This window comes from Lysinibacillus sp. TE18511 (genome assembly GCF_054062295.1).
The window spans coordinates 115,344-173,014 of sequence record NZ_JBSSFD010000006.1 but is presented as its reverse complement, the minus strand read 5'-3'; the positions used below and the strand labels follow the sequence as shown (position 1 = coordinate 173,014).

The 57,671-nt window shown below is 38.4% G+C and carries 54 protein-coding genes, 1 riboswitch and 1 other annotated feature (1 of these 56 only partly in view); of the genes, 12 read left to right on the top strand and 42 right to left on the bottom strand.

The features are described from left to right. The 3 genes from sdhB to ACVWXS_RS07055 all read right to left on the bottom strand — a co-directional run. Positions 1-502 carry the 5' portion of a succinate dehydrogenase iron-sulfur subunit gene (gene sdhB / locus ACVWXS_RS07065; RefSeq protein ID WP_368635678.1) on the bottom strand. It extends 278 nt beyond the left edge of the window, so only the first 502 of its 780 coding nucleotides appear in the window; the start codon lies at positions 500-502; its stop codon lies off the left edge, out of view. 5 nt (positions 503-507) lie between these two features. Continuing rightward, on the bottom strand, positions 508-2,262 hold the full coding sequence (gene sdhA, locus ACVWXS_RS07060; RefSeq protein ID WP_368635677.1) for a succinate dehydrogenase flavoprotein subunit: 1,755 nt from the start codon (positions 2,260-2,262) through the stop codon (positions 508-510). A gap of 66 nt (positions 2,263-2,328) precedes the next feature. Continuing rightward, positions 2,329-2,943 carry a succinate dehydrogenase cytochrome b558 subunit gene (locus tag ACVWXS_RS07055; RefSeq protein WP_068983915.1) on the bottom strand — a complete coding sequence of 205 codons (615 nt, stop codon included), beginning with the start codon at positions 2,941-2,943 and terminating at the stop codon, positions 2,329-2,331. A 271-nt stretch (positions 2,944-3,214) separates the two neighbouring features. On the opposite strand from ACVWXS_RS07055, the gene ACVWXS_RS07050 reads away from it, so the two are divergent. Further along, positions 3,215-3,649 (top strand): YslB family protein, encoded by a 435-nt coding sequence (locus ACVWXS_RS07050; protein WP_368635676.1) that lies wholly within the window; start codon positions 3,215-3,217, stop codon positions 3,647-3,649. 57 nt (positions 3,650-3,706) lie between these two features. Here ACVWXS_RS07050 and ACVWXS_RS07045 read toward each other — a convergent pair whose 3' ends face one another. From ACVWXS_RS07045 to ACVWXS_RS07000, 10 genes are all read right to left on the bottom strand, one after another. Beyond that, positions 3,707-5,146 (bottom strand): methyl-accepting chemotaxis protein, encoded by a 1,440-nt coding sequence (locus ACVWXS_RS07045; protein ID WP_456957168.1) that lies wholly within the window; start codon positions 5,144-5,146, stop codon positions 3,707-3,709. Positions 5,147-5,645: 499 nt separating this feature from the next. Then, entirely contained in the window at positions 5,646-6,872 is a 1,227-nt protein-coding gene (locus ACVWXS_RS07040) for an aspartate kinase (RefSeq protein ID WP_456957166.1), read from the bottom strand. Positions 6,873-6,986: 114 nt separating this feature from the next. Beyond that, positions 6,987-7,165: riboswitch (Lysine riboswitch) on the bottom strand. A gap of 237 nt (positions 7,166-7,402) precedes the next feature. Continuing rightward, positions 7,403-9,190, bottom strand: a complete 1,788-nt coding sequence (uvrC, locus tag ACVWXS_RS07035; protein ID WP_456957164.1) for an excinuclease ABC subunit UvrC — start codon at positions 9,188-9,190, stop codon at positions 7,403-7,405. 426 nt (positions 9,191-9,616) lie between these two features. Further along, the gene (trxA, locus tag ACVWXS_RS07030) at positions 9,617-9,928 is read right to left on the bottom strand and encodes a thioredoxin (RefSeq protein WP_004226420.1); all 312 of its coding nucleotides are present in this window, start codon (positions 9,926-9,928) and stop codon (positions 9,617-9,619) included. A gap of 138 nt (positions 9,929-10,066) precedes the next feature. Further along, positions 10,067-11,410 (bottom strand): amino acid permease, encoded by a 1,344-nt coding sequence (locus ACVWXS_RS07025; RefSeq protein WP_456957162.1) that lies wholly within the window; start codon positions 11,408-11,410, stop codon positions 10,067-10,069. Positions 11,411-11,602: 192 nt separating this feature from the next. Further along, positions 11,603-11,836 (bottom strand) — a binding site (T-box leader). Between the two features lie 269 nt (positions 11,837-12,105). Then, positions 12,106-13,083 (bottom strand): electron transfer flavoprotein subunit alpha/FixB family protein, encoded by a 978-nt coding sequence (locus tag ACVWXS_RS07020; protein ID WP_368635671.1) that lies wholly within the window; start codon positions 13,081-13,083, stop codon positions 12,106-12,108. Between the two features lie 51 nt (positions 13,084-13,134). Then, a complete protein-coding gene (locus ACVWXS_RS07015; protein ID WP_368635670.1) occupies positions 13,135-13,908 on the bottom strand; it encodes an electron transfer flavoprotein subunit beta/FixA family protein in 774 nt (257 codons plus the stop codon). A 117-nt stretch (positions 13,909-14,025) separates the two neighbouring features. Then, complete coding sequence (locus ACVWXS_RS07010) at positions 14,026-14,799, bottom strand: enoyl-CoA hydratase (RefSeq protein WP_456957159.1); 774 nt, start codon at positions 14,797-14,799, stop codon at positions 14,026-14,028. Positions 14,800-14,813: 14 nt separating this feature from the next. Beyond that, the gene (locus tag ACVWXS_RS07005; protein WP_368635975.1) at positions 14,814-15,395 is read right to left on the bottom strand and encodes a TetR/AcrR family transcriptional regulator; all 582 of its coding nucleotides are present in this window, start codon (positions 15,393-15,395) and stop codon (positions 14,814-14,816) included. 207 nt (positions 15,396-15,602) lie between these two features. After that, positions 15,603-17,294, bottom strand: a complete 1,692-nt coding sequence (locus ACVWXS_RS07000) for an AMP-binding protein (protein ID WP_456957157.1) — start codon at positions 17,292-17,294, stop codon at positions 15,603-15,605. A gap of 457 nt (positions 17,295-17,751) precedes the next feature. Between ACVWXS_RS07000 and ACVWXS_RS06995 the strand changes: the two genes are divergently transcribed. Together ACVWXS_RS06995 and ACVWXS_RS06990 are read left to right on the top strand one after the other, a co-directional pair. Continuing rightward, complete coding sequence (locus ACVWXS_RS06995; protein WP_456957155.1) at positions 17,752-17,898, top strand: hypothetical protein; 147 nt, start codon at positions 17,752-17,754, stop codon at positions 17,896-17,898. A gap of 57 nt (positions 17,899-17,955) precedes the next feature. Next, a complete protein-coding gene (locus ACVWXS_RS06990) occupies positions 17,956-18,159 on the top strand; it encodes a hypothetical protein (RefSeq protein ID WP_456957153.1) in 204 nt (67 codons plus the stop codon). 129 nt (positions 18,160-18,288) lie between these two features. Here the strand turns inward: ACVWXS_RS06990 and ACVWXS_RS06985 are convergent, their stop codons facing one another. The 5 genes from ACVWXS_RS06985 to zapA are packed head-to-tail and all read right to left on the bottom strand — an operon-like array spanning position 18,289 to position 23,683. Beyond that, positions 18,289-18,702, bottom strand: a complete 414-nt coding sequence (locus ACVWXS_RS06985; RefSeq protein WP_068983927.1) for a DUF350 domain-containing protein — start codon at positions 18,700-18,702, stop codon at positions 18,289-18,291. 21 nt (positions 18,703-18,723) lie between these two features. After that, entirely contained in the window at positions 18,724-21,090 is a 2,367-nt protein-coding gene (locus ACVWXS_RS06980; RefSeq protein ID WP_456957151.1) for an endonuclease MutS2, read from the bottom strand. Between the two features lie 18 nt (positions 21,091-21,108). Continuing rightward, positions 21,109-22,818, bottom strand: coding sequence for a DNA polymerase/3'-5' exonuclease PolX (polX, locus tag ACVWXS_RS06975; protein WP_456957149.1), 1,710 nt, complete (start codon positions 22,816-22,818; stop codon positions 21,109-21,111). 59 nt (positions 22,819-22,877) lie between these two features. Continuing rightward, positions 22,878-23,417 carry a CvpA family protein gene (locus ACVWXS_RS06970; protein ID WP_068983929.1) on the bottom strand — a complete coding sequence of 180 codons (540 nt, stop codon included), beginning with the start codon at positions 23,415-23,417 and terminating at the stop codon, positions 22,878-22,880. 5 nt (positions 23,418-23,422) lie between these two features. Then, entirely contained in the window at positions 23,423-23,683 is a 261-nt protein-coding gene (zapA, locus tag ACVWXS_RS06965) for a cell division protein ZapA (RefSeq protein WP_068983930.1), read from the bottom strand. Between the two features lie 134 nt (positions 23,684-23,817). Between zapA and rnhC the strand changes: the two genes are divergently transcribed. Then, entirely contained in the window at positions 23,818-24,744 is a 927-nt protein-coding gene (rnhC, locus tag ACVWXS_RS06960) for a ribonuclease HIII (protein ID WP_456957146.1), read from the top strand. A gap of 213 nt (positions 24,745-24,957) precedes the next feature. Here the strand turns inward: rnhC and ACVWXS_RS06955 are convergent, their stop codons facing one another. From ACVWXS_RS06955 to ACVWXS_RS06935, 5 genes are all read right to left on the bottom strand, one after another. After that, a complete protein-coding gene (locus ACVWXS_RS06955; RefSeq protein ID WP_456957144.1) occupies positions 24,958-26,925 on the bottom strand; it encodes a methyl-accepting chemotaxis protein in 1,968 nt (655 codons plus the stop codon). Between the two features lie 261 nt (positions 26,926-27,186). Beyond that, positions 27,187-29,604 carry a phenylalanine--tRNA ligase subunit beta gene (gene pheT / locus ACVWXS_RS06950; RefSeq protein WP_456957142.1) on the bottom strand — a complete coding sequence of 806 codons (2,418 nt, stop codon included), beginning with the start codon at positions 29,602-29,604 and terminating at the stop codon, positions 27,187-27,189. 12 nt (positions 29,605-29,616) lie between these two features. Beyond that, positions 29,617-30,654 (bottom strand): phenylalanine--tRNA ligase subunit alpha, encoded by a 1,038-nt coding sequence (gene pheS / locus ACVWXS_RS06945; RefSeq protein WP_068983933.1) that lies wholly within the window; start codon positions 30,652-30,654, stop codon positions 29,617-29,619. A gap of 785 nt (positions 30,655-31,439) precedes the next feature. Further along, positions 31,440-31,676: a hypothetical protein gene (locus tag ACVWXS_RS06940; protein WP_456957140.1), complete on the bottom strand. Its 237-nt coding sequence runs from the start codon at positions 31,674-31,676 to the stop codon at positions 31,440-31,442. Positions 31,677-31,742: 66 nt separating this feature from the next. Continuing rightward, on the bottom strand, positions 31,743-32,507 hold the full coding sequence (locus ACVWXS_RS06935; protein WP_368635659.1) for a TrmH family RNA methyltransferase: 765 nt from the start codon (positions 32,505-32,507) through the stop codon (positions 31,743-31,745). Between the two features lie 226 nt (positions 32,508-32,733). Between ACVWXS_RS06935 and ACVWXS_RS06930 the strand changes: the two genes are divergently transcribed. Beyond that, positions 32,734-33,132 carry a (deoxy)nucleoside triphosphate pyrophosphohydrolase gene (locus tag ACVWXS_RS06930; RefSeq protein ID WP_456957138.1) on the top strand — a complete coding sequence of 133 codons (399 nt, stop codon included), beginning with the start codon at positions 32,734-32,736 and terminating at the stop codon, positions 33,130-33,132. Positions 33,133-33,188: 56 nt separating this feature from the next. Here the strand turns inward: ACVWXS_RS06930 and ACVWXS_RS06925 are convergent, their stop codons facing one another. From ACVWXS_RS06925 to ACVWXS_RS06915, 3 genes are all read right to left on the bottom strand, one after another. Beyond that, positions 33,189-34,169, bottom strand: a complete 981-nt coding sequence (locus tag ACVWXS_RS06925; protein WP_456957136.1) for a sensor domain-containing diguanylate cyclase — start codon at positions 34,167-34,169, stop codon at positions 33,189-33,191. Between the two features lie 23 nt (positions 34,170-34,192). Next, on the bottom strand, positions 34,193-34,984 hold the full coding sequence (locus tag ACVWXS_RS06920; protein WP_456957134.1) for an alpha/beta fold hydrolase: 792 nt from the start codon (positions 34,982-34,984) through the stop codon (positions 34,193-34,195). A gap of 300 nt (positions 34,985-35,284) precedes the next feature. After that, positions 35,285-36,634: an FAD-binding oxidoreductase gene (locus ACVWXS_RS06915; RefSeq protein WP_456957132.1), complete on the bottom strand. Its 1,350-nt coding sequence runs from the start codon at positions 36,632-36,634 to the stop codon at positions 35,285-35,287. A gap of 167 nt (positions 36,635-36,801) precedes the next feature. On the opposite strand from ACVWXS_RS06915, the gene ACVWXS_RS06910 reads away from it, so the two are divergent. The 3 genes from ACVWXS_RS06910 to ACVWXS_RS06900 all read left to right on the top strand — a co-directional run bounded on the left by ACVWXS_RS06910 (position 36,802) and on the right by ACVWXS_RS06900 (position 38,798). Then, positions 36,802-38,217 (top strand): LysM peptidoglycan-binding domain-containing protein, encoded by a 1,416-nt coding sequence (locus tag ACVWXS_RS06910; protein ID WP_456957130.1) that lies wholly within the window; start codon positions 36,802-36,804, stop codon positions 38,215-38,217. A 215-nt stretch (positions 38,218-38,432) separates the two neighbouring features. After that, positions 38,433-38,594: a YfhD family protein gene (locus ACVWXS_RS06905; protein ID WP_368635654.1), complete on the top strand. Its 162-nt coding sequence runs from the start codon at positions 38,433-38,435 to the stop codon at positions 38,592-38,594. Positions 38,595-38,606: 12 nt separating this feature from the next. After that, positions 38,607-38,798, top strand: a complete 192-nt coding sequence (locus ACVWXS_RS06900; RefSeq protein ID WP_068983938.1) for an H-type small acid-soluble spore protein — start codon at positions 38,607-38,609, stop codon at positions 38,796-38,798. 111 nt (positions 38,799-38,909) lie between these two features. Here ACVWXS_RS06900 and ACVWXS_RS06895 read toward each other — a convergent pair whose 3' ends face one another. From ACVWXS_RS06895 to ACVWXS_RS06885, 3 genes are all read right to left on the bottom strand, one after another. Next, on the bottom strand, positions 38,910-39,065 hold the full coding sequence (locus ACVWXS_RS06895) for a hypothetical protein (protein WP_456957127.1): 156 nt from the start codon (positions 39,063-39,065) through the stop codon (positions 38,910-38,912). A gap of 92 nt (positions 39,066-39,157) precedes the next feature. Next, positions 39,158-41,308 carry a bifunctional diguanylate cyclase/phosphodiesterase gene (locus tag ACVWXS_RS06890; protein ID WP_456957125.1) on the bottom strand — a complete coding sequence of 717 codons (2,151 nt, stop codon included), beginning with the start codon at positions 41,306-41,308 and terminating at the stop codon, positions 39,158-39,160. Between the two features lie 234 nt (positions 41,309-41,542). Continuing rightward, complete coding sequence (locus tag ACVWXS_RS06885; protein ID WP_456957123.1) at positions 41,543-42,067, bottom strand: sigma-70 family RNA polymerase sigma factor; 525 nt, start codon at positions 42,065-42,067, stop codon at positions 41,543-41,545. A gap of 236 nt (positions 42,068-42,303) precedes the next feature. Between ACVWXS_RS06885 and sspI the strand changes: the two genes are divergently transcribed. Continuing rightward, entirely contained in the window at positions 42,304-42,513 is a 210-nt protein-coding gene (gene sspI, locus ACVWXS_RS06880) for a small acid-soluble spore protein SspI (protein WP_068983940.1), read from the top strand. A 78-nt stretch (positions 42,514-42,591) separates the two neighbouring features. After that, on the top strand, positions 42,592-43,971 hold the full coding sequence (locus tag ACVWXS_RS06875) for an FAD-binding oxidoreductase (protein WP_456957120.1): 1,380 nt from the start codon (positions 42,592-42,594) through the stop codon (positions 43,969-43,971). 284 nt (positions 43,972-44,255) lie between these two features. Here the strand turns inward: ACVWXS_RS06875 and argF are convergent, their stop codons facing one another. Next, positions 44,256-45,221 carry an ornithine carbamoyltransferase gene (gene argF / locus ACVWXS_RS06870; RefSeq protein WP_456957119.1) on the bottom strand — a complete coding sequence of 322 codons (966 nt, stop codon included), beginning with the start codon at positions 45,219-45,221 and terminating at the stop codon, positions 44,256-44,258. A 492-nt stretch (positions 45,222-45,713) separates the two neighbouring features. Here argF and ACVWXS_RS06865 point away from each other — a divergent pair, with 492 nt between their 5' ends. Then, positions 45,714-46,709: a serine hydrolase domain-containing protein gene (locus ACVWXS_RS06865; protein WP_456957117.1), complete on the top strand. Its 996-nt coding sequence runs from the start codon at positions 45,714-45,716 to the stop codon at positions 46,707-46,709. 203 nt (positions 46,710-46,912) lie between these two features. Here ACVWXS_RS06865 and ACVWXS_RS06860 read toward each other — a convergent pair whose 3' ends face one another. The 4 genes from ACVWXS_RS06860 to ACVWXS_RS06845 all read right to left on the bottom strand — a co-directional run bounded on the left by ACVWXS_RS06860 (position 46,913) and on the right by ACVWXS_RS06845 (position 49,519). Continuing rightward, complete coding sequence (locus ACVWXS_RS06860; protein WP_368635648.1) at positions 46,913-47,233, bottom strand: hypothetical protein; 321 nt, start codon at positions 47,231-47,233, stop codon at positions 46,913-46,915. A 12-nt stretch (positions 47,234-47,245) separates the two neighbouring features. Continuing rightward, positions 47,246-47,662, bottom strand: coding sequence for a hypothetical protein (locus tag ACVWXS_RS06855; protein WP_402984278.1), 417 nt, complete (start codon positions 47,660-47,662; stop codon positions 47,246-47,248). 187 nt (positions 47,663-47,849) lie between these two features. Then, positions 47,850-48,938, bottom strand: coding sequence for a M42 family metallopeptidase (locus tag ACVWXS_RS06850; RefSeq protein WP_402984275.1), 1,089 nt, complete (start codon positions 48,936-48,938; stop codon positions 47,850-47,852). A 95-nt stretch (positions 48,939-49,033) separates the two neighbouring features. Further along, on the bottom strand, positions 49,034-49,519 hold the full coding sequence (locus tag ACVWXS_RS06845) for a dUTP diphosphatase (protein ID WP_374965664.1): 486 nt from the start codon (positions 49,517-49,519) through the stop codon (positions 49,034-49,036). Between the two features lie 103 nt (positions 49,520-49,622). Here ACVWXS_RS06845 and ACVWXS_RS06840 point away from each other — a divergent pair, with 103 nt between their 5' ends. Continuing rightward, entirely contained in the window at positions 49,623-50,015 is a 393-nt protein-coding gene (locus tag ACVWXS_RS06840; protein ID WP_368635645.1) for a sigma-w pathway protein ysdB, read from the top strand. 64 nt (positions 50,016-50,079) lie between these two features. Here ACVWXS_RS06840 and ACVWXS_RS06835 read toward each other — a convergent pair whose 3' ends face one another. The 8 genes from ACVWXS_RS06835 to nrdR form a co-directional block, all read right to left on the bottom strand. After that, positions 50,080-50,340: a DUF1294 domain-containing protein gene (locus ACVWXS_RS06835; RefSeq protein WP_374965662.1), complete on the bottom strand. Its 261-nt coding sequence runs from the start codon at positions 50,338-50,340 to the stop codon at positions 50,080-50,082. Between the two features lie 135 nt (positions 50,341-50,475). Next, a complete protein-coding gene (rplT, locus tag ACVWXS_RS06830; protein ID WP_049667524.1) occupies positions 50,476-50,835 on the bottom strand; it encodes a 50S ribosomal protein L20 in 360 nt (119 codons plus the stop codon). Between the two features lie 60 nt (positions 50,836-50,895). Beyond that, on the bottom strand, positions 50,896-51,096 hold the full coding sequence (rpmI, locus tag ACVWXS_RS06825; RefSeq protein ID WP_283869127.1) for a 50S ribosomal protein L35: 201 nt from the start codon (positions 51,094-51,096) through the stop codon (positions 50,896-50,898). 31 nt (positions 51,097-51,127) lie between these two features. Beyond that, entirely contained in the window at positions 51,128-51,631 is a 504-nt protein-coding gene (gene infC / locus ACVWXS_RS06820; RefSeq protein WP_024363824.1) for a translation initiation factor IF-3, read from the bottom strand. 511 nt (positions 51,632-52,142) lie between these two features. Continuing rightward, positions 52,143-54,074: a threonine--tRNA ligase gene (gene thrS / locus ACVWXS_RS06815; protein WP_374965661.1), complete on the bottom strand. Its 1,932-nt coding sequence runs from the start codon at positions 54,072-54,074 to the stop codon at positions 52,143-52,145. Between the two features lie 416 nt (positions 54,075-54,490). Further along, complete coding sequence (gene dnaI / locus ACVWXS_RS06810) at positions 54,491-55,420, bottom strand: primosomal protein DnaI (RefSeq protein ID WP_368635974.1); 930 nt, start codon at positions 55,418-55,420, stop codon at positions 54,491-54,493. A gap of 24 nt (positions 55,421-55,444) precedes the next feature. Next, entirely contained in the window at positions 55,445-56,815 is a 1,371-nt protein-coding gene (locus ACVWXS_RS06805; protein WP_456957112.1) for a replication initiation and membrane attachment family protein, read from the bottom strand. A 17-nt stretch (positions 56,816-56,832) separates the two neighbouring features. Further along, positions 56,833-57,303, bottom strand: coding sequence for a transcriptional regulator NrdR (gene nrdR / locus ACVWXS_RS06800; RefSeq protein WP_053592410.1), 471 nt, complete (start codon positions 57,301-57,303; stop codon positions 56,833-56,835). Between the last annotated feature and the right edge of the window lie 368 nt (positions 57,304-57,671).

Here is a 57,671-nt window from a genome sequence, read left to right as displayed (position 1 = left end):
CTTCCATACATACACCACAAGTCATACATTTAGATAATTCATAAGCCCATTGACGTTTACCTTCTGGCATACGTGGACCTTCACCTAAATCATAAGTACCATCGATTGGAACCCATGCTTTAACTTTTTTAAGTGCATTGAACATACGATCACGGTCAACTTGTAAGTCACGAATAACCGGGAATGTTTTCATAGGCTCAAGGCGAACTGGTTCAGTCAATTGATCAATCAGTGTTGAACAAGATTGACGCGGACGGCCATTGATAACCATTGAACATGCACCACAAACTTCTTCAAGACAGTTCATGTCCCATGCAACTGGTGTTGTTTTTTCACCATTTGACAAAACAGGATGCTTTTGAATTTCCATTAATACAGAAATGACGTTCATACCATGGCGGTAAGGAACTTCGAATTTCTGCCAGTAGCCATTGCCACCTTGTGTATCTTGACGTAAAATTTCAACTTTTACCATTCTTCCAGTATTAGCTGCGATATCCATAATTCTTAGTCTCCTTTCGCAGAGTAATCACGTTTACGTGGCGGGATTAATGAAACGTCAACTTCTTGGTAAGTGATGATTGGCTCACCCGTAGTTGGATCAAATTTCGCCATAGTTGTTTTTAAGAAGTTTTCATCATCACGTTCTGGGAAATCTGGCTTATAGTGAGCACCACGAGATTCGTTACGTAATAATGCACCTTTTGTCATTACTTTCGCAAGTAGTAACATATTTTTAAGCTGACGTGTAAAGTGAGCACCTTGGTTACTCCACTTTTGCGTATCGTTGATGTTGATGTTATCCCAACGTTTTAGAAGATCATCAAGTTTTTTCAATGTATCTTCAAGTTGATCGTTGTAACGTACTACTGTCATAGTAGCTGTCATCATTTCGCCAAGCTCTTTATGAATCAAGTAAGCGTTTTCTGTGCCATCCATTTTCATGACAGCATCCCATTTTGCTTGCTCTTCTTTTACGCGAGCATCATAAATTTCTTGCGGAAGATCTTCAGCATGCTTTTTAAGATGTTTAACGTAATCTACTGCGTTTGGTCCAGCAACCATACCGCCATAGATAGCAGATAATAATGAGTTTGCACCAAGACGGTTTGCACCATGTTGAGAATAATCACATTCACCTGCTGCAAATAGACCAGGAATTTCAGTCATTTGGTTGTAGTCAACCCATAATCCACCCATTGAGTAGTGAACTGCTGGGAAGATTTTCATTGGTAATTTACGCGGGTCATCCCCTACGAATTTTTCGTAGATCTCGATGATACCACCTAGTTTAACGTCTAATTCATGTGGATCTTTATGAGAAAGATCTAGGTATACCATGTTTTCGCCGTTGATACCAAGTTTTTGGTTTACACAAACGTCGAAAATTTCACGTGTTGCAATATCACGTGGTACTAAGTTACCATATGCAGGATATTTTTCTTCCAAGAAATACCAAGGCTTACCGTCTTTGTAAGTCCAAATACGGCCACCTTCACCACGAGCTGATTCTGACATTAGACGGTTTTTGTCATCTCCAGGAATCGCTGTTGGGTGAATTTGGATGAACTCACCATTCGCGTATGAAGCACCTTGTTGGTAAACGATAGAAGCAGCAGAACCTGTATTAATAACAGAGTTTGTTGTTTTACCGTAGATAATACCAGGGCCACCAGTCGCCATAATAACAGCGTCTGCACGGAATGATTTGATTTCTTCTGTACGCATATCTTGCGCTACGATACCACGACAAACGCCGTCAGGATCGACTACTGCACCAAGGAATTCCCAGTGCTCATATTTGTTCACTAAACCAGCTACTTCGTGAGAGCGAACTTGCTCGTCTAGTGCGTATAGTAATTGCTGACCAGTTGTTGCACCAGAGAAGGCTGTACGGTGCATTAAAGTACCACCGAAACGACGGAAGTCAAGAAGACCTTCTGGTGTACGGTTGAACATTACACCCATACGGTCCATTAAGTGAATAATACCAGGGGCTGCATCACACATACCCTTAACTGGTGGTTGGTTTGCTAAGAAGTCCCCACCGTATACTGTATCATCAAAGTGGATCCAAGGAGAATCCCCTTCACCTTTTGTATTTACCGCACCATTAATTCCGCCTTGCGCACATACAGAGTGTGAGCGTTTTACAGGAACTAATGAGAATAAATCAACTTCAGTACCAACTTCAGCTGCTTTAATCGTTGCCATCAGACCAGCTAGACCACCGCCGACAACAATTATTTTGCTTTTCGCCATGATTATTTCTCACTCCTCTTTAAAAATTGCAATGATTGAATGGACTCTATAGTATCTTCTATTAAATTAAACGAAAGATAAAATAGCAGCCACACCAACTACACTTAGAATTACGAAAATAATGTTTGTTACGTAAGTAGCAATCTTTTGAGACTGAGGAGATTGTGTAATACCCCAGCTTACTAGGAATGCCCATAAACCGTTTGATAAGTGGAAAGTTGCTGATAAAATACCAACAATATAGAATCCAAGCATAAATGGATTCGCAACGATATCTGCGATCATATTGAACTCAACATCTGCACCTAACGCTTTTTGGATACGTGTTTGGAAAATATGCCAAGCAATGAAAATCACTAAGAATACACCAGTGAAACGTTGTAATGAGAACATCCAGTTACGGTATGTACTGAAACGCCCTGTGTTTGGTGAAGCAGTGAATGCAATGAAGACACCATAGAATGCGTGGAACAATAATGGGATATAAATAATTACCCATTCCATTACTAACAGAAGACTATGTGGAATTAATTCCATCTTACCTACTGCATCATTGTAAGCTTGTTCACCACCAACAGCAGTGAAGTTCATTGACAAGTGGAACATCAGAAACAGACCTACTGGAATGACACCAAGTAGAGAATGTAAACGACGCCATAAAAACTCTCGATCTTTCGACAAGACTGTTACCCCCCTTAGTACTTAAAATAGCACAGCAAAGAAGTCATCATTTTGTAAATGATACCTCATTGACTGTGTATTTCATCATGGTACAATATTATGACATGTTTATTGTACTCTCAAGTGCTACGAGCGTCAAGGCAACTCGGCGTTTTTCACAGCCCTTATTAAAGAAATAATCTAGTACGTGATGCATCGTTTTTTCTCGGAAAAGCCACCTTTACTTTATTAACGTCAAATTTTAAGAAAATTCTAAGAAAGAAGGATTTCAATGTTAAACACTTCATCTCCTACAATCTCATCATTTGGCTATGAGATAATTCGCGATCATATTCTATCTACCATTCTTGGCAAACATGAAGATGACGTCCTTTATTGGGCAGGAAAAGAGCTTGCTCGAAAGTTCCCATGTAAAAGTCAAGATGAACTTATCGCATTTTTCGCAGATGCCTGCTGGGGTAATTTAGAGCTTATGAAAGAATCGAAGGATGGACGTATATTCCAACTGACAAATGATCCAACAATTTTACAAATCGGTTTACGTAGCTTTAGACTTGAAGCAGGATTTATAGCTGAACAAATCCAGCAAGCAAAAGGTTATTTAACAGAATGCTATGATGAAAAGCGTGAAAAGCAACAAAACGTTATGTTTACAGTGAAATGGGACGTCAAAGAACGAATCATGCACACCGTTCCTACCGAATAAAATGAAAAGGATTGTCGTCCCAAATTGATGGATGACAATCCTTTTCTATTTCTATATTTATAGTTGAGCATGTCTTTCTTTTAAAAGTACATCTATTAACGACATAAATGCTTCCAAAATATTAAGTGAGTGTTGAATCGTTTCCTCTAAATTAATAATTGACAATTCATTAACTAATTTTTGAGCAGCCGTATGTACTAATTCATGAGGTTGTTCTATACGACGAAACTCCAGTAAATTCTGATATTGCTCAAAATGTCCATAATACCATTTCCCAAACGCACATTGATGATGCGTTTTTAACGTTTCTTTATGTCCTGCCTTTTGAATAGCATTTCGCAAAAAACTAGCATGATCCATTAATCTTGCTGCCAATTGGCTAATTACCGTTTGCTCTGAGGGCTTTCGAATTGTCGGTGCAATAACATGTAACATTTCAAATACTTGATTCTGTATTATTTCCGAGAAGTCACTTGTATGTGATAATTCTGTCATTGTTACAGCTAAACGATCTACAGCTACTACATTCTCTTCTGATGCAGCTGTTATTTGATGAATTCCACTTGCTACTTCTTCAATATTTTTACTTGTTGCTGTCAAATTAGCAATATTACCTTTCATGATACTTAAAAAATCAGTGAAGTAATGTTCGACTTGTTCAATATTTTTTAATGTATTATGTAATTGCTTATCGATAACTGATCGAATCTTCGTCATTTCTTGCAATGAATCTTTCGAGCTATTAGCTAACTTTCCTACCTCCATCGCGACAACATTGAAGCCCTTCCCTTGCTCACCTGCACGTGCAGCTTCAATAGAGGCATTTAAGGCTAGTAGTTGTGTTTGATCGGCAATCCCTGTAACACTTTTACTAATATCATTCATTTTACTCATTTCATTGTTCAGATGTTTTGTTGAATGAGCTCCTTTAGCTAACAGCTCCTGAACCATTTCACCTTTTATAATGGATGATTCCATTTCCTCTACAAGTAATAACGAATGCTGTTTTATTTCTTGAATATTTGCATTAACATTTTGTTCAACCGCAAGTATCTCTTCTGAATTTGATGACATTTCTTCAGCCATTGCTGAAATATCTCTTACTTTTGTTGAGACACTTTGAACCTTTAAAGCCGTTTGACAATTAATTAACTCCATATGTGCAAGTACAAAGTCCAAAATCGCATTTCTCACATCGATGCTTTCTTGCTCAAGTTCCAATTCCTGAATTCGCTTTTTTAATAGTTGTATTTCGGAATCGTTGTGTATCTCAACGCTTTCAATTGGCTTTTGAAATAAACCTAATAATGCCATACAAACCTCCACCTTTTCCTTGGTAAAACATATAATTGCCTCATCACCATAACGTGTGGTTGATTTCCGTTCCGACTGGGCGCTTTCCTGGGGGCGTCCGATGAGCCGCTTCACTCGCGTTGCTCGCTGCAGGGTCTCATCTGTGACGCTAATCCCCAAGGAGTCGCCCAGTCTCCACTCCAATCAACCTATATCAATTTTGCCTTGGCGTAATTGCACCCGGATTTTGAATTGTGCCCAGGCCTGCAAATGTTTTTTTGTGCGAAAGCGTAGTGCTAACGTAGCGGCAGCAACAGATGTTTTTTGCGCGAAAGCGTAGCGACAGCAGCACCGATGCAGGTCAGTTTGCCGTTTTCGCAGGATGCGAAGATTTTAGGCTAACATCCTTAAATTCATTCCTTTGAAAATCCGTGACATCCGCCAGAGGCTTTATCTTCATTGAGTAGGGGTTTGGAACCTATTGACAGGGAACCACATCCGCATTTATCTCACTACCTTCAGAGGTGGGAGTCTTCTACTGAATAAAGATACAAGGCATACGTCTTAACAAATGTCATCCACAACTTTTGGTGATGATCCATATAATTACATTTTACTATACAATAATATCAATAGATAAAATATTAAATTAGTATAAAGAAAAAAATAGGATGTGCCTTTTATTGACACATCCCATTCATTATTATACGTAAAGTGCATGTTCTAAATTGAATTCATCGTGCAATGCATTTGCTGCACGAATCATTTCATCCTGAGGTACAACAACAGATACTTTTATTTCAGATGTACTTACCATTTTTACTGGGATACCTTCACGACGCAAACGATCAAACATACGGGCAGCAACGCCTGGATTAGATGCCATACCTGAGCCAACTATTGAGACTTTTGCTAAGCCGATTTCAAAATCAGCAAAACTAAATCCTAGTGATAATTTACTATCTTCTAAGACACGTAATGCTTCTGCAAACTCCTCTTTTAAAATGGTAAACGATACAGTCGGCTTTAAGCCATCTATTATTGCTTGCACAATGATATCGACGTTTATGCGATTTTTTGCAAGTATTGTGAACATATCTGCTAGCGAAGCATCAGAATAAGCATCATAACCAACCGTTAAACGAATAACATCTGACTCATAGGCAACACCACGAACTATTAAATTTTTCTCCATTCCAACTTCCTCCTTCAATAAAGTACCTACTGTATCTACTACGCTCGACCGAATAATAACTGGGATTTGAAATTTCTTCGCTAATTCTACAGCTCGCGGGTGTAAAATTTGTGATCCTAAGTTTGATAGCTCTAGCATCTCGTCATAGGAAATTTCTTTTAGCTTTTGTGCCCTAGCAACATGACTTGGATCAGCTGTATAGACTCCTTCCACATTCGTGTAAATATCTACGCGCTCCGCTTCCAATGCCGCCGCGATAGCTACAGCCGTCGTTTCCGCTCCGCCTTTACCGAGCGTCGTAATATTCTGTGAATAATTAATACCTTGTTCCCCCGCAACGATTACGATTTGCCCTTGTGCAAAATGCTCTGCTATTCGACTAACATCAATATCATCGATACGCGCATTGAAATACATATCATCAGTTTGAATACCTGCCTGCCAACCTGTTAATGACACTGCATGATATCCTTCTTCCTGCAAAGCAATCGCAACTAACGCACTTGATAGTTGTGAGCTTGTTGAAAGTAGTACATCTAGTTCACGCTTAGGCGCACTATCTGATAAATCACAAGCCATCTCTGCTAATTCTTTCGCCATACTCCTCATTCCCGCAGTTACAACGACAACATCATAGCCTCTTTCCTTTTCAGCTATCGCCCTTTTCGCAACATCTTGAATATGCTTTGTCGATGCTAATGCAGCACTACCGAATTTCATCACAATTCTCGCCATACAGATCATTCTCCTTCGTATTCAATCATTTCGCTGTCTCTAGAAAACTAAAAAAGGCAGCCCTCACATAACGTGAAAGCTGCCTATAACATGTACAATAATAGTTACTTGCGCATGTGAGATAGCTCTCCGAAACGTTTAGAATCGACAGTTTTACATTTATTAAATGCAAAACCAGCACAGCATCGGAAACAACGATGCTCCACTTCGGCAAGCTCCCCTTTCATACATTGTCACTGGACTTGTTCGCCCTCTAATGTACTACTCTTGAACCTCGCACCTCTATCATCACTTAAATAGTGAATGTATTTAATTTTGCCTTAGCGAAAAAATTTGTAGTTTATATAGTTGAAACATCTACAATAAGCTAAGGAGCCGTATATAACATTGCTATTTTAGATCAATGTTATATACAACCTTAGCATATGACTAATCCTTTGACAATGACTCTTGTTGAAAAGGAATTCCATCTGCATTCATTTCACCACCTTCAGAGATGGGAGTCTTCTGTAGCTGACGCTTTGCTTTCGCTACAAAGAACGATCTGCTGAATGAAAATAAGCGTGAATATTGCTAGCTAGATTAGCAGGCATACCGGCTTCTTGTAACGCTAACTCACTTGCCTCACGAATTTTTTTGACAGAGCCAAAATGCTTAAGTAATTGCTGTTTTCGCTTTGGACCAACACCCTCTATATGATCGAGAACAGATTGAATGGCATGCTTCTCGTGCTGCTGTCGTAAGAAGGTAATGGCGAAGCGGTGTACTTCGTCCTGAATTCGTTGCAGTAGATAGAATCCATCACTTGTGCGCTTTAACGCAATTACTTCAGGTGGGTCACCAAATAAAAGCTGTGACGTATTATGCTTTTCATCTTTTGCTAATCCGGCAATTGGAATGACTAGTCCGAGTTCATCTTCTAATACTTCTCGTGCGACTTCCATTTGCCCCTTCCCACCATCAATTAGTACTAAATCTGGCAAAGGTAAACCTTCTTTTAATACTCGTGTGTAACGACGCCTTATTACTTCCTGCATTGCCCCGTAATCATCATGTTTGGCAGCTGTGCGTGTTTTGTACTTTCGATACTCTTTCTTTGCTGGTTTTCCATCGATAAATACAACCATTGCAGATACTGCATCTGTTCCATGCATATGACTATTATCAAAAGCTTCAATTCTTAAAGGCGTTGAAATACTCATAGCTTCACCGAGTGCCTCACATGCGCCTATTGTTCGTTCTTCCTGACGTTCAATAAGTTGGAACTTTGCTGCTACAGCAATTTCAGCATTTTTAATCGCTAATTCTACAAGTTCTTTTTTTTGCCCGCGTTTTGGTGTTAGCACTCGAACATCAAGTAATTCCGTTAAAATATCCGCATCAATAGATTGTGGGATAAAAATCTCCTTCGGCTTAATGTGTTCTAACTTGTCGTAAAATCGGCCAACGAACGTTAAAAATTCCTCTTCTGCCTCTTGATAAATGGGGAAAATCGAGACATCTCGTTCAATGAGCTTTCCTTGACGAACAAAGAAAACTTGCACACACATCCAGCCCTTCTCGACTGCATAGCCAAATACATCGCGGTTTGTAGTATCACTTGAGACGATTTTTTGCTTTTGCATAACAGTGTCTATATGAGCAATTTGATCACGAAACTCTTTTGCACGCTCAAACTCTAAATTTTCTGCAGCTGCAAGCATCTTTTCCTCGAGCTCCTTTTTGACCTCCTCAACACCACCATTTAAAAATTTCGTCATATCCTCAATCATATCGTGGTAAATTTGGGCATCAATATCTTTTACGCAAGGTGCTAGGCATTGTCCCATGTGATAATACAAACAAACCTTGGAAGGTAGTTGCACACATTTTCGGAGCGGATATAAACGATCAAGCAGCTTTTTCGTTTCACTAGCTGCATAGGCATTTGGGTATGGGCCAAAGTATTTCGCCTTATCCTTTTTCACTTTTCGCGTCGTAATAAGACGTGGATGTTTTTCATTTGTAATTTTTAGATACGGATACGTTTTATCATCCGTCAGCATAATATTGTATTTCGGATCATGTAGTTTAATAAGATTAAGCTCTAAAATTAAAGCTTCTATATTGGAGGATGTCACAATGTACTCAAAATCTTCTATTTCGCTTACAAGTCTCTGTGTTTTCCCTTCATGCGTACCAGTAAAATACGAGCGTACTCGATTTTTCAGCACTTTGGCTTTCCCAACATAAATAATGATTCCTTGCCGATCCTTCATCAAATAGCAGCCAGGCTGATCTGGTAAAATTTCAAGCTTTCGTTTAATTAAATCATTCATCGCCTACCAGCCCTCCTTTTTGTTAAAACTAGCGTTCGCTTTTTCTCTTTATTATATAACGAAAAAAAGCCGAGCACATCTATAGATGGCTCGACTTTTCTTTTCTTTCAGGATCAATTATGCCTCGGCATAATTGCGTCCGGAATCGGCTTTGTGCTTAGGCCAGCACGATGCAGGTCAGTTAGCCGTTATCGCATGGATGCGATGGTTTTAGGCTAACATCCCCTAAGAACTCCTTTCCGATTCCGTGACATCCGCCGGAGGCTTTGGGCCAACGTGATGTTGGTCACTCAGTCGTCGCCACAGGACGTGGCGTTCTTAGACTGAGTTCCTCTATTTCAGCGGGTGTTTGGACACCCCTGAAAAGTAGCTTAAATTTGCATTCATCTCCCATCTGTAAAGGTGGGAGACTTGTGCTGAAAGAAGTTAAGCATGTTTTGCGATAAATGCTTCTAACGCTTCTTTTGGTTGGAAACCAACAGTTTTGTCTACTAATTCACCATCTTTAAATAATAGTAATGATGGGATAGACATAATTTGGTATTGCGCTGCAGTACCTTGGTTGTTATCTACATCTACTTTTACGATTTTAGCCGCACTACCTGCAGCATCCATTTCTTCAAGAACTGGCCCAATCATTTTACAAGGTCCGCACCAAGCAGCCCAGAAGTCTACTAGCACTAACCCTTCTTTAATATCATCTTGGAAAGTTGCATCTGTTGCATGTACAATTGCCATTTGAAATCCTCCTTAAACTTACTATGCTTGTAGTATAGCATGGATAAATTCGCTAGAGCGAACAATCTGCCTAGTATGCATAATTTATGAAAAATTAGGTCGAAAAAGGTATTAGGTTGATTTGCTAATTAGCTATTTTTATTGAAAACGACCTTTATACACATAAGTTAACGTAATAAAGAGATAAATAGCTAATGTAATGCCTGTTACGATAATAGATGTTGTAAAAATAATACCAATCAAAATTGCACTTAACGCAATAATAGCGATCCAAGTTGTATAAGGGAACCATTTCACTGCATAAGCACTTGTTTTTTCCGGCTGTTGTTTACGCGATTTCAAATGCGCAATCGCAATAATTAACCAAATAAATAACACGGTGTATCCAAGTGAACCCATTAGGTAATCAAAGGCTTTGCTTCCCACAAATAAAGAAATGATTACGCCCATATATAAAGCTAAAGTACACATCAGTATAGCATATACTGGAACTTTTCTTTTTGATAAACGTGCAAAGATTTTAGGAACACGCCCGTCCACAGCTTGTGTATACAAAATGCGTGATGAACCATAAAGTCCCGAGTTCATTGATGAAATAATGGCAAGTAAAACAACTGCGTTCATAATATGGTCAGCACCAGGAATCCCAATCATTTTAAACACCATCACAAACGGACTTTCTGGTACCCCATTTACTTCATTCCAGGGAATCAAGCTAACGATAATAAAGAAAGGCAGTATATAGAAAGTCACAATGCGTACTAATGTACTGCGAACAGCTTTTGGCACTACTTTTTCAGGATTTTTCGTTTCGGCTAATGTAATACCAATAATTTCAGTGCCACCGTAAGAATAAATAACTACAAGCATTGCAGCAATTAACCCCGTTGATCCATTCGGGAAGAAACCACCGTGCTCCGTTAAATTAGAAAAACCAACAGCCGTATGATTACCAAAAGTAACAAGTAATAAAATTAGTCCCGCTACGATGAACACCACAATAACGGTAATTTTAATTAACGCCAGCCAATATTCCGTTTCAGCAAAAACTTTCACTGATAACAAGTTAATGGCTGTAACTAACACCGAAACGGCTAATGCAAGTATCCAAATTGGGTAATCTGGCAACCAATATTGAATAAAAATGGCCGCAACTATAGATTCTGCGGCGATATTTAAAACCCACATTTTCCAATAAATCCAATCTAGGAAATAAGCTGGATACTTCCCTAAAATGTTTTGAACTAAATCTCTAAATGTTCTAGCTTCGCTATTACGGACTGCCATTTCTGCTAGACCTTGCATAACAAATAACAGAATAATACCACCTATTAAGTACGCTAAAAGTACGGATGGCCCTGCCATATCAATGGCTGCACTACTCCCTTTAAATAACCCTGCACCAATGGCACCACCTAAAGCCATCATCGTAATATGTCGTGAGGTCATTGTTCTCTGTAATTTCTGATTATCCTTTTCCATTTCCTTACCTCCTAAAATGAACAAATATACTAAAGCGCTTGTTTACATCCGACAAGCGCTGGAGAGCCCGAAGCAAAAAGCAAGCGCTCCTCCACTTTTGCCTGAGGGATTGAAGTGACCTCGAGGATGTAGCATTTTAGCCTAAACGAAAATAAAAAAGGCATATCGTCTGTTCCTTCATTATCAAATGAAAGAAGAGACGATATGCCATAAGCAAACCGCGGTACCACTCTAATTGGTTCTATAAAAACCCTACTTAAAAACCTTGTAACGAAGGTTAATCGTCAAGTAAATAGAATAATCTGTTAATTCTACTTATCTTACCACTCCTAGGCAAGTTCAAAGTCTTATTGGACTGCGTTGCACCATCCCGCAGCTCTCTTCACCAAATAATGAGCTTTTACTACTCCTAATCTTTGCGTTTCAAAACATTATTTTCGAAAAATTTAAATATTACAAATCACTATACGGTCTAAAATTAACTCTGTCAACACTTTATTTTGCAATAACTTTAAAAACTCGAAAAATTCGAACACAAAAAAGCGGAGAAGATACATCTTCCCCGCACTAATATCAATTTCGCCTTGGCATAATTGCGTCCGGATTTTGAATTGTGTCTGCACGATTCAAAATCCGTGACATCCGCCGGAGGCTTTATCTTCATTCAGCAAATTTGCTGAATGAAGATAATTTAATTATGCATTTACTTTTAACGCTTTAAATTCTTCAATTAGAAGAGGCACTACCTCAAATAAATCACCAACGATACCGTAGTCTGCAACTTTGAAAATATTTGCCTCTGGATCTTTATTAATCGCAACGATTACTTTTGAGTTTGACATACCAGCTAAGTGCTGAATTGCTCCAGAAATACCCGCTGCAATGTAAAGGTCTGGTGTTACTACCTTACCTGTTTGACCAATTTGAAGTGAGTAGTCACAATATTCAGCGTCACATGCACCACGTGAAGCACCAACTGCACCACCAAGTAAATCTGCAAGCTCTTTTAATGGCTCAAAACCTTCCTCTGATTTTACACCTCGACCACCTGCAACAACTACTTTTGCCTCTGAAAGATCTACACCCTCTGAAGATTTACGTACTACCTCTTTAATGATTGTACGAAGGTTTGTAATATCCACAGCAATAGAAGTTACATCTCCTGATTTACCAACTACTTTTTCTAATGGTGCAATATTATTTGGACGAATTGAAGCTAAAACCAAGCCGTCTTTTACTTTAACTTTTTCAAAAGCTTTACCAGAATAAATTGGACGGATGAATACAACATCATCACCAGCACCTTCAATAGACGTTACATCCGATACAAGACCTGCTTGTAATTTACTTGCAATTTTCGGCGATAAATCTTTACCGTTTGCAGTATGACCAAATACGATACCAGTTGGCTTTTCTTGCTCAATTACTGCTACTAAAGCTTGACCATAACCATCAGATGTATATTGTTTTAAATGTGGATGTTCCACAGTTACAACACGGTCAGCACCATATTCAAATAATGGACCTGTTAAACCTGCCACAGCATCGCCTAAAAGTACACCAACAACCTCACCACCATCTGCGATTTGCTTTGCAGCTGCAATTGCTTCGAAAGAAACATTACGTAAGCTTCCTTCACGAACTTCACCTAATACTAATACTTTTTTTGACATAGTATATTCCCTCCGTTACCCTTTAAGATTCGATTTGCATTTTCAGATGACTTAAACTACTTTAGCCTCTGAATGAAGTAGGTTTACTAGCTCTTTTACTTGAGCAGAAAGTTCGCCTTCAAGAACACGACCTGCTGCCTTTTGAGCTGGTAAGAAAATATCAACCGTTTCTACCTTAATTTCTACATCATCTTCATCGATATCTAAATCATCTAATTCAAGCTCTGCAAGCGGCTTCTTTTTCGCTTTCATGATACCTGGTAAAGATGGGTAACGTGGCTCGTTTAAACCTTGTTGAGCTGTTACTAAAAGTGGTAAAGATGTTTCGATAACTTCCGAATCACCTTCGATATCGCGTACAATTTTCGCAGATGTTCCGTCAATTTCAAGCTTAGTAATTGTCGTTACATAGTTAATGCCTAGTAAATCTGCAACGCGTGGACCTACTTGACCAGAACCTCCGTCAATGGCAACGTTTCCTGTTAAAATTAAATCAGGATCTTTATCTTTTAAATATTCAGCTAAAATATATGCAGCTGCGTTTTGATCTAATTCATCTAAATCATCTTCTGTATTAATCAGAACCGCCTCGTCTGCTCCCATTGCAAGCGCTGTACGTAGTTGCTTTTCTGCATCTTCGCCACCAATCGTAACAACTGTTACTTTACCGCCAGCAGCGTCACGCACTTGAATTGCCTCTTCAATTGCATATTCATCGTAAGGGTTGATGATGAATTCTGCACCATCTTCTTGGATTTTACCACCCGACACAACGATTTTTTCTTCTGTATCAAACGTACGTTTAATTAATGCAAAAATATTCATATATCCATACCTCCTGAAACGTTTTTTATTTCTAAGTAAACTTATAAATATTATATATTTTCAGTGTCGATAACGTCGATAACACTCTTTCAAGTCGCTATCGACACTGATGGAATATTATTTGCCAGTAAACACAGGCTCGCGTTTTTCAATAAATGCTTGAATTCCCTCTTTAGCATCTTCCGATACGAATACCGTGCCAAAGGATTTTGCTTCAGCCTCAATACCTTCATAAAATGAAGCATGCTTAGCATATTGCAATGTTTGAATAGCTGCTTTTAAAGCAACCGGGCTCTTCTTCGCAATTTTTTTTGCTACCTTTAGCGTTTCATCAAGTAATGCTTCATCTGCAAATGCACGATTCGCTAACCCCCATTGCACAGCTTCTGCACCAGAAATCGGCTCACTTGTAAACATCATTTCTGCAGCTTTTGCAACCCCTACGTATCGTGGTAGACGTTGTGTACCCCCGAAACCTGGAATTAGACCTAATTGTAATTCAGGTAGCCCTAATTTCGCAGTTTCTGTCACAAAGCGCAGATGACAACTCATCGCTAGTTCAAGTCCCCCGCCTAATGCGGCACCATGAATTGCAGCAATAATAGGTTTAGAGAACGATTCCACTCGCTCAAAAACTTGCTGACCATTGCTCGCTAGCTTCGTAAATTCATCCCCAGATTCAACCTCTGTAAATTCCTTAATGTCTGCCCCTGCTGAGAAGAATCGGCCTTCGCCATGAAGTACAAGGACACGTACAGTGTCATCGTTTTCTACGGCATCTAGCACAGCATTTACTTCGTTAATGATTCCGCGGGATAATGCGTTTGCTGGCGGACGTGCAATCGTAATAATTGCTACTCCATCTTCTACTTTCCAACTTAGAAATTCCATTTCTCCACATCCTTTTAAGCTTTAATGCCGTTCAGGATTAATGCCTGAACCTTTGGAACCTGTTCTATCAAATCATATCGATAGTCATTCATAACCCATGACGTAATGGTTTCGTCAATTGTTCCAAATACCATTTGACGTGCCAATCGTACATCCATCGTTGGATTGAACTCACCTGAAAGCATACCGTCGATTAAAATTTGATCAAGTAATTGTAAATACTCTCTTAACACCGAATTGATCTTTAATCGTAAATCTCTGTTCGATTGTCGTAGTTCCAATTGTGTGACGGTTGCTAGGTATCGATCTGTTGCTAGAACATTAAAATGATTTTCTATCATTCGTGAAAGTTTGTCTTTAGACGTACTTCCATTTTCTATTATATCTTGTAATGACTCTACAAAAACAGCCATTTTTTCATTAAAGACAGAAATTAATATATCTTCTTTATTTTTAAAATATAAATAGATTGTTCCATCGGCCACCCCTGCCTGTTTGGCAATCTTCGATACTTGTGCTTGGTGATACCCATTCTCTGCAATAACGATGACAGCTGCATCAATAATTTGCTTATATTTTGGCTTATCACGTTTCACCTTTATATCACCACCTAAAAAAACTTGCGTACGTAAACATTCATGCTCAATCACTATGTTCATACCAGCTATCTCAAAATTGTTTCACTAATGACTTTGAAGAATGTGACGTGTTAACCTAAAAAAAATATGAAAATATGAATGGTCATTCATTCATATTTTCATATTATATTTTACAACTTTACTTGTCAATACTTTATCACGTCTTTATTTTGCTTCTTTATTCGCCAATTTCGTTTTTTCTTCATCCACTAAAGCTCGGCGCAAAATTTTTCCAACTGCTGTTTTCGGTAGTTCATCTCTAAACTCATAATAGCGTGGAACTTTGAAGGCAGCCAAGTGTTGTCGGCAATATTTATTTAATTCGTCTTCTGTAATCGAATATCCTTCTTTTAAAACAATATAAGCTTTTACTGTTTCTCCTCGATATGGATCCGGTATACCAGCAACTATACATTCTTGGATTTCCTCTCGTTCATATAGTACTTCCTCTACCTCACGCGGGTAAATATTAAAACCACCTGCGATAATCAAATCTTTTTTACGATCAACGACATAGAAAAATCCTTCTTCATCCATATAGCCCAAATCTCCAGTTAAAAACCATCCATCTACGAACGCTGCTGCCGTATCTTCTGACCGATTCCAATAACCCTTCATAATTTGTGGCCCTTTTACAGCTATTTCCCCAACCTCTCCGACTGGAAGCGCCTCTGTATCCCCAGTACGTAAAATTACCGCATCCGTATTAGGCCAAGGTACACCAATTGATCCGATAACTCGTTTACCCCAAATAGGCGTACCATGTGTAACAGGAGAAGTTTCTGTTAATCCATATCCTTCAACCAGCTTTCCTCCTGTTACCGCTTCAAATTTCTCCTGCACCTCTACTGGCAGTGAAGCGGAACCACTTAAGCATGCTTTAATGGACGATAAATCGTACTTTGTAATATCCGGATGATTTAATAAACCAATATATAAAGTCGGTGCACCTGGGAAAAGTGTTGGTTTTTGCTTTTCAATCGTTTTCAACGCTGTTTCTACATCAAACTTTGGTAAAAGCACCATTTTATTTTGCGTAACAACAGATAATAACATAACAGTCGTCATACCATAGACATGGAAGAATGGTAGTATGCCCATAATGGTTTCCTCACCATGCGCGCATTTATACATCCATGCATCACACATTGTTGTATTGGCAATTAAATTTTTATGAGTCAGCATAACACCCTTAGGAAAGCCAGTTGTTCCACCTGTATATTGCAGCAATGCAATGTCCTCTTCAAAATCAAATGGAATATCCATCATTTTGATTGGCGTAGAACGCATAATTTCTGTAAATAGATGATTTTGACCACTATGTTCAACCTTTACACTAAAACCGTACTGCTTTTTTTGAATAAACGGATAAACTAAATTTTTGGGAAATGGTAAATAATCTTTAATGGCAGTGACGATTACATTTTCAAGTGCAGTTTCCTTTATGATTTTCATGACGCGTGGATATAAAATATCCATCAATAAAATAACTTTCGCACCTGAATCAGCCATTTGATATTGAAGTTCACGCTCAGTATAAAGTGGATTTGTTTGCACAACAATCGCTCCAGCGTACATTGCTCCGTAGTAAGCGATTACACTTTGCGGTGAGTTTGGCAGCATGATAGCCACACGGTCTCCCTTTTCTATCCCTAGTGCTTGTAAATAGTTTGCGAATCTTAGCGCAGACTCATATAGCTCTGTGTACGTCAAATCCTTACCCATAAAATGAATCGCCACTTTGGATGGATTCTTTTTATAGGCACGTGTCAAAAATTCTTGCACAGGAATTTCCTCAAACGTTAAAGACGATGGTACTTCTTCAGGATAATTTTTCAGCCATGGTTTTTTTGTCATACGTTCACTCCCCTTTGTCCCAAACTTTATAAATACTTACTTTAATTATAATGAAAAAGAAATATAGTTTCAAACGCAAAATAGAAAATAAATGCATTTTCGATTAATTATTATGCGTTTCACAACATTTATATAACTGTATTTCTCAGGTTTTTGAATTTATATCCCTTATGAATACTCATTCATTCTTTCTTTTTTCATACAAAAGATTGAGGTAATATTCTTATATTCAAAAAATAATTTTTGAATGATTACTTTTCAGATAGATGAAAGAATATTAATAGACTTTGGTAGTATTTTGCGATGGTTTTGTTTTGCGGATGTTGTAACTTGATTTTTTCGAGGGGATTGTAGTCTTTTATCTATTGGAGCGATTACACACTCAACCTGAGCAGTTTTTCACTCTTTTCCGTCGCTTTAGCTCTTCGATCCGGCGCACTGGCCTCTTTCCGTCGCTTTGACTCTTCTTTCCATCGTTTTAGCTCTTCGATCCGGCGCACCGGCCTCTTTCCGTCGCTTTGACTCTTCTTTCCGTCGTTCTGACTCTTCTTTCCGTCGCTTTAGCTTTTCGATCCGTCGCCCTGGCCTCTTTCCGTCGCTCTGACACTTCTTTCCGTCGTTTTAGCTTTTCGATCCGTCGCCCTGGCCTCTTTCCGTCGCTTTGACTCCTCTTTCCGTCGTTCTGACACTTCTTTCCGTCGCTTTAGCTCTTCAATCCGTCGCCCCAGCCTCTTTCCGTCGCTTTGACTCTTCTTTCCGTCGCCCTGGCTCTTCTTTCCGTCGCTTTAGCTTTTCGATCCGTCGCCCTGGCCTCTTATTGTCGCTAGATACCCGAGCAGCTCTTCTCTCTACCCATCAGATATAAAAAAACGCATCCTCTCAAAAGGATGCGTTTTCTTACTTAAATGGTCATCATATAGTAGACACCGACTGCCAAAAATGCGATGCAGACAACGATTAGTATTTTTGCTAATTTTTCCATGTCATTACACTCCTATGCAATACTTGCCCCAATAACAAACGATAGACCGACTGAAATAGTAAAGGATATGAAGCCGACTGAACGATTATCATTTGCGATTTCTTGATCAACATTAAAACGTGGTGTCATAAATTCAAATAAGAAATACGCCACAATAAGTAATATAAAACCAAATAGACCCCAGCCAATCATTTCACTTAAATTACTATGGCGCGCAATGGAAAAACGAAAAATATTACAAATCCCCAGTATTTTTCCACCTGTTGCAAGCGCCACAGCGATATTACCATTTTTAATTTCTTCCCAATTTTTATATTTCGTAACGACTTCGAATAATGCCATCGAGACGACTAAACATAAAACAACCACACTAAAATATCCTGCCGTTTCGATAATTGGATATCGCCAAAAGTTAGAATTCAGCATTTTCTCCGTCCCCTTTACAGCTTATTTCAATTCCACAACCGTGACGCCGAAGCCCCCCTCACCGGCTTCACCAAAACGGAAGGATTTTACACGCTTATGCTTTTTCAAATAGGTTTGAATTCCTTGACGTAATGCGCCTGTACCGACACCGTGAATAATTGACACACGCCCATAATTTGCAAGTAAGGCATCATCAATATATTTTTCTGTACGTATAATGGCATCTTCAAATCGCTCGCCACGTAAATCTAATTCTAATTTTACTTGGCTATTGCGATTTTTCACACCCGTAATACGTTGCACAGGTTCCTTTTCTGGTTTAATGTACTCTAGATCACTATCCGAGATTTTCATTTTCAAAATACCCATTTGGACAACCCATTCGGAATTCGATACTTTTTCAAGCAATGTACCCCGTTGACCATAGCTTAACACCTTTACCTCGTCTCCGACAACTAAGTTTTGTGCACGGGCCTTTACTTGTGCTGCTTTTTTCAGCACTTTATTGTTTTCAAGCGGTGTAGCTTCTTCCAATCGTTTACGAGCTTCGATAAGCTCATGCTCCTTGACAACTTGGTCTGCATTTTTGCGCATTTCCCGAAGATCCGCAATAATTGATTCTGCTTCTATTTTTGCTTCATCAACAATTTTACGAGCTTTTTCTTTCGCTTTTTTATCGAGTGCTTCTTTGCGTTCTTCGTAAGCAAGTACTTTTTCTTGCAGCTCTTTGCGTAGGTCTTCAGATTCTATCAGTAATTCACGAGAGCGTTCTGCATCATCTTCAGACTGGCGACGAGTCGCTTCAAGTGAAGCAATCATTGACTCTACCTCATGGCGATCTGTGCCTGTAAAGCTTTTCGCGCGGTCAATAATCGACTCTGGTAAGCCAAGGCGACTTGAAATTTCAAATGCATTCGAACGACCTGGTACACCGATAAGCAGACGATATGTTGGACTCAGTGTTTCAATATCAAACTCCACACTTGCATTGGCAACCCCTGGACGATTATAGCCGTATGCTTTTAGCTCAGGATAATGCGTCGTCGCCATAACACGGGCGCCTCTACCATGTACTTCATCTAAAATGGAGATGGCAAGAGCTGCCCCTTCCTGAGGATCAGTCCCAGCCCCTAATTCATCAAATAGTACTAGTGACTCGTGATCAAACTTTTTTAAGATGTCTACAATATTGACCATATGAGATGAGAATGTTGACAGTGATTGCTCAATGGACTGTTCATCTCCAATATCCGCAAAAAGCTGCTTGAAAACGGCTAGCTCTGAACCATCAAGTGCAGGTACTGGTAACCCTGCCTGTGCCATTAATGTACACAGTCCAACTGTTTTTAAAGTCACAGTTTTACCACCAGTGTTTGGTCCTGTAATTACAACGGCCGTAATGTCTTTCCCAAATTCAATATCATTGGCAACTGCAGTTTCGATCGGTAAAAGTGGATGACGTGCACGCACAAGTCGAATATAGCCATCGTTATTCATTTTAGGCATTGTACATTTGTTCGCTTGACCGTACTTGCCTTTTGCTAAAATGACGTCTATTTCACCTAGTACTTTTACTAAGTTAAATAAATCAGGCGCTACTTCCTCTACCATTGCACTTAAAGCAAGTAAGATGCGTTCAACCTCAGCTTGTTCCTTCATTTTTAATCGATGAATTTCATTATTCGCTTGGACAACAGAATCTGGCTCGATAAATAATGTTTGACCAGAAGATGATTGGTCATGCACAATTCCACCATAATGATGACGATACTCCTGCTTAACTGGGATAACAAAGCGATCATTACGAATCGTTACAAGTGTATCTGAGAGCATTTTTGAAGCATTGCTCCCACGTGTAAGGCTTTCAAGCTTAGAACGAACTTTAGCCTCCTCAGCGCGCAAAGATTGGCGAATGGAACGCAAAGTTTGGCTTGCAGAGTCTAGCACTGAGCCGTTGTCATCAATACAGTTATTAATTTCATGCTGCAAACCTGTTAAAACAGGCATTGAATCCTTTTTGGCGATGAAATGAGGAATCTCAATCACTTCTTCTGATTCGATATCTTCAATAAAATTGCGAAGAATTCTACTAGCTCGAATTGTACTTGAAACTTCCATTAATTCTATCGCTGAAAGCATGCCACCAATTTGTGCACGTCTCGCAGCTGGTCGTACATCAAAAATACCACCCATCGGCACATTGCCTTTTACACGTAAAATAGAAAGTCCTTCATCCATTTCTTCTAATAATTGTACAACTTTTTCATAGTCTGTTTGTGGTACAAGCTCATCAATGGCTGATTTGCCAATTGATGAAGTACAGAATGTAGCCACTTGCTGACGTACTTTATCATATTCTAGTGTTTTCAATGCGCGTTCTGCAATCACTGAGAACACCTCCTCAACCTATTTATTTCGTCGAATAAACGCTTCAAATTGTTCTCGCGTCCATGTATTTACAATCATATCCTTTTTCAACCATGCTCTGTTTGCGTAGCGCACCCCAATATCCATAAAGCGTAAATGAGCAATATCGTGGGCATCTGTATTGATTGCTACGGGCACGCCGGCAGCTAAAGCCATTTCTAAATGCTCAACACATAAATCAAGACGATAAGGATTCGCATTTAACTCTAAAATTTTACCATATTCCTTTGCCCACGTAATTAATTGCTCCATATCAGGATTATAGCCATTACGATCCTCAATAATGCGACCAGTTGGATGTGCAATCATATGAACATAAGGATTTTGCATCGCCGTAAGTAGACGCGCCATAATTTTTTCCTGCGATTGTGTAAAGCTAGAGTGAATGGAGGCAATGACAAAATCTAATTCTCTTAGCACTTCATCTTCAAAATCGAGAGAACCATCTGGCAAAATATCCATTTCTGTCCCTGTATATAAATGAAAATCTGCATGCGCTTCATTAAATGCCTCTATTTCAGCTCGTTGCTTTTTTAAACGCTCTGGTGTTAAGCCGTTCGCTACTTTTAAAAATTGTGAATGGTCAGTAATAACGCTATATTGATAGCCTCGCTCTATCATTGCCTCGCCCATTTCCGCTACAGAGTACGCACCATCAGACCACGTCGTATGCATATGCAAATCTGCATGAATATCCTCTAGTTTTACTAGACCTTTAATGTCTTTCGTTTTGTCAAATTCCGTTGTACCTGTGCGCAAGCTAGGCGGGATAAATGGTAAATCAAAATGCGCAAAAAATTGCTCTTCATCCTTAAATGTCAATACGGTACCATCTGCTTGCTCTACGCCATATTCACTAATCTTTTCACCACGGGCTTTAGCAATTTGGCGCATGCGAACATTGTGATCTTTCGAGCCTGTGAAATGATGCAAGGCTGTTGCATATTCAGCATCTTTCACTAATCGAAAATCTACGCTCACCGGCTCTTCTAGATCTAAAATAACTGAAATCTTTGTATCACCAGCTGCCACTACCTCTTGGATAGAAAGCTCATTCAGTAATTTTTCACGTACAGCTTCAACTGCTTCAGTGACAACAATAAAATCAATATCTTTACTTGTTTCTGCAGCACGGCGGAAGCTGCCAGCAACAGAAAAACGTTCCACTTCTTCCATACTACTTAGAAGTGCTTCAATTTGTAAAACGACAGGTTCTAGCTGCCAAATCGGTAACCGTTCTGAACGATTTGCTAAATTTGCAAGCTCTTTTAATATTTTTTCTTCAGTTTTTGCTGCAAAGCCTGCTAGTTCACGAACTTTGCATGACTCACAAGCAGCCTTTAAACTTTCCGCAGAATCAATGCCTAAATCTTGATGAAGCTTGGCTATTTTTTTACCGCCTAAGCCTGGAAGTTTTAATAATGGGAGCAACCCTTTTGGTACAATTTCCTCTAATTCTTTTAGTAGGCTTGATTCCCCAGTTGTCATTAAATCCTCAATAACAGCAGCTGTTCCTTTACCAATGCCTTTAAGCTTTGTTACATCCTCCATCTCGCTTAACGAGCGCTCGTCTCCTTCAAGTGCAGCGGCAGCTTTTCGAAAGGCAGACACTTTGAATGGATTTTCCCCTTGTAATTCCATATACAATGCAATTTTTTCAAGTGTGCGAATAATTGTTTTTTTGTTCACCCAGAATTCCTCCTATCGTAAAAACACTTCCCTCAAAACCGAGAGAAGTGCACAGTTTGCTATTGCATATAAATATACCACCAGTCTTGGAACATATTCGTAATAATTGGTGTATGCTCCAAAATGAGACCACTTAACAACGACTTCGACATTAAACTTTGGATACCATCAACTGGCAATAAAGCAAGGATGTATAGCAAAATAAACATAATTAAATAGTTTTCAATTATGCCAAACAATGCTCCAAGCCAACGATTCACTGTGCCTAACACAGGTAAATACGCTATAAAATCAAAGATCGATGCAACAATTTGCAATGTAATTTTCACCGCAAAGAAAATAACAGCAAAGGCAATGACTCGGTAAAAAGTACGGTCTACATCTAGGCTATCGATCGCTATCCCAAGACCACCTGAATCTGTTACACCTGGATACGGTACCCAAAACACAAATTTTTGTGCTAATGGTTTATAATAAATATACGCAACAATTAGGGCAACTACAAAGCTAACGATGTGCATCATCTGTACGATGAAACCACGTTTTGCTCCAACGATGAGCCCGGCAAATAGCACCACTAATATGATTAAATCTAACATTCACTTCAACCCTTTAATTTTTTCAATTCTTCTTCTAGTTGCTCTATTTGTTCTTTTAATAGTAAATAATCATGAACGGTATTTACTGCTGTAAGAACGGCAAGCTTTGTGCTATCAAGTGAGGGATTATGTACATTCATTTCGCGCATACGGTCATCAACAATCGAAGCGACAAGTCGCATATGTCCAATGGATTCAGAACCGACCATTTTATATGTATGACCATAAATTTCCACAGAAATTTTATTCTTTTCTTGATTTTCCATAGTCGCACCCTCCTTTAAAGTCTTTGTGCACACAATTTTTTTGATTATGTGCAGTATCACACAAAAAAGCTATTTATTATCATACCATGAAAGGTATAAAATTGTGAACAATGAGGACAGAAAGGAACGATTAAATGTCAAATATTGTACTTTTATTATCAACAAATTTACAAAAAGAGGTGATGTCTTTCTATGCAAACAATTTCGTGGAACGTAAAGCACCTGGTGTAATCTTTGCCGCAAAACTCCCAGATACCGCAATTACGATGTATAAATCAGGTAAATTAATGTTCCAAGGGGGAGGGGCTGAGCGTGAAGCTGCACGTTGGGGAAACATCGAAATAACAAATACACAGAAATCATCCGCAATCGGAGCAAAGGGTGATGTTCTGCCAGATGGCTTTGCTTTGATGTCGGTGCTAGGCTCAGACGAAACTGGTACTGGTGATTATTTTGGTCCAATTACAGTTGCCGCAGTATATGTGCCTGCATCAAAAATTGAGCTAGTAAACGAACTAGGTGTCAAGGACTCAAAAATGTTAACAGATGATTATATGCGTAAAATAGCTCCCGATTTGCGTGCCACTTGTGTTCACAGCGTGCTAGTACTTCGCAATGAAAAATATAACGAATTACAATCCCGAGGCTACTCTCAAGGTAAAATGAAGGCCATGATGCACAATAAGGCACTTAAAAATGCACTGTCAAAAATGGCACCCGAAAAACCTGAACATATTTTGATCGATCAGTTTGCTGAACGTGGTGTCTATTACAATTACTTAAAAAATGAGCGAGAAATTGTTCGAGATGATGTACTATTTTCTACGAAAGCTGAACAATTACATGTTTCAGTAGCAACAGCATCGATATTAGCTCGTGCGGCATTTTTAAAAGAAATGGACCAACTAAGTGAGATTGCCGGTACTGAGTTATTGAAGGGAGCTTCAGCAAAGGTAGATGCATTAGCAGCACGTATTTGGCGTGGGCAAGGTGAAGAATTTTTACGATCCGTTACGAAATGGCATTTTGCTAATACAGAAAAAGCGAGGAAAATGAAATAAAAGAAATTTTAATCAGTAGGGTTTTCTGTTATTCTCCACTGATTATTTGTCTTACTTTTACGAGCAGTTAATTTGAGATCAATCTGGTCTTAAAAAAAATTTCGCTATACTCCAGCAGATTACAAGTTTATACGACTTGCCCTCGACTGTAGTTAGCGAAATTCTTTGTATCAAAAATTTATTATGATCTTTTTTGAAGTCTTTTGTTCTAGCTTAATATTTAAACTGTTGAATCGTCCGTTGAAGATTTTCAGACATGTCAGCAAGCGCTTCGGCTGATGCTGCAATTTCTTCCATAGATGCAAGCTGTTCCTCTGTTGCAGCGGAAATATTTTGTGCACTTGCTGTATTTTCATTTGTTTGCTCAAGCACCGTTTCAATCCCCATTGCCACTTGATTGGCATGTTGAGAAATGACTTTAGATGCCTCCGAAATTTGTCCTATTTCATAAGTTACACTTTGTACATTCGTACGAATCTCTTCAAACGACTTTCCTGCCATATTTGTTACATCAATACCCTTCACGACCTCAGCTGAACCTGCAGCCATTGATTCAACTGCCAGCCCTGTATCTGCTTGAATCCTAGAAATAATTTCCTTAATTTGTAGTGTAGATTGTGCAGATTGTTCAGCGAGCTTTCGCACTTCGTCAGCTACTACCGCAAAGCCTTTACCTTGCTCACCTGCACGGGCAGCTTCAATTGCTGCGTTTAAAGCTAATAGGTTAGTTTGTTCAGCAATTTGAGTTATGGCCTCCACAATGTCTTCAATTTCGTGAGAACGCTTGTCTAATGTTTGCACTGTCTTTTCAAGGGTTAGTACAGTATTTTGAATCATGGTCATTTGTTGAACGGCCGTTTGAATAGTCTCATCACCACTCAAAACAGCATCCATAGCTTTATTTGACATCTCATTAACAGCATCTGCTTTTACCGAAATACGCTGAATGGATGATGACATTTCTAGTACAGAACTGTTACTGTCATTAATAGTTTCTGCTTGTATATCAACCGTCTCGGCAAATATTTGAATGGAATCAACGATTTGCGATGTAGCTCGTTTATTTTCTGTAGTACTTGCAGTCAGTTGCTCCGATGATGCAGCTAACTGATTGGATTCCTCACCAATGTTACCAACTACTTCACGTAAGGATTGAATCATTTTATTGAATATATTCGCCAACTTACCTATCTCATCTTGTGTTTTAACTTCGATGAGATTGCGCAAATCACCATTCCCTACCTGCTCAGCTACTGTAGACAGCTCATTTAGAGGTCGAATGATTGTTCTAATAATGACAGCACCAATGATTCCAAATATGATAATAGCTATGACAATAACCATCATTGTGTTTATTAATATTGGTTTTGTGACAGTTGCTACATCTGCTAAATCCATTGTGCCAATAATTTTCCAACCTGTTAGTTTATTGGTAGTGAAGAATACTTGATACTCTTTTCCATCTTCCTCAATGAAAAAACTCCCCTCTTCTTTTCCTTGCATCTTTTCTATATAGGACTTTTTGAGCTCTGATCCTACATCTGCCTGTGGATCGGCAATAATAAGATTATTGGCATTTACTAATGAGGCGTAACCATTATCACCAATCTCCACTGTTTTCACAAGATCGGAAATACCCTCTAAATTTAGGCCAATAGAAAGAACCCCTGACTGATCCTGTAATCCAGCTGAAACTGCTAGTATTAATTCCCCTGTAATAGTTGATTTATAAGGATCGACCATTACTCCCTTGCCTGGCGATTCTATAGCCTTTAAGTACCATGGTCTGGTAAATGGATTATAATCTGCTGTAGGTTTAACGTATGGCTCACGTAAAAATTTATGCCCTTCAATCGCTAAATTAACAACAGAAACATTGCTATGTAATGCATTATATTTTTCTAATTCCTTTAAAGCTTCTGCATCTTGCACATTCTTATTAAAAAAATTAGCTAAATATTCCGTATCGCTAAGTATAGGTGATATCTCATCTGAAATTAATGTATTTAATAATTTTACATTTTTGCGTGAGCTATTACTTAACTCCTGTTGATATTGGTCGGACGCCTTCATATATGAAAACGTACCAATAGCAATGCTGGGGATTAAAAGAATTAATGTGAACGCCCATATTAATCGTGTTCTTACGGAAAAGCTTCTTTGTTTTCGATGATTTTTCAAAATAACTATCACCCCGTAGTAAAATTTTCTATCCAAGTTCTACTATACACAAAATAAATAATAATTAAATAATAATTATCATTTATTTGTTATTTCTAGCAATTATCAAAACCAAAATATAGAAAAACACTAAGAATATCTACTCTTTCTGAACCTCTTTCATTCATACTTTAGTTCGGATTATCTATGTAATAGATTTATGAAGTTACCCAATCAAACAAAAGCTGCCTCATTACGAGACAGCTTGCAATAGTAATTAAATTAGCGTACTTCTGTACCTTCAATTGTTGCAATGGCTTTTAACACCTTATTATGTGCTGCAACAACCTCTTCGTCTGTTAATGTACGCTCTGGATCGAAGTATGTTAGGGAGAATGCAACTGATTTTTTACCAGCTTCCATTTTTTCACCTTCATATACGTCGAATACACGAACATCTTTCAATAATTTCACACCTGCTGAACGAATAGCCGTAATGACTTCTCCAGCCGTTGTTGTACGATCCATGATAAGTGCAATATCACGAGACATAGCTGGGAAACGAGGCACTGGAGTATAGGCAAGAGGTGCTTCTTTGGCAGTAGCACTTAATAATGCTATTAGGTTCATTTCCATTACATAGGTGTCTTTTACACCCCATGTTTTTTGTTCTGCCGGATGTAAGCCGCCGATAATGCCGACTTGTTCACCATCTAAAAGAATGCTAGCTGTACGACCTGGGTGTAAACCATCTACTTCAGCTTTCACAAATGATATACGATCCTCTAAACCTAGCTTACCGATAACACCTTCAACGATTCCTTTTAAAACGAAGAAATCTACCGCTTTTTTCTCGCCCTGCCAAGCATGATCTAGCCATTTTCCTGTTAATACTGCTGCCACATGCTCTTCCTCATATGGTTGCCCTTCTTCTGATTGACCGAGGAAAACTGAACCGACTTCATACAATGCTACAGTATCAGCCTTACGCGCAACATTATAAGCAGCCGCTTCAATTAAATGCGGTAGAAGACTTTGACGCAGTGTTGAACGTTCCTCACTCATCGGCATTAGTAAACGTGTTACTGGCTCCGCTTTCAATGCAAAACGTTGTGACAATGCTTCAGATGTTAATGAGTACGTTACAGCTTGGTAAAGACCTGCACCCTCCATGAAATTGCGCACTACGCGACGATTTGCTTGGTATGGTGTTAGACGACCTACCTGGTTTGCTCCTTCTGGTAATGTCATTGGAATTTCATCATAACCGTATAGACGAGCAATTTCCTCTACGATATCTTCTTCAATTTTAATATCTTGACGACGTGTTGGGGCATCAACGATCAATAAACCATTTGCAGCTTCTACACCAAATTTAAGACGCTCTAAAATAGACAGCATATCTTCTAATGAAATTTTCATACCTAAACGTTCATTAATAAAATCTGGAGAGACAACAACACGTGCTGGTGATTTATCTAGTTCATCCACGATGCATGTTCCTTCTAACACTTCACCACCAGCTAATTCAGCTAGTAGTGCAGCAGCACGTTCTGCAGCAGGTAACACACGGTTAGGGTCAACACCCTTTTCAAAACGAGCTGAAGCATCTGAACGGAGCCCAAGATGACGCGATGTTTGGCGTACAGTTAAGCCGTCGAAGTAAGCAGATTCAATAACAACCGTTGTAGTAGATTCAGTTACTTCAGAGTTTGAACCACCCATTACACCTGCTATAGCTACTGGCTCTTTACCATTTGTAATAACTAAATCTGTCGCTTTTAATGTACGTTCTTGGTCATCTAATGTCGTGATTTTTTCACCCTCTGTTGCTTTGCGAACCACGATTTCGCCAGTCGCTAGACTATCGTAGTCAAAGGCGTGAAGCGGTTGACCATATTCCATTAAAATATAGTTCGTTACATCGACAACATTGTTGTGCGGGCGTACCCCTGCCGCCATTAGACGATTTTGTAGCCACATTGGTGATTCTGTAATTTTTACGTTTTTCACAACTTTTGCAACATACATTGGATTTGCTTGTAAATCTTCTACTCGAAGTTTTAACATGTCTTCAGCTTTTTCAGAAGATGTGCTATAAGAAATTTCTGGATACTTTACTTCCTCTGAAAAAATTGCACCGACTTCATACGCCACGCCTAACATTGACAGTGCATCTGAGCGGTTTGGCGTTAAACCAAGTTCTAATACTGTGTCACGTAGACCTAAAATAGCAAGGGCATCCGAGCCGACTTCAGCATCAGCAGGAAGTACATAAATACCTTCAGAGTATGCTTTAGCAACAAGTTTTCCTTCAATCCCTAGCTCTTGCAATGAACAAATCATACCATTTGATTCATGTCCACGAAGTTTTGCCTTTTTTATTTTAATGCCACCTGGTAAATGTGCACCTGGACGTGCCACAATAACTTTTTGACCGGCATCGACATTTGGAGCACCACAAATAATTTGTTGTGGCTCAGCTTCACCTACATCCACTTGGCAAATATTTAATTTATCCGCTTCAGGATGCTTCTCTTTTGATACAACATAGCCGACAACAACTTTATCCATTCCTTTAGCACGATCAATTACTGCATCTACCTCAATCCCAGAGCGCGTAATTTTTTCAGCTAACTGTTCAGGCGCTAAGTCCTGTGTATTTACATAATCTTTTAACCATTCTAATGATACTAACATTTTTTATCCCCCTTACGCCTCTGTTCGCTCGAATTGTGATAAGAAACGGGTGTCACTTGTGTAGAAATGACGAATATCGTCGACACCATATTTCAACATTGCGATACGTTCTGCACCGATACCGAATGCAAAACCTGAAACTTTCTTCGGATCATAGCCAGCCATTTCAAGTACATTTGGATGTACCATACCTGCACCTAAAATTTCAATCCAGCCTGTACCTTTACATACGTTACATCCTGAACCACCACATTTGAAGCAAGAAATATCCATTTCAACAGACGGCTCAGTGAATGGGAAGAAGCTCGGACGCAAACGAATTTCACGGTCATCACCAAACATTTTTTTCGCTAGAGTATCTAATGTACCTTTAAGGTCACTCATTCGAATATTTTCGCCAATAACTAACCCTTCAATTTGCATAAATTGATGTGAGTGTGTGGCATCATCGTTGTCACGACGGAATACTTTCCCTGGACAAATAATGCGTATAGATTCACCTTTTTTCGCTTCCATTGTGCGAGCTTGCACCGGAGATGTATGCGTACGCAATAATATTTCCTCGGAAATATAGAACGAATCCTGCATATCACGAGCAGGGTGTCCCTTCGGCAAGTTCAGTGCTTCGAAGTTATAGTAATCCTTTTCTACTTCAGGACCTTCTGCAATTTCATAGCCCATACCGATAAATAAATCTTCAATTTCTTCAATAACGCGCGTTAGTGGATGACGATTTCCAACCTTAATTTCACGGCCAGGTAAAGTGACATCAATCGACTCACTTGCTAATTTTTCAGCAATTGCCGCTTCTTCTAGTACAGTCACTTTAGCTTCTAACACAGCCGTTACATTTTCACGAACCGTGTTCACTAATGCACCCATTTTCGGGCGTTCCTCTGCTGATAATTTACCCATCCCTTTTAATAAATCTGTGATAGGTCCTTTCTTTCCTAGATACGCTACTCGCACATCATTTAACTCTTTTAAATTTGCTGCCACTTCAATTTTAGCAAGTGCTTCTTGCTCTAACTGCTTTAATTGCTCTTCCATGTATATACCCTCCTTGATAAAATCAATTTCGCCTTGGCGTAATTGTAGCTGTCGCTTCGCTTTCGCACAGAAAACATTTGTTGCTGTCGCTTCGCTTTCGCACAGAAAACATTTGTTGCTGTCGCTTCGCTTTCGCACAGAAAACATTTGTAGCTGACACTTCGCTTTCGCTACAGATAACATTTGCCGCTGTCGCTTTACTTTCGCTACAGATAAACAATGCTTCCGGATTTTGAATTGTGCCCAGGCCTGCACGAGGGCCGACACGATGTCGGTCATTTCGGTAATGCCACAGGACGTGGCGTTCTTACCGGTGCAGGTCAGTTATCCGTTTTCGCAGGATGCGAAGGTTTTAGGCTAACATCCTTATTCATTCCTTTGAAAATCCGTGACATCCACTACTTTGATGGCATAAAAAAACTCGCCCCTAAAAAAGGGACGAGGACATTTCGCGGTACCACCCTAGTTATTGCACGGCAAACTCCAAGCAATCACTTCATTGACATAACGACTAGATTAAAGCCGGCATACCTTTACAGCTTGTTGCTGGTCCCGGTAGCTGCTCGCAGGATGAATTCAAAACTGCATTGGTACGGCGTTGGCTCTCAATCTCCGGCCTACGCTCCCTGTCGTCCATTCACAATCTTTACTACTTCCCGGTCAAAGCATTTTTGTATTCAAGCTTACATTTTACATGTGATTATACAATACTATACCAATTCAAATCAAGAGCTATGTGCCTATTGCCATCGATATTGATGGTTCAATCGGTAATTTTAGGCTCCTCACCATAACGTGTGGTTGATTTCCGTTCCGACTGGGCGCTTTGTTGCTGACGCTTCGCTTTCGCACAGAGCAAAGCTTCCTGGGGGCGTCCGATGAGCCGCTTCACTCGCGTTGCTCGCTCCAGGGTCTCGGGCCAACAGGATGTTGGTCACGAAGGCGTTATCACAGGACGTGATGCTCTTAGCCTTCGTTCCTCTATCGCTGATCCCCAAGGAGTCGCCCAGCCTCCACTCCAATCAACTAGTACATTGCATACGATTTCACCATATTCTTGCAATTACAGGTGTGATTGCGATTATTAACTACTTAACAAATCCATATAAAACGATTCCCGTTGCCACTGCTACATTTAGCGACTCTGCTTGGCCAAAAATTGGGATAATAATATTTTGATCTGTCATTGAAAGTAACTGTGGCTGAATCCCACTACCTTCATTCCCCATCATAATAGCGAATGCACCCGTATGCTCAATATCACTATAGACAACCGCTTCTTCATCTAAAGCAGTTCCAAATACTGGTACACCATTATCCTGTAACTGCTCAATCCATTCCTCTAAATCACCTCGGATGACAGGAATATGGAAATGTGAGCCCTGTGCAGAGCGAAGCGTTTTAGGATTATATAAATCGGCACACCCTTTACCTAATATGACTGCATCTAAGCCAGCAGCATCCGCTGTGCGAATCATCGTTCCAATATTTCCTGGATCTTGGACAGCATCAATTAGTAGTACTTTGCGCCATGAAACCATTACATCTTGTTCTAACAAAGGCTGCTTACAAACTGCAAATACACCTTGAGACGTCTCCGTTTCAGCAAATTCCTTGGCAACAGCCGCTGTTATTTCAACAATGGCTACATGATCAATCGGCCAAAGCATTGGTAAATCTACACCTTCACGTACAATTAGCTGTAGCACCTGTTCCTTATTTTTTAATGCTTCCTCCACCAAATGGAATCCTTCTACTATGAACTCCCCAGATCTTTCACGCTCTTTACGCGTTGTTGCTAGCTTCTTCCAATATTTCACTAACGAATTTTGCGTAGATTCAATTTTTTTCATCGTAACTCGTACCGCCTTTTTCCTTTTTACTGTTCATTATTATACAGTAGAAAATGACAAATTACATAGTTATACGAAAACCATTATAAAGTTATGTTCATCACCGAGATACATGTTATAATTTTCAATATTTTAAGAAAACAGAACGATTGTCCATTTGATGGTTAATAAATGATCTTACCTTACTGATTCCATGAATACATAAATAAACTTAAGGATGATATGAATGAAAAAAAATGTACATGTCGTAGGCGCAATTATTGAAAATGATAAGCATGAAATTTTTTGTGCGTTAAGAAATCCTAATATGGTACTAGCAAATTATTGGGAGTTTCCTGGTGGTAAAATCGAAGAGGGGGAATCACCTAAACAAGCTTTATCCCGTGAAATATTAGAGGAATTTAATTGCTCTATACAAGTTGGAGAAAAAGTAGAAGATACCATTCATGAATATGAAAAATTTATAGTTCGCTTAGAAACATATAAGGCTACAATCATAAAGGGGGAGCCTATCGTGCTAGAACATGCTGAAATTAGATGGGTTCCTCGAAATCAACTTCTAGAGCTTAATTTCGCTCCTGCCGATATTCCAGCAATTAAAAAAATACTAGCTGAAAACATATAGTTACTATTTATAATCAAAAGGGTGACAATTAAGAAAATACCTTAATTGCCACCCTTTTATTTATTCAAATCCATACAATGTGTTGCCCTATTTCGTCCATTTTCCTTAGAGGCATATAAAGCTTCATCAGCTCTTTTTAAAATTGTAGCCTCACTATCCCTTATGGTCGCTGTCGCAATTCCGATACTCACTGTTATTTTTCCAGTTTGCCATTTCGCATGTTCAACAGCCCATCGTAAATACTCAGCGATCTCTTTAGCCTCGTCCTGTTCAGTTTCAGGTAAAATGACAACGAATTCTTCTCCTCCATAACGTGCGACCATATCTTCTGAAGGAGCCTGAGTTTTTAATATTTGTGCTAATTGTACAAGGACTTCATCTCCAACTTGATGACCGAATGTGTCATTTACTATTTTGAAATGATCGATATCTAAAATAAAGAGTGAAAACGATTTTGCAGTTTCGTCGAAAATGGCAAACTGTACTTCTAGTTTTTCTTGAAAGAACCTTCTATTTTTCAAACCTGTTAGCTTATCTGTAACTGATAATTCTATTAATGTCGCATTCATTTCTAATAGCTCTGCTTGTTTCTGTTCGATTTCTAGATGAATCCTTTCTAATTTTGCTAATGCTCGATCCTTATCAATATAAGCTGCTTCCATTTGTTTTTTAGCTGATCTTAATTCTAATTCATAATCAATACGCTTCTTCATCTTCACTAAAATACAATCAATTCGCTCCATTTCATCCTCAGTATACAGCCTAGCATTCAACAAATATGGATTAGAAATACCATCCAAATGCTTAAAACTAATAAAAAACTCCTCAACACATTTATGTAAATTAATGGTAGGGTAAAAATAAGAATGAAAAATCAGCTTATTAGGCGTAGACATGAGAAATTCAATATGCTTATTTAACACATCTGCCTGTTCGTAGCCCAACCATTTGAGAAAAGTTTGATTCACTTCTGTTATAATCCCTTCATGCGTAATGGAAAGAAAACCACAAGGTGCATAGTTCAATTGTTTATCCATTCTTGAATATCCTTTCATGTTTCTTACAAAAATGCTTTGATACAGCGAATCGTTTCTTCTGGATGGCTAATATGTGGGTAATGACCCTTTGCCTCCATTACGATCAATGTACTATTTGTTAAGTGAATATGTAAAAAATCCCCTATCTCAATCGGCACAATACTATCATCTGAACATTGCATAATAAGTGATGGAACTGTCGCTTTAACTAAGTCGTCACGATAATCCGATAAAAAAGTTACTTCCGCAAATTCTCTAGCAATAACAGGATTAGCTGCAATAAAAGTTTGCTCCAACTCTTGTGATAGACTAGGAATCTCAGGATTTTTCATAGCTATAGGAGCCAAGTAACTTGCCCATCCCGAAAAATTCATTTCCATCATATCCAGTAGTTCTGTAATATCACTTAGTTCGAAACCGCCATGATAAGCACCGTCATTTAAATAACATGGAGATGGTCCAATCATCACCAATTTCTTGAAAGATTCAGGTCGTTTTATCGATGCTAACATTCCTATCATTGAGCTAATAGAATGTCCAACAAATATAATCTCTTTCAATTTCAAAAAATCGATTATGTCTAATATATCCTGTACATAACCATGTAAAGTATTGTATTTTTCAGATTTATAGGCACTTAAATCCGATTTTCCTGAGCCGACATAATCAAACAATATTACTTGAAAATTTTCTTCAAATGCAGGTGTGATAAAGCGCCACATATTTTGATCGCAACCAAAGCCATGCGCAAAAATAATAGTTTGATTCCCTTTGCCTATTATTTTCACATTATTACGTACAATTACATCAATCATCGCATTTACTCCCTTTAGAAATTTAAGTAATACCTTCATTTTGACCTTGAGGACAATAATTATCAAGATAAAGTAAAACTTTAATTTAGTAGAGGTTCTTTATCCTCCTAATTATTAGTCTTCACCAATCGAAATTTTACGGCAGTTATCCTCACAACTTATTTCTTTGCTTCCGATACAGATAAATTACTGCCCATTAATGCGGGATAAACTAAGGAAATTATTGCAAAAGAGCAAAATGCTTAGAATATGCTCTGCATTTTGCTCTTAATTGATTTTTCAGTATTTATTACCTTTCATTTAAAGCCATTTTCTATATGGCGGAATACTTTGAGGAAAATGAAATACATTAAACGGATCGTATTTTCCCTTTACTTCTCTAAGCATTCTAAGATTACGACCATAATAGGCAGTTGGCCAATCTTTTATATAACGATCAGGGAAATTCACATAATCTCCAACAGTGAAAGGTGACAAAGCCCGTCTTAAATTCTCGACCCACTGAATATTTTTTTCTTCTTCTTTAGCCTTTTCCCATGAGGTAATATACTCCTGAGCAATTAAAGCATTTCTATAATAATAAGCTGTTCGGCTTGACGCAATTTGACTTACCGCGCCTCTAAGAGATTGCTGCCAAATGGTCGTATTTCTATTTGGAGCGTTAGATAAAAATTCTTTCATTTCTACAATGGCAGCATGAGGGAATGGCCTTTCAATAAAGGATCCTGACCTTTTACGAAGGGCTGGTTTGTTGCCGCTCGTTAAGTCGAAAAATTCTACAGCTTTAATATAAGGTACTTCCTTTATCCATATATTCGTTGGTGACCCTGTTTTCCTCAATGGACGGAGTAGTTTCTTTAACTCAGATGCTGTACCTATAAACTCACCTTGAGCAACAATATCACCCACTTGCTTAGATTTAAGCTCAATTTGTGAGGTCAAACGTTCATCTGTATAAGGTGCCCATTTTTGCCATGCGTCAAAGGCTCGTTCAAAATCTTCCCATCCCCATGTAATGGAGAAAATCGATACGTTAGAAATAGGATGCAGTTTAAATGTAAGAGCTGTAACGATGCCAAAATTCCCACCGCCCCCGCCACAACTTGCCCAAAATAAATCACTATTTTTCTGCTTGTCAGCTTGGATTACTTCAGCCCCTTCATGGCCACTTGCAACAACCATTTCAAGTTCCAGTAAATTGTCACATGTTAGCCCAAATGGACGCGATAACATGCCAATTCCCCCACCAAGCGTCAAACCAACAACCCCTACACTCCCTTCAGTTCCTGCCGGGATTGTAAAGCCATTTTCCCATAATACCCGATATACTTCTCCTAAATTAGCACCTGCTTCAATTTTCGCTGTCATATCTTGCTGGTTAATTGTTATTTCATTCATATCACTAACATCTATAACAAGACCTTCATTTAATATTGAATAATTTTCATAGCTATGTCTCCCACTTCTGATTCGAAATGGTTCATTATTTTCTCTCGCCCATCTTAATGCGTTGATAACGTCTTTCTTATGTCGACAAAATACAATGATACTCGGAAATTTGGGATCATTTAAGTTATTATTTGTTCTTGCTTGCTTATAGTCCGGATCTTTAGGGGTAACAATTCTTCCTGTGAGCTTTACTTTCTTCAAAATACAGCTCCTCTCTCAAATGATGCAATGCAATGTTTTATCCTATGCTTATCACTTGGAAAGAATATGAAGATTGAAATTTTTATCGCTTAAAAATTAAAGATAAATGCTCATTCTCTTTATTCATACATATGATGCTATATTGAGACTACCTAGGAGGTGTTCTAATGATTATTCATGTGGTGAGCGCTGGTGAAACCCTTTGGCAAATTGCAAACCACTATTCCGTACCTATCAATTCCATTATCCAATTAAACGCATTATCTCATCCAAATCAATTAGTCATCGGACAATCACTCGTGATCCCCTCTCCTTATACAACTCATACGGTAAAAAGGGGCGACACTTTATGGTCAATTGCTCAACAATATAGTGTGCCTATTCAATCAATTATCACAGAAAATCATTTAACAAATCCAGATGTTTTAACACCTGGAACTCAGCTCGTAATTCCACCTATTACACATATCGTGCAGCCTGGAGAGACACTATCGCAAATTGCCAATCAATATGGTACGACCGTTCAAGCAATCGTTGTGGAAAATGGAATTGCAAACCCAAATATGATTTATGCTGGCACACGTTTGATTATTCCGAGAGCTAAGCCTTCCATTGAAGTAAATGCTTATACGTATCAAAAGCCTGAAGAAGCTGTTCGTTCGATTAACGCAATCGGTCATCTTCTTACTTATTTTAGCCCCTTTGCTTATATGATTAAGGAGGATGGATCTTTACAGCCTGTAGAAGATAAAGAAATGCTTGAAGCAGCTATTGCCAAAAACATTACACCTATGTTAACTCTGACGAATTTCTCTTCCACAGAAGCAGGCTCCAACTTAGCGCATGTTATTTTATCTAGTGCAGCATTACAGGAAAAGGTCATCAACAATGCCCTGCAAGTGATGGAAGAGAAAGGCTATAAAGTATTAAATATTGATTTTGAAAATGTACTTCCAGCAGATCGGGAAAATTACAATGACTTTCTTCAGTTAGCTGTTGACCGTCTTCACCCAAAAGGATTCCTAGTCTCAACGGCACTTGCACCAAAGACGAGCGCAACCCAGGCAGGAACATTATATGAGGCACATGATTATGAGGCACACGGAAGAATTGCAGATTTTGTAATTTTAATGACATATGAGTGGGGCTATCGACTTGGTCCACCACAAGCTATTTCACCCATTAATGAAATGAGAAAAGTTGTAGAATATGCTTTATCAGTAATGCCTGCTGACAAAATATTTTTAGGTTTTCAAATTTATGCTCGCGATTGGCTTCTGCCGCATGTTAAAGGGCAAGAAGCAGAAACATTCAGTTCTCAAGAAGCCATAAACAGAGCTGTAAAATATGGCGCAATCATACAATATGATAGGATCGCACAATCACCCTATTTTCGTTATGTGGATGAACAAGGTAGAAATCATGAGGTATGGTTTGAAGATGCTAGAAGTGCACAAGCTAAGTTTGACATGGTGAAGCAATATAATCTCCGAGGTATTAGTTATTGGGCATTAGGTTTTCCTTTCCCACAAAATTGGGCACTATTAAATAATGATTTTACCATCAAAAAGGTTTCTTTATAAAGACGACTCATCATCCAAAGTTGGAGATGACATTGGCTACATCAAATACCCATTATAAAAGTAAGCTTAGTTTACGTAGTTAAGGATTTTCTATTAACACAAAAATGATTTATACATGTCTACATTAACCCTTACTCTTCCCCAGTTTTTCCTATTATAAAAAAATCAATTGAAAGCCATATTAAGAAATATCAAAACGAAAGGAGAAACTAAACATGGGAAGAGACAATAAGCAAGGGCAAAGCGCCAACAAAGGGTCATTGCCTCAAACACCAAAAAATCAAAAAATAGCGCCAAACAAAGTTAGTGAAGAATTTTCTCAAGAGTTTATGGACCTTATTAATTCAGTTACTAAAGAAAAAAAGACAAAAAAATAAGGGGTACAACAAGTGGATTATAAACGTGCACAAGAAATTGTCGCCTCTCCATCAGAATATGAAGTAAGCTATAATGGCGTATCCGTCTGGATTGACAAGCTTCATGATGATGGTAAAACAGCAACTGTTCATTTACGTCGTTCTTTAGAGGAACGTTCCGAAGTAGACGTAGGAGAATTAAAGGAAGAATACCTCGCGCATTAAAACCTCATAATAAAAATCTGCTTACTTACAGTGTGTTTAAGTAAGCAGATTTTTTCTTTTTGAAAATACATATTGCCAATATATAAATCCATTAAACGGAAGTAGAGCATGCTATAAAACATCACGTCCTGTGATAACGTCTTCGTGACCAACATCGTGCTGCTGTCGCTTCGCTTTCGCGCAAAAAACATCGTGCTGCTGTCGCTTCGCTTTCGCGCAAAAAACATCGTGCTGCTGCCGCTTCGTTAGCACTTCACTTTCGCGCAAAAAACATCTGTTGCCCCAAGCGGCTCAGCGGACGCTCCCAGTCGGAACGGAAATCAACCACACGTTATGGTGATGATATGAAAATTTCAACTTTAAATGATGTAATCCTCTTCATATTTCATCCCTGTTAAAATATCACTTGCTCGATTGTGTAAGTCTTTGTAGTTATTCGCAATCTGTTCAGCAGAAATCGGCTTACTAAATAAATAGCCCTGAATATAATCGCAATCACCCTCAATTAAAAAAGCAAGCTGCTCGACTTCCTCAATTCCTTCGGCAACAACCTTTAATCGCAAATGCTTCGCCATTGATAAAATCATAGAAACGAGTGCTTCATCATTTTGATTATGCTGAATATTTCGAACAAATGCCCGGTCAATTTTTAAGCAATCAATTGGAAAATCTTTGAGATACGAAAGCGACGAATACCCTGTTCCAAAGTCATCAACGGCAATTTGGATACCAATTGCCTTTAATTCATGAAGTAGCTGTGTCATTTGATCGATATTCATCGTCATACTTTCCGTAATTTCTAATTGTAAATATTTTGGCTCTAAATTTGTACGTTGTAAAATTTCTTGTACCATTTGTACTAAATCTTGTTGAAATAATTGCCCAAGAGATAAATTAACAGCAACCTTCATTGGTGGCAAACCTTGCTTCTCCCATGTCTTCGCTTGAACGCATGCTGTCTCTAAAATCCATTTCCCTAATGGAATAATTAGTCCAGATTCTTCTGCAATTGGGATAAACAACTCCGGTGAAACAAACCCGCGCGTTGGATGACGCCACCGTACTAGCGCTTCCACCGATTCAATTTTACTAGTTTTTAAATTTACCTGTGGCTGAAAATCCAAATAAAATTCTTCATTAGCTAACGCCTTATGAAGCTCTTGCTCAATCAATATACGGTCAGCAATGCCATTTGACATATATGGCTTATAGAAAAGAAATCTTTGAGGCATTTGACTCGCGTCTCGCATCGCTAACTGAGCATGCATTAAAAGCTCTTCACCTGAGCAATCCTCAGCATGCAGTGCAATTCCAAAATTAAGATTTCCGTTAAGCGAAAATAATTGTACTTGTAACGGTTTTTTCATAGCATCCTTCAAGTTAAAGCAAAATTGTAATAGCTCTTCACTTGTTGTTACATGATCAATATAAATAATAAACTGCCCCTCACGAAGCTTGGTTGCATAATAATGAGGCGGTAATATAGCTTGTATTCTCTCAGCCACGCGCTTCATCATTTCATTGGAATAGCTAATACCTATAGACGAGCGGATGGCTGCAAGGCGATCAATCTCAATAGCAATGATTGCTTTTTGATGGTTATTGGCATGTAAATCCTCTTTTAAGGTTTTTAATAATAGATGTTCATTCGGGAGCCCTGTAATATCATCATGAAAAGCTTGAAAGCGTAGCTCCTGTTGCGAATACTCAAGGTCTTGCTTTATTTTCAGTAATTGCCGATACGGTTTTTCGACCGATGTATAAAATAGTGCTTTTAGGAAAAAGTAGAATGCAAAAAATTGATAAATAAGTGCTGAAAAACCCCAAATAGATTCCCTATCTTTAATGAAAACAAAGAAAATATCACTAATAATTAAATAAATTGCAGCGCTATTTAGCCATATTTCTCGTTTGGGCAACTGTTTTATATACTTACTTAAAATCACGATCGTTGTACCTTGTAAGACAGCAGACAACAAATGGACAATAGTCTTAACTTTATTCAACAATGGTTCTTCAAGCAAGAAATATTTTGAAGAGCAATATACTAATACAAAACTCAACAATACAAATAGTAAGGAACTTCCATATGTATAAATACGAACATTCATCCTTAAGCGTTCTTTGGGCTTTAAAATAATAAAGAGAAAACCGATTGATAAGCACAATCGCTCTATTATATGTAAAAGCATTTCCATATATTGTGTTTCAGCCATTGGGTTTTGTGTAATAACTAAGCTCACTATTTCCAACAAGGCGATGACAAAAAATAAATTACCTATGTATAATATTTGATTTGATAATAAGTGTGGAAAAACGAGCCAAGATTGAATAGCGATTGCCATCGTACAAACAATAATTAGTATTTGTATAATCAAATCCAAGCATATGTAGCTTTCTTCCTTAAAAATATCGAATATCCGATCACTTATACCTAATAGTGGTATAACTAGTAATAATGGCAATACTATATACCAAACCTCTTTCTTTTCTAACTCTAATTGATTCAACAAAAACCCTCCATACCCAATATATATCTTTAAATAGGTAATTTTATCTATCCAAAGGAGGCTCTTCATCAAAATATGTATCTGACTACACATTCCACGGAAATCACCTCTACATGATGGTGATAAGCCTTTTTATTAATTTCTTACAAATCATAACATTTTTATGCCAAAACGAAAGTATGCTAATATTCATTTTCCATTTTGATATTAGCATACTTTTGATGTTTTATCGCTCTATTCTTCTCTAGAAGATAACAGTTCACGCAGTTTAATCATTATTCTTGTGCGTCTTTTTTTAACTGCATCTACAGATAAACCTAGTTCTTTAGCTATTTCCGAGTAACTATAACCTTCTACATAAAAAAGTAGTAATATTTTTCTTTCTTCTTTTTTTAAACAGGACATAATACATTCTATATGAATGGGATTTCTCTTACTTATTTCATAATCATGAACATAATTTATCGTTTCATTGTCCATAGGTGTATAATTCTTTAGAAATAGGCTCTCCTTTGAAAGTTCTTTTAAAATTTCTCCTTTGACGCATGTATAAATATAAGCAGAAAACTGCCCTTTTGTTGGATCCGCTTTGCGCCAAGCCTCCCAAACAGCTATAGATGCTATATGACGATAATATTCAAAATCCTTGTAAATTCGGCACTTTAATAAAATCGACGTGATCATTGGCTGGACAAATTCCAATACTTCTTCAAATGGTTGTTCAGGTGATAACTTTTGCTTATTACGCTGTGTTGTCATCCTATTTTCCTGTCGACTATGCACAGTCCATTATTCCTAGGTGCCTCTATCTTAATTATTATACTACCAGTATGTCGAACGGCCCTTTTGACGATATAACTAGAGAGTTTTTATAAACCATACTTAATATTTATACATTACAACAGTACGATATTTCATAAATCATATGTTTTTACTGGATTTCTATACATATTTCTAAAAAGGTTGGACAGATTACTACTAAGGAGGCGAAATAGATGAATTTTCAAATAAGAGATGCGATTACGACAAACGTACATGGTCAATCTGCGGCTGAATTCAAGGATATTGTCGAGGATGCTATTAGCCGTGGTGAAGAGCATTTACTGCCAGGGCTTGGTGTATTTTTCGAAAAATGGTGGCAGCAATCTAGTCCTGCTGAGCAGGATGCATTTGTTCAAAAACTAGAAAAAGTCTTTGCTCACTAATTTTTTATAGACAGTTCATTCCATTTCCAATAAATGCGTGATAAAGTTTTATTTATCAGAAAATTTGGAGGGATTGGAATGACTGTTGCTGTAGAATTAATAGTAAATCAACTAAAAGAGGTTTTAACTGAGGAACAGGTGTCAACAAACGAAACAGTGCGACAGCTACATGGAAGGGACGAATCTCATCATTCAATGAGCTTACCAGATATCGTTGTCTTTCCTCGTTCCACGGCCGATGTCAGTGCCATCTTAAAAATTGCGCATGTGGAACGTGTACCCGTCGTACCTTTCGGTGTTGGCTCAAGCTTGGAAGGAAATGCAATCCCTATTGCAAATGGCATTTCTATCGATTTCTCTGAAATGAATACTATTTTAGAGATTCGACCAGATGACCTGCTAGTGAAAGTACAACCAGGTGTAACACGTGCCCAATTAAATAAAGAATTAAAAAAACATGGGCTTCAATTCACTGTTGATCCTGGTGCTGATGCTACACTTGGTGGAATGGCAGCGACAAATGCCAGCGGAACAACAGCAGTGCGCTATGGAGTGATGCGCGATCAAGTACGAGATTTAGAGGTTGTACTCGCAGATGGCTCAGTCATTCATACCGGTAGCTTAGCAGCAAAATCTTCTTCTGGTTATCACTTGAATGGCCTTTTCATTGGCTCTGAAGGTACTCTAGGTTGCTTTACAGAATTAACTTTACAAGTTTATGGTATACCTGAATTTGTCACTGCAGGACGCGCAGTTTTTGCGACAGTTGGCGATGCTGTCAGTGCAGTAACCGCATTGTTGCAGGCGGGTATTTCAATTGGTCGTGTTGAACTGGTCGATGAAGCCTCTATCAAACAAGCTAATATTTATAATGAAACATCCTATAATGAAAAACCAACACTATTTTTAGAATTTCACGGAAATGAAGCAGGTATGCATGCTGATATAGAATTTGCTAGCGAAATTTTTGAGGACTTTGGTTGTCTTTCTGTAGAATTTGAACAAGACAATGCAGCACGTAATAAGCTCTGGGAGGCGCGCCATTCATTGGCCTATGCATATATCCATGCCTATCCGGGGAAAAAGCTTATGTCGACTGACGTTTGTGTACCCATATCTATGCTTGCTGATTCTGTTTTATATGCTCGTGAACAGCTTGAGCAAGTTGGTCTTGCAGGCGGAATTGTAGGTCATGTTGGAGACGGTAACTTCCATGCCCTGTTAATGTTAGATCCAAATGATGCTGAGGAACAAGCAAAAGCCGACCGCTTCAATGAACATATTGTCCAATATGCTCTACTACGTGGTGGCACTTGTACCGGTGAACATGGTGTTGGTATTGGAAAAATGAAATATCAGTCTACAGAGCATGGAACATCTCTATTGGTGATGAAGAGCATCAAGGCAGCACTTGACCCACATAATATTATGAATCCAGGGAAAATTTTCACTATGTAGACTTATTATCACTTTTAAACAAAGGTACCCGTTGGATATCAATGGGTTCCTTTTTATAGATCATCAAATGAATACCCGCTAAACAAGAAAAAAAGCAACCTAGCGTCTCCCAGGTTACTTTACTATGTAGCGATGTGGTCATCCACCTTGACAACATACATCGCGCGTGGCTAACATCCCTCTGTCTGCACACCACTGTTATGTTATTCTCATTGACACCCCCTGTTGCCAATGAGAACTCTATATATCTAGTACTTCTCAACCCGAGAAGTATATGTCACAAATTAAGCTAGAATTGAGGCTAGCACTGCTTTTTGTGCATGGAGTCTGTTTTCTGCTTGCTCAAAGATGTAAGAATTTGGACCATCAATAACAGATGCTGCTACTTCTTCTTCACGATGCGCTGGTAAACAGTGCAGGAACATGTAATTCGGCTTAGCGTATGCAACAAGTTCATCATTAATTTGGTAACCTGCAAAGTCTTCTAGACGTTTTGCCGTTTCCTCTTCTTGCCCCATCGATGTCCAAACATCTGCGTACACTACGTCCGCATGTAAAACCGCTTCTACAGGATCATTTGTGATTGTAATAGTACTACCATTTGCTGCGGCGATAGCCTGTGCTTTTGCAATCACCTCTGCATCACATTCATAGCCAATTGGCGTTGCAACTGCTACGTTCATTCCTACATGTGCAGAAGCTACCACTAATGAGTGCGCCACATTGTTGCCATCTCCAACATAGGCAATTTTAAGGCCCTTTAGTTCCCCTTTATGTTCAGCGATTGTTTCTAAATCAGCTAAAGCTTGGCATGGGTGATAAATATCCGTTAGTCCATTAATAACAGGTATAGATGCATGCTCTGCAAGCTCCTTCACCATAGCATGAGAATTTGCACGAATCATAATACCATCTAAATAGCCTGATAATACATGTGCTGTATCATAAATCGATTCACCACGACCAATTTGCAAATCACGCGCATGCATAAACATACCTTTTCCACCTAATTGATTCATGCCTACTTCAAATGAAATACGAGTACGAGTTGAATGTTTTTCAAAAATCATGCCGAGCGTCTTACCTTCTAGCAGCTTCGGACATTTCTCTTCTTTTGTAATTATTTTCAGCTGTGTTGCTAATTCAACTAACTGTTGAACTTCTTCACTTGTATAATCTAGCAAGGTTAGTAAATCTTTACCCTTTAAGCTAGACACTAACTTCAACTGTACTTCCTCGAGTAATTTCATAGCATTCGCTCCTTATTTCGTTACTGTTGAATCAAGTATAGCATGCATAAATATAAAATCAACTGAATTTTTATGTTTATTTTCAAAAATTGGAATTCTTTCTTAAAATGTGACTAAAATGCGAATTATTGAATTTTTATTCATAAATCAATATTTTAATCCTCAGCACCACATTCCAGATAATTGCATTATTGTTATTCCATTTTTATAATTAAAATGTATTGATTATTTTAGTGGTAAAATAAATGGATAAAGAGCTGGTACATCTTAGTAAGAGATTGTTAAAAAGATTGCAGAGAAGTGATTATCGAGTTAGATACACGAGGATTCTTTGTTTTCAGAAGCAAAAGGAAATGAAGCTTGCTATCATTTATAAATATTATACAAAGCTCCATAAAGAGGATTTGTTACATGGAAAATACATATTTTTGAAATTACATTCTATTATTTCAGATCAACAGAAAAATAAACGTTTGTAATGGAGGTACTATTGTGGATTTATATGATTTAAAAAAGGACATATTTAATATTGCTTATCCTTTTATAAAAACTCGCCCAAATGTTGCTTTGTCCATCGGCATTATTGATCAACACCAAGAAGCTACTTTTACTTTCAATGGCTCTAATTTTATGCTCGAAGAAAAGCCTTATGTATATGAGGTTGGGTCCATTTCTAAAGTTTTTACTACGTCAATATTAGGTGAAATGCTTCAGGAAGGTAAAGTTCATTTAGAAGATTCCATCGGCAACTATTTTTCTGCACTCCCTGATCATCACCCTGTGACGCTAAAACGTCTAGCAAATCATACATCAGGTCTGCCAGGTATAGGTGTGCTTAAAAATATTTACAATCTTTTTGATACTCAAACACCTCGTGATCCTTTTTGCCAATATTCACTGGATGAGACTATACATTATTTTAAAACACATACAAACGAGCCAAAAGTTAAGTTTAGATATTCAAATGTAGGCATGGGGCTTTTAGGGTATATTTTGGCCAATACGCTTCACACAGATTTTGAAACAGCCATCAAACAAAGAATTACAGATCCTTTAGATTTGCCAAATACATTTATTTCTATCCCTTCTGATAAAAAGGAGACGATATTACAAGGATACGGTATCCGAGGGCATAAAAAGCCTCCTCTCCATATGAATAACTTTATGGCAGCAGGGGCAATCCGTTCAACTGTCGATGACCTATTAAAATTTATGAAAGCTCATTTAAGCGATGAAAATTTAGGCTATACATTCACACACCAAGCTACTGAAACTATTTCAAAAGATTTAAGTATTGGTTTAGGATGGCTTCTTGAGGACGATATTATTTGGCATAACGGTTCAACAAAAGGATTCTCTAGTTATTTAGGGTTTGATAAAACACAGCAAACAGGGGTCGTTGTTCTATCCAACTATCGATCGAATATATTGACAATAAATCCTGGACAAATTGGTAGAGATATCTTAAAGCTTTTAAAAGATGAATAGATACTTTATCTGAATACAAAATGAAATTCTTCGCTTTTCATTTTTATCGAGAGATTATGTATTTATCGACATAAAAAATACAAAACAGCCCTCAAACAAAAGAGGGCTGTTTTACTTATAATGCTTAGTCAAAAATAATTTTATTCACTGCGTCACAGTTTAATTGTTGATTTTAATAACTTACAACAAATATTCAAATCACTTTACCAACCGCCACGATTCTGAATTTCGTCTGTTTTAGAATCAATGTTACGTGCAAATTCTTTCACTTTTTGTACAGAATCATCAATTTGACGCTTCGTTGTTTGAATGCGATTTGCTATGCTAATCAATTGCGCAGGTTCTGGTGGGCTTGGCTGATTCGCAAGCATCATCAATTCTTGTTGAATACCTTCGAAATTAATGCCAGCATTTGTAATCATGTCACAAGCCAAAGTGATTTGAGAAGCTGTGTGGTCTACTGAATCAGCAACTCGCTGATTGTTATTCCAATTCGTTCGACCTCCACCCATATATGAGTTCATCTGTCGCTCCCCCTATCCTTGTAGCTTATCTGTTAATTCGTCGATTTCAGTAATTTTTTTATTAACACTGTCAGTGAAGGAATCAATTTCATCCGTTAATTTATCAACATCTTTTACATTGCGCTGAACTTCTGTTAAGTTATTTAATGCGTTTTGCACTTTACCAGTAATACCCATAGCTACGCTTTCTAGCATCGCTTTTACATGAGGCGGCGCATCTTGTCCAACTTGCGCTAGCAACATATCAACTTGTGGTTGAATTTCATTCAATGTAGTTTGAGCGTTAATTAATTCGCGTGAACAAGAATTCAACTCATTGTCGATTTTGTCCGAAGAACGGTCAATGTTCGCTTGAACATCTTTTATTTCACCTAACACCTTATCTATTTTATTACCAACTTCTCTTGCGGTAGATTTACTAATAATCATAATTGCAGGTTCCTCCTAGAAAAAATATGTTTATTCATATATATTACCAAAAAACTCTGATTCTTCCTAGCACTATTCTCCAATTAGTAAATCAGATATATTTCTTTGATCTAACCAATGCGAAAAGCCTCCTAACATCCTAGTTAGAAGGCAAAAATAATAGTTCAATTTAGTTCTTTATACTGTATTAGTCAAAAATAATCTTATTGACTGCATCACGGTCTAATTTTTTAATAACTTCCACCATTAATTTTACAGCATTATCATAATCATCACGATGTAAAATACCAGCATGTGAATGGATATAGCGTGTAGCAATACCGATTGATAATGCTGGCACTCCATTAGCAGTAATGTGCATGGAACCAGCATCTGTACCGCCACCAGCCATTGCTTCGAATTGGTATGGAATATTATGCTCATCTGCTACATCTAAAACGAATTCACGTAAGCCACGATGTGATACCATTGAGGCATCGTAGACAACTATTTGTGGACCAGCGCCCATTTTACTAGTTGATTCCTTCGCAGTTACTCCTGGTGTGTCTCCTGCTACACCTACATCGACAGCAAAGCCAATATCTGGTTGGATTTTATGCGTAGCGGTTTTCGCACCACGAAGCCCTACTTCCTCTTGTACGTTCCCTACAGAATAAAGGATATTAGGATGCTTTTCATTTTTCAAAGCTTTCATAACATCTATTGCAATTGCACAACCAATGCGGTTATCCCATGCTTTTGCTAATAGATACTTTTCGTTTTTCATCACATTAAATTCAAAATATGGTGTGACCATATCGCCAGGACGTACGCCCCATTCAAGTACTTCATCTTTTGAAGCTGCACCAACATCGATAAACATGTCTTTAATGTCTACCACTTTGTTACGCACATCTGCTGGTAAAATATGAGGTGGTTTTGAACCAATAACCCCAATAATTTCATCGCCTTTACGTGTTGTAATTGTTACACGCTGCGCAAGCATAACCTGGCTCCACCAACCGCCTACAGTTTGGAATTTGATGAACCCTTTGTCATCGATTTGGGTAACCATGAAGCCTACTTCATCTAAATGACCGGCAACCATAATTTTAGGACCATTTTCATCGCCAACTTTTTTAGCAATGACGCTTCCTAAATTATCTGTTTCAACTGAGTCTGCAAATGGTGCAATGTATTTTTTCATAACCTCACGTGGTGCACGTTCATTACCTGCAATACCATTCGCATCCGTTAAATCTTTAAACATTTGTAATGTTGGATCTAGTTGTGTCATCCTTTTTCCTCCTGCTTCTTGTATCCCCTCTATTATACTTCGTTTACCGAAATATTCCTAGCCTAAATCGTCTGAAAATTGGTGTATTTCTTACTTTAATATCCTGAACGCTGACGATTATAATTCTCTTCATTTTTCTCAATATAGGCCCCTACAACGTCCTCAAACGTAAAGCCTAGATTGTACGCAAGTAATCCATAGCATTGCCAAATAGCTAAATAACTATCCTCTGTTGGTTGACTAATAAACTTTAAAATATAGTCCTGTGTCATTAAAAATGTCTCTGTTAAATCTCGCTTCTCTTCAATTACTGGCCATTTTTCTATCGCTGTATAACCTTTTAATAGGCCAAGTGATAATATAAAATGAATCGAATCCACATATTCCTCTAAAATCACATCACGCTCTGAGGGTCCCTTTGTGCTCCAAAACTTAAAGCAACGTGTTTCATTAGCAAGTTCACCCAGCTCTACCATTAATGCTAAACCTTTTTCTTTAAATACATCACGATCAATTTTTTGTGTTTTCTCGATGAAATCATCAAGCTCTTTCTGCATTTTATACAAATGTTGTAAATTCATTTTTTTCTCCTAAATTTCTTAAAAATATTTATAAAAAGTGAAACTAATTGCCCCCTCCAATCGTATAGGAGGGAATAACCTTTCTTCAAGGGGGAAATTGAAAATGTTGCCATTACTTATTCGACTTGCTGTTATTGCGCTTATTATCTATGTATTTTATAAAGCGATTCGTTATATAACCGATCCTAAGCGAAAACTTGATGAAGCCTATGAAAGAGGCCACTATTATTTTTATGATGACGTCAAAAATGTCCGAAAAAATTTCTTTATCTCTTATAAGGGTGCTCTTTTCGAAGGTGAAAAATACCTTGGTACTACCGATGATGCCTTTGAAGTTGTTACGATTTTTGTTGGCGCCCGTGACGCCGCTACACTGCAAGGTTTTTCGAGAAAAGACTTTGAATACCTACAGCAGGAAATCCTATTGAACTATCCAAGCGCAAAAATAAACTGGAAACAACCCATTGAAAAGCTTATGCACAACACATCCTCATGATGAGGATGTGTTTTTAATATATCGCAACATTTTTTACGATTTATCGGAATGTTTTTGCGTTTTTTCACCAGATTTGTACGATGATAAAAATTTGAATAGCCGCTAGTAACGGGAATCCAAATGCAAAACTGTTATGGCGTGTTTTATGACGGAATAAATACATTCCTAGTACGCCACCTACTGCACCACCAGCAATTGCTAATGTAAATAACGTACGTTCAGCAATACGCCATTCATGCTTTTTCGCTTTTGATTTATCCATACCCATCATCACGAGCAGAACTATAGAAACAACTGCCATATAACCTAATAATGCTTGTCCCATTGAGTACTCCTTTATTTTTACTATTTACTACTCTAACACAAAAAAGACTGACGGATAAGTCCATCAGTCTTGTAAGAAATTTTGCACCTGTCGCTTCGCTTTCGGTGCAGAAATAATTTTTAACTTCGTCAAAAATTATTTTGCTACTGCTTTTTTAGCAGATTCAGCTAATTGAGTGAATGCTGCTGCATCAGTTACAGCTAGGTCAGCTAACATTTTACGGTTAACTTCGATACCAGCAACTTTTAAACCGTGCATTAAACGGCTGTATGAAAGACCGTTCATGCGAGCAGCTGCGTTGATACGAGTGATCCATAATTTACGGAAATCACGTTTTTTCTGACGACGGTCACGGTATGCATATTGACCTGACTTCATTACTGCTTGGTTTGCAACTTTGTATAATGTATGTTTTGAACCATAGTAACCTTTAGCTAATTTTAAAACCTTTTTACGACGCTTGCGCGTCACTGTTCCGCCTTTTACGCGTGGCATATGAATTACCTCCTGCTTTTCATTTAAAAATGAATGTTAGTTATTTTGTGTGTAGTCAAATTATTTCATGTAAACAAGTAGTGAACGGATGCGTTTGAAGTCACCAGATGAAACGATGTTTGCTTTACGTAGGTGACGTTTTTGTTTTGTAGATTTGTTTGCGAATAAGTGGCTTCCATAAGCACGGTCATATTTTAATTTACCTGAACCCGTTTTTTTGAAACGTTTCGCAGCTCCACGGTGAGTTTTCATTTTTGGCATGTCGAATTCCTCCTAAACTGTTCGTCTAATATTATTTCTCGTTCTTTGGTTGAAGAACTAAGAACATGCTTCGGCCTTCCATCTTCGGTTTTTGTTCAACCGTCGATACTTCAGCACAAGCTTCAGCAAAACGATCTAATACACGTTGACCAATGTCTTTGTGTGTAATCGCACGACCTTTGAAACGTAGGCTACATTTTACTTTATCGCCTTTTTCAAGGAATTTAATCGCATTACGTAGCTTCGTTTGGAAATCATGCTCATCGATTGTTGGGCTCAGACGAACCTCTTTCATTACGATGACCTTTTGATTTTTACGAATTTCACGGTCTTTCTTTTGCTGTTCAAACTTAAATTTACCATAGTCCATGATACGAGCGACTGGCGGCTTGGCTTGAGGGGCCACAAGGACAAGATCCAAGTTTACACGAGTGGCGATTTCTAGCGCTTCGTTACGTGTCTTTACACCAAGCTGGTCACCATTGTGATCGATTAATCGAAGTTCACGTGCGCGAATGCCTTCGTTTACATACATGTCTTTGCTAATAGTAATCCACCTCCAAGTAGTTGTCGCGAATACATGGTTTGGGCAAAGCCTTGCCCGGTTGAACGGTACATCCTCTTGTCATGTCCATAAAAAAAGGACGGACACTTGAAGATGTCCGCCCGCTATATGTGCATGCGCAAGTCAGCGCAAAACAATTCAACGTGTCATACCTGTTCACAGCCTAAAAGCGTTGTATCAGGTGAGAAGCGGGCAGCCTCTACTTCAACCACAAACTTTGTATTCATTAACCTTAACTATATTAACATGTACTACATAAGCTGTCAAATGTTTATTTAAATTATTTCTAATAAAATAACCTAAAAACTTATTTTCTAGACTTAAGATAGAAGTTAAAACTCTTCACTAAAGCATATGCTTGTCAGCGATTTCTACTCTCTTTCAGAGGACAAGCAGCGAGTCGCCTCCTCCGCCACATGCGGAATCTCGTCTAACTCGCCGCTTTTCTATAGAAGTGTCCTAGATTTCGCTGGCAAAAAAATTATTTTGTAATTTCTGCTTTAATGTTAGCTAAGAAGTCTTGGAAGCTAATTGTTTCTGAATCTTTTGAGCCGTAACGACGTACGTTAACGCCACCAGCCTCAACTTCTTTATCACCGATGACAAGCATATACGGGATTTTTTTCATTTGTGCTTCACGGATTTTGTAGCCTAATTTTTCTTCACGGTCATCCATTTCAACACGTAAGCCCGCTGCAGTTAATTGCTCTTCAATTTGTTTTGCATAATCAAAGTGTGCTTCGTTTGAAACCGGGATAACTTCAACTTGTACTGGTGCTAACCAAGTTGGGAATGCACCTTTATATTCTTCAATTAAGAAGGCAACAAAGCGTTCCATTGTTGATACAACACCACGGTGAATAACAACTGGGCGATGTGGTTTACCATCTTCTCCAACGTAAGTTAGGTCAAAGCGCTCTGGTAATAAGAAGTCAAGCTGTACTGTTGATAAAGTTTCTTCCTTACCAATTGCAGTTTTCACTTGTACGTCAAGTTTAGGACCGTAGAATGCAGCCTCACCTTCAGCCTCGAAGTAATCTAAGCCAAGCTCATCCATTGCTTCTTTTAACATGCTTTGTGCCTTTTCCCACATTGCATCATCATCGAAGTATTTCTCAGTATCTGCTGGATCACGGTAAGATAAACGGAATGAGTAATCATTTAAATCGAAGTCTTTGTAAACTTCTAAAATTAACTGTACTACTTTTTGGAATTCCACTTTAATTTGGTCTGGACGAACGAAGATATGTGCATCGTTTAAAGTCATCCCACGTACACGTTGTAAGCCTGAAACAGCTCCTGACATTTCGTAACGGTGCATTGTACCAAGCTCTGCAATACGTAATGGTAGGTTACGATAAGAATGCATGCTGTTTTTGTACACCATCATATGGTGAGGACAGTTCATCGGACGCATAATTAATGTTTCATTGTCCATTTCCATTGGTGGGAAAATGGAATCTTGGTAGTGATCCCAGTGACCAGAAGTTTGGTAAAGCTCTTTCGAACCAAGTACTGGTGTGTAAACATGCTTGTAACCAAGTGATAACTCTTTATCTACGATATAACGCTCAATAACACGACGGATTGTCGCACCATTTGGTAGCCATAGTGGTAATCCTTGACCAACCTTTTGAGAAGTTGTAAATAATTCTAATTCTTTCCCGATTTTACGGTGATCACGTTCTTTTGCTTCTTCAAGCATTTGAAGGTGATGTTTTAATTCTTCTTTTTTAAAGAATGCTGTACCATAAACACGTTGTAGCATTTTGTTATCTGAGTTACCTCTCCAGTAAGCACCCGCTAATGAAAGAAGTTTGAACTCACGCAGCTTGCCAGTTGATGGTACGTGGATGCCTCGGCAAAGATCGAAAAATTCACCTTGGTGGTAAATAGATACTTGCTCATCTGCTGGAATTGCTTCAAGTAATTCTAATTTGTATTCATCGCCAACTTCTTCATAGATTGTTTGTGCTTCTGCACGGCTAACATTTTTGCGCTCTACTTCAAGGTTTTCAGCGATAATTTTTTTCATTTCTTTTTCGATTACTGGTAGGTCTTCAGCTGTAATTGGTGTTGGTGCATCAATATCATAGTAGAATCCACCTTCAATAACTGGACCAATTCCAAGTTTAACTTCTGGGAATAAACGTTTAATCGCTTGTGCTGTTAAGTGTGCAGTCGAGTGACGTAGAATTTCAAGTGCTTCCTCATCATCTTGTGTAATAATCGAGATTGTTGCGTCCTCTTCAATTGGTGTTTTTAAATCAACTAAGACACCGTTTACTTTACCCGCATACGCTTTTTTACGAAGTCCTGGGCTGATTGATAATGCCACATCATCAGTAGATGTACCTTTTGCAAATTCCTTTACAGCGCCATCTGGGAAAGTTAATTTAATCATATCTGACATTTTGTTTGCACTCCTTAATTTTTTTCTGGGATACATTGATTGAGAAAACGGTATAGACTTTCCGGATTGAGCATCTTTTACCTGGTGAGTAGATTCAAGCGACTACCCGAGAAAATAAAAAAGCTCCGTCCCTAACAAAAGGGACGAAGCGTATGCTCGTGGTTCCACCCTTCTTCCTTCCGACTCTAATAAGTCAGACGAAGCTCAAGGCTAGCTAACGGGCTAGGGACCGGCGAAAGATTTTCCCTTTCGCTGCTCAGTAGGTAGTAAATGATGTGCTCTAACTAGGAAGCTTACAGCCAATGACTTCCCTCTCTAAAAGCTGATACACAAAATTCATGTCCTCATCAATGCATTTTGTTAATTATTATATGTGACAGTATACGCTCGATTGTCGCAAAATGCAACAGTCAATCTTACATACGGCGATTTTTTCCGCGCATTTCAATCGGCTCTGTTAAGGCTTTGACACGTTCCATAATACGTCCAGCCTTTACGACTTCTATGTCACCTTTTTGCGTCTGTGCTAAATGATGCTCTAGTTCATCATAATTAAAGTTAGATGTAATGAACGTTGGCAATTGCTCCGCCATACGATAATGGAAAATAGTCCCTAGAATTTCATCACGTGTCCATGCGGTCATTGTTTCGGCTCCTAAATCATCAAGCATTAGCACCGGGGCCTTTTTCACATAGTCAATTTTTTCATTCAATGTATTATCGCCAATTGCATTTTTCATTTCTCGTAAAAATTCAGGCACGAAAACGACTACTGAACGAATTTTGATGGAGGCTAACTCATTCGCAAGTGCACCAAGTACAAAAGATTTCCCTACACCAAATTTTCCGTATAAATAATAACCCTTTGCTGGGAGCTTTCCTGTTTCTAATGTTGTCTTCACAAATTGTGCTGCTTTTTGCGCAATCATAACACGAGATTCATCGTCAATGAGTAAATCTTGAATTGTCGCTTGCAGCACATCCTTCGGCATATGCATGCTCGCAATCATATTAGCTACGTCACGACGCTCTTCCTCACGTATCTTTTGCTCACATCGCACATAATCAATTTCAACGGTACTCCGCACTACACGTAAAGTAGGTAAAAAACCTTTTAAATAGTTTGTACAACTTTCTGTATTGTCACAGCCACAGCAGGTAGTAGATTGACTAATAAACTCATGAAGCTTCGGTAAATTACGTTCAATTGTCGCATAGCTTAACTCATTTGCATGTTCTGTTAAAAATTCTTGTACACGAGGGTTTTCTAAAATTTCTCGACGCATCGCTTCGTAACGTTCTTGAAATGATGGTACATTAATTGCTCTTTTTAATGGTCCATTAATTGGTTCGATTGTCGTTCACCCTCCTTACTTATCACTTTTCCCTAGCATTTCCAATATTTTTTGACGCTCTCGCTCAAAATCTATCGTGCTGGAAGTGTTTTCTTCTTGTTGCTCGTTACGTTTGTAAAACCATTCAGGTACCTTCTCTTCACGTTGATTTCCTGAACGCCCTTTAACACCTTGATTACTTTTCCTCGGTGTCTGCTGGGGCTTATTTTTCCACGCAGTGTATTTATCATGCTCCTGGCGCGCTAGCTCCATTGCTGCCTTTGCTGTTTGAATATTTTTACGTACCCAATGATCTGCTATCGTTTCCACATATTTTTTAGGTAGCTTCATATCAGTTGTTAGCATGACATATTCCAAAAGCGCATTGACAACGCCTACTGGCATTCCATGTTGGACAATTAAACTTTCAGCAAGCTGTACGGAAGTCTGTAGAGGTTCTTTGCCATTATTGATATCTCGGAGTACTTGGACTGGAGGAGTCGTCTCTAAATAATGCTGAAGCTCCTGATCCTTTGTTTTTTGTCCGGATTCTTCAATAGATGGTGGCTCACTCACTCTAGCAAGCTTTGGTGGCTCTTTTGATACCGTTAACTTATAAAAATCCGCAGCTGCCTTACGTAATCGTTCCAAAGAAATACCTAGGTCATCATCTAATGCAAGAATCACTACTTTTTGCATATCCAGTGCAGTTAAGTGATATAAAAACGCTAATTTCGCTATATTTTCACGTACCTCAATTGTTAGTAAGCTTTTCGGCACAAGTTGTTCCGATAAGCCCGCTTGCAGTAATTCAAAGTCAAACTGTTCAAAATAAAACGGATACACCTTTTGCTGCTGATCCTTACGACTAGTATCCACTTGTAAATCATCTGGAATCTTTGTACTTACTGGCTTAAAAACATCTATGAAAGCACGTGATACATCTTTAAATTCTGCATCTCTTGCAGAAGGAATAAAACGCTGACGCAATTTCCGATAAGCTTGCTCCCCAATTTTACTAAACAAAAACATCGACAGCAGTGGATCTTTCATAAAGCTATCTGCATCAAGAGGACGCATAAGCTCATATAAAAAACTTCGTTGGTCAGCATCTTCTTTTTTCCATGTGTGTAACAAACCAATTGCTTCGAGCGCAATACGTGCCTCAAATACTTTACCAATTGGAAGCCCTAGCACATTCATTAAAAAATAATGCGTCATTTGCTGCCTTGGCATTTGCTCGGCTTCTGCCCATAGTGTTAAATAAAGGCTGATTGGCTCCGCTCCAATTAAAGGCTGATAAAATAGCGTTACTAATTGACGTTCCTGCGTAGAAAGTGCATGAGGTAGACGAATGTCAAAAGGATCAGCGGGCTGCAATTCCTTATACAAATGGATCAACGTCATTCACCCTCTCTGTTTTCCTATGATTTCTGCTCTGTCTGACGTTGAATAATCTCTTTGATTTCTTCAATAAAGACATTGATATCCTTAAATTGACGATAAACCGATGCAAAGCGCACATAAGCAACCTCATCGATTTTCGCTAAGCGATCCATGACCATTTCCCCTACATCCTCAGATTGGACTTCAGAATTCCCAATGCGACGAAGATCTTTTTCAATAGACATAACTAGTCCCTCAAGTACTTCAAGAGAAACAGGACGTTTTTCGCAAGCACGAATAAGTCCACGAAGTACCTTTTCGCGGCTGAATTCTTCTCGTGAACCTTCCTTTTTCACTACAACTAACGGTGTCTCTTCAATTTTTTCAAACGTTGTAAAGCGGAAGCCACATGACTCACATTCACGACGTCTACGAATTTCTTTATTATCATCTACAGGCCTCGAATCCACTACACGCGTTCCGTTAAATTGGCAAGATGGACATCTCATATAATTACTCTCCTGATTTCACAACAATTTAATATTTCTATTATAACAAATTTCCCGTATAGACAAAAGAAGATACCTAAGAATCTAATTTCGTATCAAGGAAGTTGGATATGTCTAGTAACAGCTGATGATCAAAAGCGTAAGAGTATGCAACTTGAAGTCAAAGGAGGGTTTGAACAAGCAAAAATGATATTATAGGAAGAAATAATTAAAAGCACTGAGAAGTTCACTCTTCTTGCCCAGAATGTAGACAAAAGATTTTTGAAGCAAATCTGTGATTGAGGTTGCTAAAGAAGTTTATTTACGTCCAGATAAAGCAGACAATATATTAGAGAAACTCAAGTTAACTGTTATCAAAAATGAGCACA

What these genes read in the sequence shown, in the direction of transcription:
- sdhA (WP_368635677.1), bottom strand. Translation starts at nt 2,262, where the DNA reads ATGGCGAAAAGCAAAATAATTGTTGTCGGCGGTGGTCTAGCTGGTCTG.
- ACVWXS_RS07050 (WP_368635676.1), top strand. Translation starts at nt 3,215, where the DNA reads ATGTTAAACACTTCATCTCCTACAATCTCATCATTTGGCTATGAGATA.
- ACVWXS_RS07040 (WP_456957166.1), bottom strand. Translation starts at nt 6,872, where the DNA reads ATGGCGAGAATTGTGATGAAATTCGGTAGTGCTGCATTAGCATCGACA.
- uvrC (WP_456957164.1), bottom strand. Translation starts at nt 9,190, where the DNA reads ATGAATGATTTAATTAAACGAAAGCTTGAAATTTTACCAGATCAGCCT.
- trxA (WP_004226420.1), bottom strand. Translation starts at nt 9,928, where the DNA reads ATGGCAATTGTACATGCAACAGATGCAACTTTCCAAGATGATATTAAA.
- ACVWXS_RS07025 (WP_456957162.1), bottom strand. Translation starts at nt 11,410, where the DNA reads ATGGAAAAGGATAATCAGAAATTACAGAGAACAATGACCTCACGACAT.
- ACVWXS_RS07020 (WP_368635671.1), bottom strand. Translation starts at nt 13,083, where the DNA reads ATGTCAAAAAAAGTATTAGTATTAGGTGAAGTTCGTGAAGGAAGCTTA.
- ACVWXS_RS07015 (WP_368635670.1), bottom strand. Translation starts at nt 13,908, where the DNA reads ATGAATATTTTTGCATTAATTAAACGTACGTTTGATACAGAAGAAAAA.
- ACVWXS_RS07010 (WP_456957159.1), bottom strand. Translation starts at nt 14,799, where the DNA reads ATGGAATTTCTAAGTTGGAAAGTAGAAGATGGAGTAGCAATTATTACG.
- ACVWXS_RS07000 (WP_456957157.1), bottom strand. Translation starts at nt 17,294, where the DNA reads ATGACAAAAAAACCATGGCTGAAAAATTATCCTGAAGAAGTACCATCG.
- ACVWXS_RS06985 (WP_068983927.1), bottom strand. Translation starts at nt 18,702, where the DNA reads ATGCTGAATTCTAACTTTTGGCGATATCCAATTATCGAAACGGCAGGA.
- ACVWXS_RS06970 (WP_068983929.1), bottom strand. Translation starts at nt 23,417, where the DNA reads ATGTTAGATTTAATCATATTAGTGGTGCTATTTGCCGGGCTCATCGTT.
- zapA (WP_068983930.1), bottom strand. Translation starts at nt 23,683, where the DNA reads ATGGAAAATCAAGAAAAGAATAAAATTTCTGTGGAAATTTATGGTCAT.
- rnhC (WP_456957146.1), top strand. Translation starts at nt 23,818, where the DNA reads ATGTCAAATATTGTACTTTTATTATCAACAAATTTACAAAAAGAGGTG.
- pheT (WP_456957142.1), bottom strand. Translation starts at nt 29,604, where the DNA reads ATGTTAGTATCATTAGAATGGTTAAAAGATTATGTAAATACACAGGAC.
- pheS (WP_068983933.1), bottom strand. Translation starts at nt 30,654, where the DNA reads ATGGAAGAGCAATTAAAGCAGTTAGAGCAAGAAGCACTTGCTAAAATT.
- ACVWXS_RS06935 (WP_368635659.1), bottom strand. Translation starts at nt 32,507, where the DNA reads ATGAAAAAAATTGAATCTACGCAAAATTCGTTAGTGAAATATTGGAAG.
- ACVWXS_RS06930 (WP_456957138.1), top strand. Translation starts at nt 32,734, where the DNA reads ATGAAAAAAAATGTACATGTCGTAGGCGCAATTATTGAAAATGATAAG.
- ACVWXS_RS06925 (WP_456957136.1), bottom strand. Translation starts at nt 34,169, where the DNA reads ATGGATAAACAATTGAACTATGCACCTTGTGGTTTTCTTTCCATTACG.
- ACVWXS_RS06920 (WP_456957134.1), bottom strand. Translation starts at nt 34,984, where the DNA reads ATGATTGATGTAATTGTACGTAATAATGTGAAAATAATAGGCAAAGGG.
- ACVWXS_RS06910 (WP_456957130.1), top strand. Translation starts at nt 36,802, where the DNA reads ATGATTATTCATGTGGTGAGCGCTGGTGAAACCCTTTGGCAAATTGCA.
- ACVWXS_RS06905 (WP_368635654.1), top strand. Translation starts at nt 38,433, where the DNA reads ATGGGAAGAGACAATAAGCAAGGGCAAAGCGCCAACAAAGGGTCATTG.
- ACVWXS_RS06885 (WP_456957123.1), bottom strand. Translation starts at nt 42,067, where the DNA reads ATGACAACACAGCGTAATAAGCAAAAGTTATCACCTGAACAACCATTT.
- sspI (WP_068983940.1), top strand. Translation starts at nt 42,304, where the DNA reads ATGAATTTTCAAATAAGAGATGCGATTACGACAAACGTACATGGTCAA.
- ACVWXS_RS06875 (WP_456957120.1), top strand. Translation starts at nt 42,592, where the DNA reads ATGACTGTTGCTGTAGAATTAATAGTAAATCAACTAAAAGAGGTTTTA.
- argF (WP_456957119.1), bottom strand. Translation starts at nt 45,221, where the DNA reads ATGAAATTACTCGAGGAAGTACAGTTGAAGTTAGTGTCTAGCTTAAAG.
- ACVWXS_RS06860 (WP_368635648.1), bottom strand. Translation starts at nt 47,233, where the DNA reads ATGAACTCATATATGGGTGGAGGTCGAACGAATTGGAATAACAATCAG.
- ACVWXS_RS06855 (WP_402984278.1), bottom strand. Translation starts at nt 47,662, where the DNA reads ATGATTATTAGTAAATCTACCGCAAGAGAAGTTGGTAATAAAATAGAT.
- ACVWXS_RS06850 (WP_402984275.1), bottom strand. Translation starts at nt 48,938, where the DNA reads ATGACACAACTAGATCCAACATTACAAATGTTTAAAGATTTAACGGAT.
- ACVWXS_RS06845 (WP_374965664.1), bottom strand. Translation starts at nt 49,519, where the DNA reads ATGAATTTACAACATTTGTATAAAATGCAGAAAGAGCTTGATGATTTC.
- ACVWXS_RS06840 (WP_368635645.1), top strand. Translation starts at nt 49,623, where the DNA reads ATGTTGCCATTACTTATTCGACTTGCTGTTATTGCGCTTATTATCTAT.
- ACVWXS_RS06835 (WP_374965662.1), bottom strand. Translation starts at nt 50,340, where the DNA reads ATGGGACAAGCATTATTAGGTTATATGGCAGTTGTTTCTATAGTTCTG.
- rplT (WP_049667524.1), bottom strand. Translation starts at nt 50,835, where the DNA reads ATGCCACGCGTAAAAGGCGGAACAGTGACGCGCAAGCGTCGTAAAAAG.
- rpmI (WP_283869127.1), bottom strand. Translation starts at nt 51,096, where the DNA reads ATGCCAAAAATGAAAACTCACCGTGGAGCTGCGAAACGTTTCAAAAAA.
- infC (WP_024363824.1), bottom strand. Translation starts at nt 51,631, where the DNA reads ATGTATGTAAACGAAGGCATTCGCGCACGTGAACTTCGATTAATCGAT.
- thrS (WP_374965661.1), bottom strand. Translation starts at nt 54,074, where the DNA reads ATGTCAGATATGATTAAATTAACTTTCCCAGATGGCGCTGTAAAGGAA.
- ACVWXS_RS06805 (WP_456957112.1), bottom strand. Translation starts at nt 56,815, where the DNA reads ATGACGTTGATCCATTTGTATAAGGAATTGCAGCCCGCTGATCCTTTT.
- nrdR (WP_053592410.1), bottom strand. Translation starts at nt 57,303, where the DNA reads ATGAGATGTCCATCTTGCCAATTTAACGGAACGCGTGTAGTGGATTCG.